This is a genomic window from Marinobacter sp. SS8-8, from assembly GCF_030540945.1.
Lineage (GTDB): Bacteria > Pseudomonadota > Gammaproteobacteria > Pseudomonadales > Oleiphilaceae > Marinobacter.
In genome coordinates this window covers 114,592-156,556 of sequence record NZ_JASSVN010000011.1, presented here as the reverse complement: position 1 = coordinate 156,556, position 41,965 = coordinate 114,592, and the positions used below count along the sequence as shown (strand labels likewise).

Below are 41,965 nucleotides of genomic sequence, written 5' to 3'. Positions count from 1 at the left end.
GCATCCCAGAGCAGGCTGCTGTCCGTCGGCGCGTGAACCGGTGCCTCCGTGACCGTGCTATCAACCCGAACCTGGCGTCCGCGCTCGATCTTTTGCGTTTGCGCATCTTGCAACATCAACCCAGGCTCGTTTCTGCTAGAACTGGGCAAAGGTCATGTAGTTTGGGGCCTATCTATCTGTTCAAAAATGCTGGGCACTATAAGGGCACCGTTTGGGCACAGACACAAAAATAAGTGAAAAACAGTGCATTTTTCTTAGACGTGTAAGGGTCAAAAACCTGAGGTCAGTTTTCGCAATGCTGGAATGGCGACAGAAATCGAGAGAGGAGTTTCTAGAGTGGTAACTTGTTGATTTAAGTGCTTAAGTGGCCCGCCCGAGAGGATTCGAACCTCTGACCTCCGCCTCCGGAGGGCGGCGCTCTATCCAGCTGAGCTACGGGCGGGTGTCGTAATTAACGCCTTCGCGTCAATTTCGAGTGCGCAATCTTACGTGTGATGGAGTGTCCTGTCTAGTCCTGTTGCCGCCGGTTTGGCCAGTTATAACGTTCAGGCGGAAACGGCCTACGCTCTGGGGTTTCTTGGGTAGTAGCGTTCGGGCAGATGTTCGATGTGGGGGAAGAATCGGGTGTCCTTGTAGGGCATTTTCATGAAGCCGGAGACACCTAGCCCAGTGATCTGGTCCACGGCGGAGAGGATCTCGTCGAGCAGGCGGGAAAACTCGCGCTCCCGGTCCGGGGCCAGCAGCCGATAGTGGCTGTGGATCTTGAGGTGGCGGGGCAGGGCTTCGAAGATAATCATTCCGGTGTGGTGGATATCGTTCAGGGACTCCAGCGCGGTGATGATGGCTTGGGGCAGCACCAGGAATTCCTCCGGGTCCGGGCCGTCCTCGAAATAGGAATGCACCCGTGATTCATCTTCAACTTCCGGCGCTGCACTGACCTCGTAGCGCAGTTGCATGCCGGGTTCGGTCAGGAACGGCTGATCCGGTTCGGCGCGGTCGATGTGCAGGGTGTTGCGGGCGTTGAACAGGCAGCTTTTGAAGACACCCTGCCGATAGATGGCCTGGGCCAGGTAGACCATATTGTTGACGGCCCTGATGAAGGCGGTCTTGAGGTTGGGGGCGTGCAGATTCAGCGAGGTATCGATGTAGACACCATCGGTCTCCCAGCGCACGGCCAGCCCCCCCTCGACAGGGTATCGTCCCAGACGGCTGACGGCGGCGAGGAATGCCTTTTCCGTTTCACCCATGCCTTGCATGAAGTTCTTGTAGTAGCGGTCCAGCTGCACGTCGTTAACATCGTTGAGGGTTTCCGGGGCGCCTTCCTGCCGAAGGAAGGATTTTCGGGAGCTGTACACCACGGTGTCAATCTCGTGGTCCGAGGGCCGTGTCCAGACCGGTACCAGTGGGATTGCCGGGGGCTCCGGCAAGTCAACCATCACCGTGCGCGCCATTCTTGACATTTCGTTCAGATAGTAGTCACCGGCCCGCAGGCGAGTCTCCGGGTCCGGGGCCAGCATGCCGTCGAGCATGCGGGCGAACTCCATGGGCAGCCCCAGGGAGCTGGCGGGAATCGCCTGGTGCCCGAACCGGCACGATTGGCCGGAGGCCAGCGCGTAGAGGGTTCCTGCAACACCCTGTTCATCGAAACGGGGAGACGACAGGCCGCCGTTAAGCTGCTCCTCGCCTATGAAGTAGACATCCCCCAGTCGCGCGTTGGTCTGCTGCAGGTTGTCGGACATCAGTTCCATGACATTGGTAGCGAGGAACTGCTGGTTGGCGTCGAGCTGGGCGAACACCGAGGAGCCCCAGTCGATCAGGGCGATGTTTTCGGTGCTGGCGTCGAATACCAGGTTTGACGGCTTGATGTCACCATGCACGATGGGCCGTCCGGCGGGGCCGTTCTCCCGGCGCAGGTTGCGCAGGATGTCCGCAAGCTGGTCGGCAATTCGCATCACCACTCGTGGTTTGAGGCAGCCCTCGCGCAGGGAGACCTCCTCCAGGTTAAGGCCGGCGGCCCGTTCCATCACCAGGATTGGCTGGTTGTGCGCCCTTTGATAGGCGATCAGCCGGGGCACCCTCGGGTGGTGTACCTGCTCGAGTATGTAGGCTTCATCCTCCAGACGGTCCTGCAGGTGTTGGGGCAGATTGATGCGGGTAAACTTGAAAACGTGCTCAGGGCCGCTATCGCCCTGGCGAGGCAGGCGACCTGCGAACACGAAGCCGTAGGCGCCCTTGCCGATCAGTTCAATGTCCTGGTAACCCAGTTGGCGGAGCTGGGCGGCGCACAGCGCCACCCAGTCCTTGAGCTTCTTGGCATCGTCATGGCTGAGCAGGTAGATCGACTGCTCTTCCGGTATGTAGAACTGTTGCAGTTGCGTTTTCTGCGCCATGATACCCCGTCAGCGCAGATGCAAGAGCATCGATTGCGGCGATTCCAGGTAGCCTTTCCAGCGATTGCAGAAGCGCGCAATGGTGCCGCCATCGATGATGCGGTGGTCGCCCGCCCAGCTTACGGTCATGATGGCCCGTTCCACCACCTGACCATTGCTGTCAAAACGCGGTAGTTTCTGGGTGCGGCCCAGCGCCACAATGGCCACTTCGGGTGGATTGATGATGGGCGAGGCATAGGTGCCGCCCAGCGCGCCAATGTTGGAGATGGTGATGGTGCCGCCTTTGAGGTCGTCCTGGCTGACCCGGCCCGAACGGGCAGCCTCAGTCAGGCGGGCCACTTCATCGGCAATGCCCAGCAGGGTGAGGCTTTCAACGTCTTTGACATTAGGGACGATCAACCCGGCTTTACTATCCACAGCCATGCCGATATTGCACTGGGGCAGGTAGTGAATCTCCGTGACGCTTTCGTTGAGTCGGCTGTTGAGTACCGGAAATTCCTGGACCGCGAGGGCCATGGCCTTCATGAAGAAGGGCATCAGGGTCAGCCGCGCGCTCCGGGCTTCGGCTTCCGGTTTGAGCTGTTCCCGCAGTTTCAGCAGGTCAGTAACGTCCATGTCTTCGCTGTAGATAAAGTGAGGGATGGTGGTTGCCGACGCCACCATGCTGCGGGCCATCGCCGCTTTCATGCCCCTGATCGGCTCGATCCGTACTTCCTGCTCACGATCCGGCGTCCGAGGTTCACGGACTGAACTCTCAGGCTGCGAGTCGCCTGTGCCTTCCTGGCCCTGGCCCGGCGCGGCGGGCTTGTCGAGGTGCGCCAGTACATCGGCCTTCAGTACCCGGCCGTCCTTGCCGGAACCGGCGATGTCCGTCAGGTTCAGGTCGTGTTCCCGCACCAGGCGGCGCACGGCAGGGCTGGCGGGAATGCGCTGCCGTGCGCCGGTTGCAACGGGCTTGGTGGTGGCCGGCGCCGATTCTGGAGCCGGTGCGGTCCCTGAATCGGGTTTTGCCCTGGCGGGCTCTTCGCGCTCACGGGGAATAAACGCGAACAGCGGGGAATGCACCCGGGCCATGGCCTGCCGCTGATGGTATAGTTTGGTGACGCGGCCGGCCTTGGGCGCGGTAATCTCCACCAGGGCCTTGTCGGTCATGACATCGACCACTGGCTGGTCTTCCTCAATTTCGTCACCTTCGGCCACGCGCCATTCCACCACTTCACATTCAACGATGCCTTCGCCGATATCTGGCAGGATAAAGTCCTCGGTAATGTCGTCAGCAGTTGCGCTGTTGGTGTCGGGCGGTTCCTGTGCTGCGGGGGATTCGCTGAACGTGGTCTCGGCTTCGTCGGGCTTTGTCTGAGGCTCCGCAGTCTGTCCACCGTCGCCACCTTCTTCCACCAGTTCGAACAGCGGAGCGTGAACCTTTGCGATGTCGCCTTCCTTGTAGTACAGGCGGGTCACCCGGCCCTTGTACGGCGCCGGAATTTCCACCAGAGCCTTGTCGGTCATCACCTCGGCGACCGGCTGGTCCTCTTCGATGATGTCCCCTTCGCTGACCAGCCATTTGACCAGTTCGCACTCCACGATACCTTCGCCGATATCGGGCAGTATAAAATCACTCATGATTGCTCTCCTGTCCTGATATCAACCTAGAATTCCACGCTCGACCTGATGGCCTCACAGACCTTCAGGTGATTGGGCAGGTGCTCTTTTTCCAGCACCAGCGGGAAGGGAGTGTCCATCCCGGTCACCCGAGTGATCGGGGACTCCAGGTACAGGAAGCAACGCTCCTGTATCGTCGCCGCGATTTCGCCGGCGAAACCGCCGGTCAGGGGGGCTTCGTGGGTAACCACCAGACGCCCGGTTTTGAACACTGAGTTGGCGACGGTTTCCACATCCCACGGCAGGATGGTTCTCAGATCGATGACTTCACAGGAAATACCTTCTTTCTCCGCCTTCTCGACGGCCTGTTCAATCACTTCCATCTGTGCGCCCCAGCCCAGCACGGTAACATCCGTGCCTTCCTTGAGAACCTCGGCTTCGCCCAGCGGCAGCCGGTAGTCTTCTTCCGGCACGTCGCCCACGGAGGCTCGGTAGAGCCGTTTGGGCTCGAAGAACAGGGTTGGGTTGGGGTCGTGGATCGCCCCCAGCAGCAGGCCCTTGGCTTGATGGGGGTTGCGCGGCACTACAATTTTCAGGCCTGGTGTGTGGGCGAAATACGCTTCCGGTGACTGCGAGTGATAGAGCCCACCGGCAATCCCGCCGCCGTAGGGCGCGCGAATGGTCAGCCCGCCCACGTTGAACAGGTTGCCGGAGCGGTACCGGAACTTGGCCGACTCGTTAACGATCTGGTCAAAGGCCGGGAAGATGTAGTCGGCAAACTGTATCTCGGCTATTGGCACGGAACCTTGCGCCGCCAGACCATTGGCGAAGCCGATAATGCCTTGTTCCACCAGCGGCGTGTTGAAGCAGCGGGCCTTGCCATATTTCTGTTGCAGGTTGCTGGTGGCCCGGAAAACCCCACCGAAGACACCTACATCCTCGCCGAAACACAGTACCCGCTCGTCGGCGGCCATGGCGGTGTCGAGGGCGTTGTTGATGGCCTGGAGCATATTCATCTTGGTCATCTCAGGCCCCTCCCTTAGCGTGCTCTGCGCTCTTTGGATACTCGCCTGGATGCCGGCGGATGTGCGCTTTGAGCTTGTCGAACTGTTCAGCCAGGGCCGGCGGCACCTCGTCGTAGACATCGCTCACCAGGGTGTCAAGCGCTGGTGGTGGCCGTTTCTGCGCGCGCTTCATGGTTTCGAGGACCTCGCGGCGCATGGTCTCCTGCAGCTGTTTCTCGTCGTCTTCGCTCCACCATTTCCTGCCCTCAAGCCAGAGACGCATCCGCAGGATCGGGTCTTTGTCACGCCATACGGCTTCCTCGTCCTTGCTGCGGTAGCCGGACGGGTCATCGGAAGATGAGTGTGCGGCCAGGCGATAGGTCATGGCTTCGATCAATACCGGACGGTTGTGCTCCACCGCCAGGCGGCGTGCGGCTTTGGTGGCCTCGTGGACGGCCAGGATGTCATTGCCGTCGACACGGATTACATCCATCTTGTAGCCATAGGCCCGGGGTGCCACACCGTCGGCGGCGAACTGCTCGGTGGATGGGGTGGAAATGGCGTAGCCGTTGTTACGGCACAGGAAAATCACCGGGACGCGAAGAACGGTGGCCATGTTCAGGGCAGCGTGGAAGTCGCCTTCCGACGCGGCACCTTCGCCGAAATACGTGATGGTGCAGTGGCCTTCGCCGGCCAGTTTCTGGGCGTAGGCATAACCGGTGGCCTGGGGAATCTGAGTGGCCAGAGGCGATGAGATGGTCATGTAGTTCAGCTTGCTGGAACCATAGTGAACGGGCATCTGGCGACCTTTGCCATAGTCCAGTTCGTTGCCGAACAGCTGGTTCATGAATTCGTCGATGGTGAAGCCGCGATAGACCAGGGAACCCTGTTCCCGATACTGCGCCATGATCATGTCGCCATCATCCAGCGCTGCGGTACTGCCGATCACGGCGGCTTCCTCGCCGGTGCACTGCATGTAGAAACTCAGTCGCCCCTGGCGTTGGGCGGCGAGCATGCGCTCATCGAGAATTCGGGTGGTGACCATCGCACGATAAATGCGCAGGGCCTTTTCTTTATCCAGATCAGGTGCTTTGGCGCCCTTATAAAGGGAGCCGTCCTGCTTCAGTAACTTGAAGGTGGGAATACGGAATTCCGCACCGTCGGTAAAGACCGGGGAGTAAACAACTTTGGCTTTTGTTGTTGTCATAATCCTCTTCCTGGGGTGGTGGCCTGAGGAGCAAAACACCCCTTGTGAGGGTGTCGTTGGTTTTAGTATAGCCAAGCTGAGCGGGCCTGGTGTGGCCCACGTCACTGTCGGCTAGAGTTTACCTTAACGTAAACTGCGATTCTCTGGTAGGTCCGGAGCGCAGATTTTTTAATCGGGGTGCAGTGGTTCAGGTGTCAGGCTGACAAGGGTTTCCTCGTTGCCGATATTCACGGTTCCGTCCTGGATGGTGCACTGCAGATTCATGCTGCGTGCCGCCAGGTCGGCAAGTGGCTCGGTGCCTTCCGGCGGCAGGTTGATGATGGTGAGGTTGTTGAAGCGGGTCAGTTTGCCCTGATGTTTCTCCCACCACAGGGGCACTGCGCGGCCGCCGTAGGTGTACAGAATTACCCGGTCCGCCCGGTTGCAGGCTTTGCGCAGGCGGCTTTCGTCCGGCAGGCCCAGTTCGACCCAGAGTTCGATTTCACCGCTCAGGCTCCTTTGCCAGAGCTCCGGCTCGTCGTCGGTGCTGAGGCCTCGGGTAAATTCGAGGCGTTCGCTGGCATTCAGGACAAACGCGAGCAGCCGGATCATCATCCGCTCGTCGGTTTCCGACGGGTGCCGGGCGATGGTCAGGTGGTGGTCGGCATAATAGTGCCGGTCCATATCGGCGATGTTGAGGGTTGCCTTGAAGATGGTTGCTTTGAGCGCCATGAGCTTCCTGCATTGATATCGGTTTAGGCTAGTGTAATGCAATTTTCCGTCGGTGAGTGTGAGCACATATCGTAGTTTCGATTGCCGTAGGTGTTTTCCGAAGCAACAAGCCATTGCATAAAATTAAGCCAATGGGGTTGCAATCTGGGATGCTAATGACAATAATTATCACTAGCCTTCATTGTCATTGGTGAGTCACGATTATGTACGTATGCCTTTGCCACGGTGTAACCGACCGGGAAATTCGCGAAGCCGCCGATAATGGTGTTTCTTCCATGCGTCAGCTTGGCAAGGAACTGGGTGTCGGTACCCAGTGCGGGCGCTGCGCCTGCACCGCGCGTGAAATACTGCGGCAGAGCCGCTCTCCTGATTACCTGGCAATGGCCAGCATGCTCGCCCAGCCGGCCTGAGTTCCCTGATTGTCTGACTTTATTTTTCTCTTGTCCGATAAGGGGCTATCCTAAAAGGCGGATACATCCAGCCATCAGGGAGCCACATCATGAAAGGTGACAAGAAAGTCATTCAGCATCTCAACAAGGTCCTCGCCAACGAGCTGACCGCTATCAACCAGTATTTTCTCCATTCCCGCATGTACAAGGACTGGGGCATCACCAAGCTGGCCGCCAAGGAATACGAAGAATCCATCGACGAAATGAAGCATGCGGACCAGCTCATCGAGCGAATCCTGTTTCTCGAAGGATTGCCCAACCTCCAGGACCTAAACAAACTGCTGGTCGGCGAGAATGTCGAGGAAATGATCTCCTGCGACCTCAAACTGGAGCAGATCGCCCACACCGACCTGAAAGAAGCCATTCTCTATTGTGAGCAGGTTCAGGACTTCACCAGCCGTGAGCTCTTCCGCAGCATTCTGGACAGCGAAGAAGACCACATCGACTGGCTGGAAACCCAGCTGGAACTGATTTCCCAGATGGGTATACAGAACTATATCCAGCTTCAGTCATCCGCCTCGGAGTAAAATCAGACAATGGACCTGTCCTGTTTTAAAGCTTACGACCTGCGCGGCCGGGTGCCGGATCAACTGAATCCGGCACTGGCCGAAAAAATCGGGCGCGCCTATGTGGAAATTGCCGGCGCAAAAAGAGTGATCGTCGGCTACGACATCCGCCTGTCCAGCCCGGACATCGCCGAGGCCCTGAGCTCCGGCCTGATGGCGGCCGGCGCGGATGTGTTTGATATTGGCCTGTGCGGCACCGAACAGGTGTATTTTGCCACCAGCCACTACAAGATGGACGGCGGTATCATGGTGACCGCCAGCCATAACCCCAAGGACCACAACGGCATGAAAATGGTCGGCCCCGAATCCCGGCCCATCAGCTCCGATAATGGCTTGAACAACATCCGTGACCGGGTACTGGAACCCTTTGCGGATGCACCGCAGCAGGGTCGCTACGAACCGCTGGAAATGATGAGCGCCTACATCGATCACCTACTGGGTTACGTCGATGCCGCCTCCCTCAGCCCCATGACCATCGTGGTCAACGCCGGCAACGGCGGCGCCGGCCTGGTGATCGACGAACTCGAACAGCATCTTCCGTTCGAATTCGTAAAAGTGCATCACGAACCGGATGGCCATTTCCCGAACGGCGTGCCCAACCCGATCCTCCCGGAAAACCGCGCAGTCACCGCCGATGCCGTTATCGAACAGGGCGCCGCCATGGGCATTGCCTGGGACGGCGACTACGACCGCTGCTTCTTCTTCGACGAAAACGGCCGCTTTATCGAGGGCTACTACATCGTCGGATTACTGGCCGACCAGTTCCTGCGCAAAACCGGCGGCGGCAAAGTCATCCACGACCCCCGCCTCACCTGGAATACCCTGGATCTGGTCAAAGCCGCCGGCGGTGAAGCCGTCGAAAGCAAAACCGGCCACGCCTTCATCAAACAGAGAATGCGCGACGAAGACGCCGTCTACGGCGGCGAAATGAGCGCTCACCACTATTTCCGGGACTTCGCCTACTGCGACAGCGGCATGATCCCCTGGCTGTTGATCGCCGAACGCCTCTGCCAGTCCGGCCAGCTTTTCTCTTCCCTGATCGACGCCCGAATCGAAGCCTACCCGGCCAGCGGTGAAATCAACCGCACCATCGACGATCCCCCCGAAGTCATCGCCGCGATTGAAGCCAAATACAGCGTCGGCGCCAAAAACGTCAGCCACGTGGATGGCGTAAGCATCGAATTCGACGAATGGCGTTTTAACCTTCGGATGTCCAATACCGAGCCGGTTGTTCGCCTCAATGTGGAATCAAGGGCGAATATTCCGTTGATGGAAGAGAAAACCGAAGAACTACTGGCGGAAATGCAAAGGCTGAACGAGGAAGGTTAACAACCGGCCGACTACGAAAGTCTGGGGCGAGCGGGCCGGAAGGGGGTTCAGAAACTGTGCGGAGCCAAGGATGGCGGAGCTCAAGCGTCACATGGACGTGCCGTAAGGAGCGTGTTTCTGAACCCCCTTTCGGCCTGCTCAACCTTCACCCAACTAGCGCCTACAGCCAGTCATTCAGCATAATCCCGATACCAAACCGCTGAATTCGGTGGTTATAGTCGATCAGACTCTCCCCGTACCCGTTGTAGTACTGGAAAAAACCCTTAATCGTATCCCCCATCGGGAAACTGTACCCAAACTCCACCGACGTCTTGTTGTCATCCGAGCGCAGGTTGTTCATCAGCCGCAGTGAAAACGTACGATCCGCCGTCAGCTTGTAAACCGCCTGATAATTGGCGTAGCCCAGATACCGCTCAATGTCCGCATTATCATCGTTGCTGTTCTCCGGAATCCGGTACCAGGGCTGCACCATGAAAAGCCAGCGATCATAGCTGTAAGCCGCGTTGGCCATAATCCGGTTCCAGCTCCGTGATCGCGGCTCAGACTGCCCGTTTGACTGGTGATTGAAGCCGAGTGTCACTCCATTCAACCTGCCAGGGCCAATATCCCAATCGGCCTGATAACGCACAAAGATCTCCGGTTCGTAGTTGGTTTCCCGGAAAGGCGCAGAATCGTCCTGGTTATAGACCTGCCAGTAGGACTGCTGGGTGTAGCCGAACCACATTGTGGTGCGACCATCCAGAAGGCCCGTCAGCAAAGGAACTTTGAAACTGATCTGATACTTTGCTTCTTCCCGCGCCAGCTGGTAATCGTATCCGGCGGCACCCAGTCGTGGGCTGGACGGCGTCGAGTTCGGTTTCGCCACCCAGGTTATTGGCAGGATATAAGTAGGCCGGTGCCCGACAAAACTGCCGGAAAATGAAAAAACCGCTTTCTCGGCCGCGACATAGCGGTCTACGAGAGCGGACATTACGCCGGTGTCTGAATCGTTTTCCAGGGCATTTCCTGCGACGCCCTCCAGATCTTCCTTGTCCGGCGCCAGTTTCTCCACGCTGGCCTCCACTTGCTGTTTTTCTTCTTCCGAGGCCTGCGCGTGCAGTTCCTCCGGTTTGTAGAGGCTGTCGAAGCAGGCGAGCCTCTGGATACCGTCCTCAACCAGTGCACATTGCTCGGGTGAGTTGATCGAATTCATCAGTGGCGCAGTATCGGTCTGGGCTTCGGCAGGGCCTGCCGCCAGTGTACAAAGCACAATGAACCGGGATGAGGCAGGCAACACGCGCAAGGATGTCATGGTCGGGATATCTCCTAGCTGGCGTTCAGGCTAAACCAGGTATTCCCTATGCCATAGATCCAGGCGCCGATCAGGGTAACCGCCAGAAGCGAGAAAATGACCTTGTGACGAAGCCGGTTGGCGCTTTCGGCGGATGCCACCCAGCGCAGGTACATCAGCCCGATAAAACTCAGGAACACGCCCAGGCTGGCCAGAGCCGGGATCAGCAGCCAGGCCGCGCTGATGGCCTGGCCGTCGCCGGTCTGGCGGGAGAGCCACCCCATGGAAGCCAGCAAAACGGCCAGCGTTGTAAATTCAGTAATCAACAGGGGCTTGCGCAGCGGGTGGGGTGAAGTGGGTTCCGTAATGGTCATGGAAACAGGTCCTGAATGGTTAAACATCGACGAACACCATGGTAACCGGATTGTCCGTGAAACACCCTCCGACTTACGAAATCGCAATTAAAATGGTTGAAATCAATTAATGATTTTGCCGTCTGGTTTTTTTGCCAGGTTTCAACGGCTATAATGCGGCGACCGAAGATTATAACGCTCAAATGCGAGGTGCATTGTGAAGATGAAGAGAGTCCTGGTTGCTGTACTGGTCGTTCTTGGCCTGACAGCCGGCGCCGTAATGGCAAGTGTCGAAGATGAAATCCGTGCACGTATTCAGCCGGTAGGCGAAGTATGTCTGCAGGGTGAAGAGTGTGGTAGCGCAGCTGCTCCGGCCGAGACAGCCAGTTCCGGTCCTCGCTCGGGCAGCGAAGTGTATGATGCCGTGTGCATGGCTTGTCACACCACCGGTGCGGCTGGCGCCCCGGTTAAGGGTAATACCGATGCCTGGGCCCCCCGAATCGGCAAGGGCCTGGAAACCCTGGTCAGTCACGCGATCAACGGCTTTAATGCCATGCCTGCAAAAGGTGGCTGCGCAAGCTGCCCCGACGAGGAAATTCAGGCGGCAGTTGAGCATATTGTTGAGCAAAGCCAGTAGCCGGGAAATCTTACCTGTTACCTTTAAAGCCCCTTTTAAAGCCTCCTTGCGGGGCTTTTTGCCTTCCTGGCGCAGCTAAAGGCCAAGGTCTCCCAGCAGGGCACTGAGGGTTGCCTTGCCTTTTTTCTGGTTGGCCTCCACATCAAGGTCGCCCAGTCCTTCCCACTTCAGGTCTTCTTCAGGCAGTTCATCCAGGAACCGGCTGGGGATGGTTTCCAGCTTTTCGCCATACTGTCTGCGGGCCGCCGCGTAGGTCAGGGTCAGCGTTTCACGGGCCCGGGTGATGCCCACGTACATCAGTCGCCGCTCCTCCTCGATGTTGCCTTCTTCAATGCTGCTCCGGTGGGGAAGAATCTCCTCCTCCAGGCCCATGATGAACACATGGGGAAACTCAAGGCCCTTGGAGGCGTGGAGAGTCAGCAACTGAACCTTGTCGCTGTCGTCCTCTTCCTCCCGCTGCTCCATCATGTCCCGGAGGATCAGCCTGGTGATGGCATCCTCAATACCCAGTTCGTCAGCGGTGCCCCTGCCATCATCCAGCATGCGCTGAATGGACTCCACCAGATACCAGATGTTCTCCATCCGGCGCTCGGCCTGTTTCGGGGTGCCGGAGTGCTGGTGCAGCCATTCTTCATAGTCGATGTCGGTAAAAAGCTGCTTGATCACGGGGACCGGATTTTCGCTGTGCAAGCGCTCGCAAGTGGCATCTACCCAATGGGCAAAACGTCGCAGGCGATCCAGGCCCTTCTCGGTCACATGGGTTTTCGCTCCCATGTCGCCCAGGGCCCTGAACAGGCTGATGTTCCGGGAGCGGGAGTAGTGGCTCAGTTGTTCAAGGGTACGGGGCCCGATCTCCCGGCGGGGTACGTTCACGACCCGCAGGAAAGCGGCGTCGTCATCGGGGTTGATCAGCAGTCGCAGATACGACATTGCATCCTTGATCTCATTCTTGGAAAAGAACGACTGGCCACCGGAGATGCGGTAGGGAATCTGGTAGCCCTGGAGCTTCATCTCCAGCAGGCGAGCCTGGTGATTACCCCGGTACAGCACGGCAAAATCCCGGAAACCCAGGCCTTTTTTCAGCTTCTGGTCGAGAATCTCGGTGGCAACCCGCTCGGTTTCCGCGTCCTCGTTGCGGCACCGGACAATCCGGATCTCCTCGCCGATGGTGTGGTCACTCCAGAGCGCCTTTTCAAACACATGGGGGTTGTTGGCAATCACCCTGTTTGCGCTGCGCAGGATACGGGCCGTGGAGCGGTAATTCTGCTCCAGCTTGACAATTTTCAGGCTGGGAAAGTCTTCCTTGAGCTGCTCCAGATTCTCCGGTCGGGCGCCGCGCCAGGCGTAGATTGACTGGTCATCATCCCCGACCACGGTGAATGCAGCCCGTTCGGCCACCAGTAGCCTGACCAGTTGGTACTGGCACACGTTGGTATCCTGGTACTCATCCACCAGCAGGTAGCGGATCTTCCGGCGCCATTTCGCGAGCACGTCCGGGTGCGAGCGAAACAGCATCACCGGCAGCAGGATCAGGTCGTCGAAATCCACCGCGTTGTAGGCTTTGAGGTATTCGTTGTACTTCTTGTAGATGATGGCGATGCGCTGTTCGCGCTCATCCGCCGCCTTGCTCAGGGCCTCGGCCGGCCCGCGCATGGCGTTTTTCCAGGACGAGATGGTCATCTGGACGTCGCTGAGCTCGTCCCCGGCCTCGGCGCTGGCCTCCCGGAGCATCAGGTCCTGTAACAGGGCCTTGGCATCCTCGGCGTCGAAAATCGAAAAGCCCGGATGGTAGCCGAGATGGGCGTGCTCTTCCCGGATCATATTGAGGCCAAGGTTATGAAAAGTGGATACAATCAGCCCCCGGGTCAGCTTACGGTCAACGATCCGGCCAACCCGCTCCTTCATTTCCCGGGCGGCCTTGTTGGTGAAGGTCACTGCGGCAATATGGCGCCCCGGAATACCGAGTTGCTCGATCAGGTAGGCAATCTTGCGGGTAATCACGCTGGTTTTGCCGCTGCCGGCACCCGCAAGTACCAGCAGGGGGCCGTCTGAATAGCGGACTGCCTCGCTTTGTCTCGGGTTGAGCTTGTTCACAAATAAGTGGCCAGAATGGAACGAAATGGGGAAAACAGGCGTGAGATCATTCTACACCAGCCAGCGTTCCTGTACCTTGACGATCTATCGGCTATGATTGATAAAACGGACTCGGTTGTTCACGCATAAATGGATTCTGCTTAATGACTCTGCCACTGGAAACCATGAGGCCCGGACAGTTACGCCTCTTGGTTCTGACACCGGATTATGCGGATTTTCTCTGGCTGAACGCTCTTCTGGCGGGTGACGTCGAAATCAGTGCGGACGCAACCTGGTGCCCGGATCTGGTGGATTGTGACGATCTTATTCGCAACGCCAGTTTTGATGTCATCGTCTGGGACTGTGTTTTCCATGGCGGTTCTGAGACATCCTTTCTGCAATATCTTACGGTTGGCAGCAGTGATAAGCCCGTCCTGGCCCTCAGTGCGGAGTTGCCGGAACGGCGGGCTCCCGAACTGCTCGCCGCCGGCGCCGCCGATTATCTCTGCCGCCAGAATCTGGACCACTGGAACTTCCGGCGGGCGGTGAAGTGCCTCTGGTACCGGCAGCAATTGTCCGAGTCGGCCCATGGCCAGTTGGGGCGGGAGGTCGCCACTGGCTTTATAAACCGGGATCTGTTCTTTGATCGCCTCCAGCAGGCACTGCTGCGGGCTGAGCGGGCCAGCCACCGGCTGGCACTTCTCCACCTGAATATCGACGATTTCCGCAGTATCAATGAATCCTTCGGTTACCAGAAAAGCGACCAGTTGATGATGAAACTGGCGGAGCGTCTCCGGCACTCCCTGAGGCGGGTGGATTCCCTGATGCGCATTGGCGGCGACGAGCTGGCCATCATTGTCGAGAAGGTCGAAGACTCCCTCGACATCACCCAGATCATCCGCAAGGTGGTCAATGCGCTGGATGAGCCGGTCATGATCGATGGCCAGAGTGTGGTGGTCAGCGTCAGCCTCGGCGTTGCCACTTACCCGGAAGCCGGTGACAGTGCCGAAAATCTTCTGCGCCGGGCCAATCGGGCCATGTTCGAGGCCAAACGGGATCCTGGCACCAGTTATCGCTTCTACGACCGGCAGTTGCATATCTCTGCCGGCTATCAGCTTCGGCTCGAGGCCGACCTGCGCAATGCCCTGAGGGGCAAGGAACTGGAGCTTTACTATCAGCCCCGGATTGATCTGGCCACTGAAGAAGTCCGTGGTGTTGAGTGCCTGTTGCGCTGGAACCACCCGGAGCGGGGGCTGGTGGGACCGGACGAATTCATTCCGGTCGCCGAGCGCAGCGGCCTGATCGTGCCGATCGGCTACTGGGTTATCGAGCAGGCCTGTAAACGCCTGCAGGAGTCTGCCGAGCTCGGGTTCCCGGGCCTGGTGTTTGCTGTAAACCTTTCGTTCCGGCAGTTCCATGACCGCAAGATGACCGAGACCATTTTCCGGATTATTTTCAACGCCAATGTGGATACCAGTCTGCTGGAACTGGAGCTTACGGAAAGTGCCATGATGCACGACCCCGAGTATGCACAGCGTTGCCTGCGGGAACTGAACCAACTGGGTATCAGCTTTGCCCTTGATGACTTCGGCACCGGTTTCTCCTCCCTGAGCAATCTGCAGCATCTGCCCATTTCCCTGGTCAAGATCGACAAGTCCTTCGTGCAGGAGCTCGGCCACTCGGCCGACGCCGAACACATTATCCGGGCCATTATCAGCCTGGCCCACAGTCTGCAGATCAGCGTGGTCGCCGAAGGCGTGGAAACCGAAGGGCAACTGGAGTTCCTGCGCCAGCAGCATTGCGATGAAATCCAGGGTTACTATTACGCCCGCCCCATGCCCTGGGCCGATCTTGTGCAATTCCTGAACAAGCGTGGCCAGTCCGCTTGCCTGCAACAGTAAGCCGCTGTACCTTTGCTGCTTTATTGGCAAAGCATGAGACAGGGGTTGCATGAACAGTATCTCCAGGCGCATCGCCGACGAACTCGGTGTCCGCGAGCAGCAGGTTAATGCCACCGTCGCCCTGCTCGACGAGGGTTCCACCGTTCCGTTTATCGCACGCTACCGGAAAGAGGTGACCGGTTCGCTGGACGACAGCCAGCTGAGAAACCTGGAGGAACGTCTGCGCTATCTGCGGGAACTGGAAGACCGTCGCGCCACCATCCTCAAGAGTATTGAGGAGCAGGGCAAACTGACGGATGAGCTTAAGGCCAGCATTAACGAGGCGGATGCCAAGAACCGCCTGGAAGATCTCTACCTGCCGTATAAGCCCAAGCGCCGGACCAAGGCCCAGATTGCCCGGGAAGCCGGCCTGGAGGCCCTGGCGGATGCCTTGTATGACGACCCGACCCTGGACCCGGAAGCCACGGCTCAGGGCTATCTCAACAAGGAAGCCGGGGTTGAAGACACCAGGGCGGCTCTGGATGGTGCCCGCTACATCCTGATGGAGCGTTTTGCCGAGGACGCCGAGTTGCTGGGCAGCCTGCGGGATTTCATCTGGCAGGAAGGTCAGTTGAAAGTGACGGTGGTAGAAGGCAAGGAAAACGAAGGGGCCAAGTTCCGGGACTATTTTGACCATGTCGAGCCGTTGAAAAAGGTGCCGTCCCACCGTGCTCTGGCCATCCTGCGTGGCCGCAACGAAGGCATCCTGGCCTACAGTATCGTGGTTGGCGATGCTGATGCTGATCGCCGCACGCCCCATCCGGCGGAGCAGCGGATTGCTGCCCGCTGGAACATCCGGGATAACGACCGTGCCGCTGACAAGTGGCTGTCGGAAGTGGTGCGCTGGACCTGGCGGGTCAAGCTCTCAACCCAGATTGAAACCGATCTCATGGCCCAGGTGCGTGAAGCCGCCGAGACCGAAGCCATTAATGTTTTCGCCGCCAACCTCAAAGATCTTCTGCTGCTGGCCCCGGCCGGCCCGCGCCCGACACTGGGGCTGGACCCGGGGCTGCGTACCGGTGTGAAGGTGGCCGTTATCGATGGTACCGGGCAGGTGGTGGGCCACGGAGCCATATACCCCCACGCACCCAGGAACCAGTGGGACCGCTCCATCGAGCAGCTGGCGGTCTGGTGTCGGGAGTATAAGATCGAGCTGGTGGCTATCGGCAATGGTACTGCGTCCCGGGAAACCGAGAAGCTGGTGGGCGACCTGGGCAAACGTTATCCGGAACTCAAACTGGCCCGAATCGTGGTTAGCGAATCCGGTGCTTCCATCTATTCGGCCTCCGAATTTGCCTCCAGGGAACTGCCGGATCTGGATGTGACCATCCGTGGTGCCGTGTCCATTGCCCGCCGCCTGCAGGACCCGCTGGCGGAACTGGTGAAGATTGAGCCGAAATCCATCGGGGTGGGGCAGTACCAGCACGATGTGTCCCAGATGCAGTTATCCCGCAGCCTGGATGCGGTAGTGGAAGACTGTGTAAACGGCGTGGGCGTGGATCTTAACACCGCCTCGGCGCCTCTGCTGGCAAGGGTGTCTGGTCTGAATCAGACCATCGCCCAGAACATCATTGAATTCCGCAACCAGAACGGCATGTTCCGTAACCGCAGGCAACTGCTGAAGGTCACCCGGCTCGGGGACCGCACGTTTGAGCAGGCGGCGGGCTTTCTGCGGATCGCCGGTGGCGAGAATCCGCTGGACCGGTCGTCGGTTCACCCGGAAGCCTATGGGGTGGTGGAGGCCATTGCCAAGCGGAATAATCGCAAGGTCGACGATATTATCGGGGATTGTGCATTTTTACGGGGTCTGAACCCCCAGGATTACGTAACTGAGCGATTCGGATTGCCCACCATCAAGGACATCATCTCCGAGCTGGAGAAGCCGGGCCGGGATCCGCGCCCGGAATTCCGTTTTGCCAGCTTCGAGGAGGGCGTTGAAGCCCTCAATGACCTGAAGCCGGGCATGGTACTGGAAGGTTCCGTCACCAATGTGACCAACTTCGGCGCCTTTGTGGACATCGGGGTCCATCAGGATGGGCTGGTGCATATTTCGGCGTTGTCCCACATGTTTGTCAAGGACCCGCGGGACGTGGTCAAAGCCGGGGATATCGTTAAGGTGAAGGTGCTGGATGTGGACATTCCGCGCAAACGGATTGCCCTGACCATGCGCATGGACGATCAGCCTGGCGAGAAGAATGACGGCAAACCGACGGCTGGAAACCGCGCCGGTGCCAGCCAGAAAGCCGGTCATCGAAACAGCCGTAGCTCTGGCTCCGGCGAGAAATCCCGGCAGGGTGCCATGGCGGGTGCACTGGCCCAGGCACTGGCTTCGGCCCGCAAGGACAGCCGTTAACAGGCTTTCAATCTTTTCACCGGTCGGCCCCGCTCACGAGGAGGGGCCGGTCGCAGCAGGAGTCGACCATGGCTGAATCCCGCCATTCCGTATTTCGCCAGTTCGCAGCCAGCGACTGGGATGGGTTTCTCAAGGGCGTGGAAAAAGAAGGGCTGCGGGTGGACCGCAACGGGTTCATCGCCCAGACACCGCATCCGGAAGCCCTGGGTTCCGCGCTGACCCATCCGCGGATCACCACCGATTATTCCGAAGCCCTGCTGGAGCTGATCACGCCTGTGTTTGACAGCACTGGTGGGATGCTCAAATCCCTGAGGGATATTCACGGGTTTGTCCAGGAGAACCTCGGGGACGAAGTGTTCTGGGCAGCCAGCATGCCCTGTGAGCTGGATGGAGATCTGAGTATTCCCATTGCAGAATACGGCAGCTCCAACATTGGCCGTCTCAAGCACGTTTACCGCCAGGGGCTGGCGGTTCGCTATGGCCGGATGATGCAGAGCATCGCCGGCGCGCACTACAACCTGTCACTGCCGGACAGTTTCTGGCGGAAATGGCAGGAGGCTCTGGGGGACCAGCAAAGCCTGAAGGACTTCAAATCGGACCAGTATTTCTGGCTGATCCGGAATTTCCGGCGCCGGAGCTGGCTGCTGATGCTGTTGTTTGGTGCTTCTCCGGCATTGGATGCGAGCTTTGTTGCCGGTGTCCGCCACGATCTGAGCCGGTTTGATGAGCGCACCTGGTACGGCGAATACGCCACGTCCCTGCGCATGGGTGATCTGGGTTACCACAACAACGCCCAAGCGTCCCTGAACATCTGTTTCAATGAGCTCAGCACCTACACCGGCACCCTGGACCGGGCCATCCATACTACCTGGCCGGCTTACGAGGCGATCGGCACCCGCCGGGGCGACCAGTTCATTCAGATCAACACCAGTGTCCTGCAGATTGAAAACGAGTATTACAGTGCCGTGCGGCCCAAGCGAACCACGGAACGGGAAGAAAAACCCATTCAGGCCCTTGAAGCCCGGGGTGTGGAATACATTGAGGTGCGGTGTCTGGATCTGGATCCGTTCTCTCCGGTCGGCGTGAGCGAAGCCCAGATCGATTTCCTGGACCTGTTCCTGCTGGATTGCCTGCTGTCCGATTCTCCCCGTATTGGCGACGCCGAGTGCGAACGGCTGGACGATAACTACAAGGATGTGGTGGCCCGTGGACGCTATCGCGAACTGACCCTTTGCCGGGGAGGGCAGCGCACGCCGGTACCAGAGGCCGCGGCTGGTCTGCTTGAGCAACTGGGGCCCCTGGCGGAGCTGCTGGATGGCTGGCAGGGGAACGATACCTACCGCAAGGCCCTGGCTGCCCAGCGTGAGGCGATGTCTGGCGAGGGGGCCGTGCCCTCGGCCCGGGTGCTTGACGCCATGCGTTCGTCTGGTCTGGGGCACCGGGAGTGGGGTATGGAAGTGGCGCGCCAGCATCAGCAAACCCTGAGGCAGGAAGGCCTGGGTGCCGATGTCCGCAAAGCGTTTGACGACATGACCGCAGAGTCCCTGGCAGAGCAGGCGCAAATGGAGCGCGCCGATACCCTGCCATTTGGCGAGTTTCTGGCGCAGTACCTGCGCTCGTGAGCGGTCAGTTGTGTTGCCGTCGCAGCAGTCTGCGGACCTGACGCACAGAAACTGAACAAAGATTTGTCACCCTCCGGTCTGCCTGTTAATTTTTGTAACATCAGGATCGGGAGTAACGGGCATGGCAAGGGACATCAAACTCGGCTGGGATGTGGAGGCTCTGAACAAGGCTTACCGCCAGGGTTACATGGCGGCCACGATGAATATCGATAAGACCCGCTGCCCTTACCGGGGCGATGTCGTTATCGCGGCCTGGGAGGCCGGATGGGATGATGGCGATCTGGTTGCCTGTGAAAGCCGGGACAAAGGCGACGACCTGTTTTCACAAATCGCCTGAGTCCCCGGCTCTGGCTGTGTCTCGCACTATTTCTGCACGACGAATTCCGTAAACAGTACGCCGGCGATGCTTTCGCCGGTCTGCTGCTCTTCCAGTACGGCATTTATCCGTTGTTTTGCTTCCTCACGGAGCGCCTGCTGACCTTCCATGGAAGTCAGGCGTTCGATATCCGTCTGCTCGCCAAAGAGCATCACCAGCTCATGTCGCAATCGCGGCATGTGAGTCTCCAGAGCGGGCCGGGTGCTCGCGCTCCGGGCCCGGAGACTGACCGCTGCCTTCAGATAGGTTGGCTTGTTGTCCGCAGTGCCCACGTGGGTGACAAACGCCGGATCCATGCTGATGTAGTCGGTGAAGCCGCTGTCTTCCTGCACGACTTCTTCTGAGGTTTCCTCATCCTGGGAAACCGCCGGCAGGGAGACCAGCGAAAGCAGCAGGAAGATCATTGTGAGAACAGGTTTTGGCTGGTGTGTCATAGGCTTGAAGTTGATCGTGGTTTAGGGTTTAGTGACGAGTCGGAGGCGATATCGCCGGTAGCACCGAGAATAGCAGGCCCGGTGCAAGGTTGCAGTTTCAATTCACGAATCGAGGTGTTCTTTTGACCAGCAGATGGGTTTTCGGGCTTATTTTCCTTGTGTGTGCCGCACTTCTGGGTGTCGCGTTTTATATGGAGCATGTGATGGGGCTCGAGCCCTGCCCGCTATGCTGGCTGCAGCGTTTCGGGTTCATGGGGGCCGGTCTGGTCAGCTTTCTGGCCCTGCTGCAGGGGCCCACCGGGATCGGGATTCGCATTTATGGCTTCCTGCTGGTACTGACCGCCGGTGCCGGGCTCGGCGTGGCCAGCCGGCAGTTGTGGCTTCAGAGCCTGCCGGCGGATCAGGTGCCCGCCTGTGGCCCTTCGGTCGACTATATGCTGGAGGTGTTGCCCTGGTTTGAGGTGCTCTCCACCGCCCTGAGAGGCACCGGGGATTGCGCCCAGGTCGTGTGGCGGTTCCTGGGGCTGAGTATTCCCGGCTGGACAGCGGTGTTCTTTTCGCTGCTGGTGATTACCGGGCTGATTCTGATGTTTCGCCGGCGAAAGTCCGGGGAGTGGATTCGGAGCTGAAACGGTTGCGGGGGACCGCAGGCATGGGGTAACTTGACCCAAACCCGAAACAGAAGTGCCGGAATACCAAGCGGAGAACAGGCGTCATGTTGGAAAATTGCCGAAATGCCAGGGAGCGTTGGGGTGGCGTCAGCGAACTGATTGATCGCTGGCTCAAGGAACGTCAGGAACTGCTGGTTCATTACTGTGATCTGTCCGGGGAGACTGACTTTTCACAGACAGAAGCGCTGAGAGAGAAATTCGTGCGCCTGTGCGAAGTGCTTGTGGATTATGTCTCCACTGGCCATTTCGAAATCTATGAGCAGTTGGTCAGCGAGGCCCGTGAATTCAACGACGGCGGCCTGGAACTGGCTGCGAAGGTTTATCCCAGGATTGAGCAGACCACCGAGGTGGCTCTCAACTTCAATGATCGCCTGGACGGCAGGGAGCTGTCAGAGGAGGATGTGAAAGCGCTGTTTGGCGAATTGTCGAAGCTCGGCGAAGCCCTCGAGACCCGGTTCGAGATGGAGGATTTCCTGATTGAGCACCTTCACAACGCCCATGCGGGTAAAGTGGCGCCCGCCTGAGAAATGTCCGATATAAAAAGCCCCGGTTCGGTGTTGCCGACCGGGGCTTTTTTCTGGCCGCAATTTTACAAGCTGCGGCCTGACCTGATCGGTGCTTTACTCTCCGGATTCCGGATTGACGTCCAGAAGCTCGACCTCGAATACCAGGGTCTCGTTCGGGCCGATGGCACGGTTGCCGCCCGGACCGTAGGCCAGGTCAGATGGAATATAGAGCTTGTAGCGGGCGCCCTCGTTCATCAGCTGCAGGCCTTCGGTCCAGCCCGGGATAACCTGGTTCAGGGCAAAGGTTACCGGCTCGCCACGCTCGCGGGAGCTGTCAAAGACTTCACCGGACAGGAGTTCACCAGTGTAGTGTACCTGGACGGTATCGGTTTCCGCGGGCTTTTCGCCGTCGCCTTTCTCCAGCACTTCGTATTGCAGGCCGGATTCAGTGGTCTTTACACCTTCGCGTTCGGCATTCTCCGCCAGGAAAGCTTTGCCTGCCTCAAGATTTTTGCTGGCCAGCTCTTCCGTCTGCCTGGTCTGCTCTTCCTGAAGCTGCTGCTGATAGGCCATCAGCGCCTGCTGGATTTCCTCACGGCTCATGCGCCTGGCTGCTTCATCGCCGGCCTGGCCATGCTGAATACCCTGAAGGAACTGGTCCATCTGCAGGTTCGGCAGATCGTTGCTCATGCGCTCACCAAGAACCAGACCCATGCCATAGCTGATCTTCTGGTCGGTTGACTCCAGTTCGGGTTGTTCCGGAGCCTCGGGCGGTGTTGAACAGCCAGCGACGAGGCCGGCCACTGCCAGTGCGAGGAGCGTCTTTTTCATTGCTTCATCCTTTATAACGTCTGTGTATAGGGCATTGCCCCGCGTTGTGTTTGTCAGAACGGAGAAGGTAACGGGTTCCGGCGCGAGATGCCACTGAACATGTGTTAAGAATCCGGACGGGTCAGATCAACTGTCGTTGTTGCCGGCCGCTGAAGGGTCCAGAGCAAAGGGCGCGGTATAGGGGGCCTGCCAGTCGGGCTCCGGTTCTGGAGTGCGGTTGAGTGGCGAGGCCTTGTCCCGGCGCTCGATGGCCAGCGTGTACCAAGGGCCCTGTTTCGGGGGCTGGTCTGCATAATGCCAGCTGCCGTCTGTGTCCCGCCATTTGAACACAATTTCCGGACCTTCGGTGGGAATCGGGGACGGTACCAGGCCTTCAAAGGCCGGGATTTCCGGTTGCTCCTCGTCTGCAACCGGTTCGGATAACTGCTCCGGATCGTTGAGTCCAAAGAACATCAGCAACAGCAGTAACCCGAGGGCGGGAAACGACAGCCTTATGAGCCATTTCATCATCATGGCTGGTGGTCTCCCTTTGGAAAATTGGCCAGGGCAGTGCCCAGTGCATTTAGCAGGGGCCCGGCACGGTCATCGATTCGCGATGCCGGTGCAGCCGCGGCAAGGTTGGTTCTGATCAGCGTATCGAGCCCTTGCATGTCAGGCTGTTCCGGGTTGTTGGTCATTAACGTCCGCCAGGCCAGGGCCAGCTCCATCTGTTCGGCTTCGAGCTCCAGGCCGGCGATGCCGGTGCGAAGCTGGTGACACCCACCGACAGCCGGCAGTGATTTTCTCGCAGCGCGCAGTGCACCGGTTACACGCTCTCGCCACTCTGTTACCGTAGCGTCCTCGACCCCGGTGAAGGCCCTGCCAGACAGTGCGAGCCAGCCTGCGCAGAGAACCGGCGTCAAGCTCCAGCCCTGGTTCTGAAGCGCCAGGCAGTTGTCCTGAACGCCCGGAAATTTCCAGAGCGCCAGCGCAAAACGCCAGAGTGGATTCTCCGGTTCCAGACCTGCCGGCAATTCCAGCGGAGGTGTCGATAAATCCGGGGTGTTTGCCGGGCGCAGCGACATAGGCGCGGTAGCTTCCCTGAACACTTTACGTTGATAAAATGAAAACATGTTAACGATAACCGATCTCAGTTTACAACGGGGCGGCCTCTGGTTGCTAGAATCCGTCAGCCTCACGGTCCAGCCCGGCCAGCGGGTGGCCATCGTCGGCGCCAACGGTGCCGGCAAATCCAGCCTTTTCCAGCTGCTGCTGGGCCAATTGACGCCGGAGCAGGGAACGGTCTCGCTGCCCGGAGGCTGCCGGATTGCCCACATGGCCCAGGAGGTCGAAGCCTCAGGGCGCAGCGCCCGGGATTTCGTTCTTGATGGCGACCTTGATCTGCGTCGTCTGGAGCGGGAGCTCGCCCAGGCAGAAGCCGCCGGTGATGACCATGCCATTGCCCGCGTACACGGTGAGCTGGATGTGCACGACGCCTGGTCTGCGGCTCGCCGCGCAGAGGCACTGCTGCGAGGCCTGGGGTTCTCTGACCAGGACGCGGATCGGCCGGTGTCGGCATTTTCCGGTGGCTGGCGTATCCGCCTGAACCTGGCTCAGGCCCTGATGCGGCCTTCCGATCTGCTGCTGCTGGATGAGCCAACCAACCATCTGGACCTGGATGCCTGCCTGTGGCTGGAAAACTGGCTGCGCCGGTATCCAGGTACCTTGCTATTCATTTCCCATGATCGTGATTTCATGGATCGGGTCGCCACCCATGTGGTGCATTTCGACCGCCGTAATCTCGAGCTCTATACGGGTAATTACTCAGCCTTTGAAGGTCAGCGCAGCGAACGGCTCGCTCAGCAACAGGCCGGTTTCGAACGCCAGCAGGCCAGGATCGCCGAAATTCAGCGCTTCATCGACCGCTTTAAGGCCAAGGCTACCAAGGCCCGTCAGGCCCAGAGCCGGGTCAAGGCGTTGGAGCGTATGGAGCGCATTGCGCCGGCCCATATCGATTCGCCCTTCAGCTTTGAATTTCCGGTGGCTGAAAAGGTCTCCAACCCCCTGTTGTCGATGCGCAATGGCAGGGCGGGTCATGGAGATGCTGCAATCCTGAATGGCATCAACCTGACCCTGCTACCCGGAAGCCGGATTGGTCTTCTGGGCCCCAACGGAGCGGGTAAATCCACCCTGATGGAGGCACTGAGGGGGGAAGGCGCCCTGTTGTCCGGCGAACGCACCTGTGGCGAACATCTGGCCATTGGTTATTTTGCCCAGCATCAGCTGGAATCCCTGGACCTGGATGCCAGCCCGTTCCTGCATTTACAGCGGCTGGCACCCAAGGCTTCGGAACAGAGTATCCGCAACTTTCTTGGTGGCTTCGATTTTCACGGCGACGAGGCCCTGAGCGCGATCCATTCGTTCTCCGGTGGTGAAAAGGCCAGGGTGGCACTGGCGGTGATCGCCTGGCAGAAACCGAATCTGCTCCTTCTGGACGAGCCGACCAACCACCTGGATCTGGAAATGCGCCAGGCTCTGACTATGGCCCTGCAAAACTTTGATGGTGCCATTGTGGTAGTTTCCCATGACCGGCATTTGCTGAGAAACACCGTGGACGAATTCTGGCTGGTGAACGATGGCCGGGTTGTTGAGTATCAGGGGGATCTTGAAGACTATGGGCGCTGGCTGGCGGACCGTCGCAAGGACGAAACCGAAGCACCGAAGCGATTGCAGGCTGGCCAGCAAGACCCGGTGGAACCCGCGGTTGGAACCGGCGAAAGCGCTGATGACCGGAAGGCCCGCAAGCGCGCGGAGGCAGCCCTCCGGAAAAAGCTCAGCCCCTATCGCAAGCAGCAGACGTCCCTGGAAAAGGAGATGGAGCAGTTGCACCGGAGACTGTCGGTGCTGGAGGAAGAGCTCGCGGACCCGGGGCTGTATGAAGAGAGCCGTAAGGTCCGCATGAAAGAGTTGCTCGGTGAGCAGGCCACATCAAAAAGCCGCCTCGAAGAGGTTGAGGTGCAGTGGCTGGAAGTCAGTGAAGCTGTGGAATCGCTGGAGGCGGAGCTGGCGGGTTGACTGCCCTCAGCCTCCGTTCAACTCCAGGGTGAAATCCTGTCTGGCGAGGTAATCACGTTCGTTTTCGAGATCGGCCAGAGTCAGCGGCCGATCATCCAGCCAGCCGGATGGAAACGTCAGTACCAGCTTGTCCTTGTGGGCATTCAGGGTGAACTCCGGCGGCGGTTCCATGTTGCGGGGGTGCTGAAGCAGGACGGCCAGACGCACCAGGACGCAGAGATAGCGAAGCCGAATGGTATCGTCCGGGTCCAGCCCCTCGAAGATGGCCAGGGAGAACTTGCGCCGGTGCCCGCGAACCAGCGTGGCGAGGTCCCGCTGGAATTGCTGGCTGAAGCCGGGAAGGTCCGAGTACCGCAGCAGGTAGGCTCCGTGTTTATGATACTGGCTGTGGGAAATGGTCAGGCCGATTTCATGCAGGCGGCAGGCCCAGCGCAGCACTTCTTCGTCGGCCGCGGTCTGCAGCCCCCAGGCATCCGCCACCTGTTCCCAGGCTGCAATGGCGGTCGCTTCGACTGCGGCACCGTGCTCCTGATCAACGTGATAACGCCCCTGGAGGGCGGAAATTGTCCGTTCGCGCACATCCTCGTGCCGGATCCGCCCGACTATGTCGTAGAGCAGCCCTTCCCGAAGGGCGCCGTCGGCAAACGACATTTCAGTGATGCCCAGGGACCGGAACGCTCCCATCAGGATGGCAAAGCCGGCGGGGAAAATACTCTGACGGTCGGAGCGCACGCCCAGATCCGCCAGCTTTTCTGTTTTGCCCATATCCACCAGACGCTTGCGCAGTTCCTGCATGGCGGGGAGGGTGATGGTGCCATCGGTAATCTTCAGGGATGACAGGGCGCTGGCAATCGCTTTGATCGAGCCGGATGAACCGACGGCACTCTGCCAGCCCACGGAGCGGTAATGCTGGCGGATATTCAGCAGTTCCTGTTCGGCGTGGGTCACTGCCCTGTCCATCTGTCGCCGGGTAATCTTTCCGTCCCGGAAGTATCTGTTCCGGAAGGAAACACAGCCCATGTGCAGGCTTTCCAGCTCCTGGGGCTCGAAACGCTGGCCGATAATGAACTCGGTACTGCCGCCGCCAATATCGATCACCAGCCGGCGCCCGATATCGTCAGAAAGGGTATGGGATACACCCAGATAAATCAGGCGCGCTTCCTCGCGCCCGGCAATGATCTCCACGGGATAGCCGAGAACCTCCTCCGCGCGGGTCATGAACTGATGGGCGTTACGAGCCACCCTGAGGGCGTTGGTGCCGACAATCTGTACAGCCTCCGGTGGCATCCCCTGAAGGCGCTGGGCAAACCGGCCCAGACAGCACAGCGCGCGCTCCTGGGCCTCTTCAGTCAGCCGGTTGTACTGATCCAGACCTGCGCCCAGCTGGACCTTTTCCCCCATCTTCTCGAGCGTACGGATTTCTCCATGTACGAGTCTGGCAACCACCATGTGGAAGCTGTTCGAGCCCATGTCGATGGCTGCAAGCACCTCTGGCGAGGGCGCAGCGTTTTCGGCGGTGGAGGCGGCCGTCACGTGGTCGAAATCCTTTTGGGATGAACTTGCAGGGTACTATAAGCGAAATCCCTCAGGCCTGTCAGTAACCGGCAGGCGCGGTATTTGACCGGGGTCAGCCCCGGATCGATGGATAGAGGTGGATCTACTGCTTCACATCCGGCTGATCAATCGCGTAAAGTATGACGTACCGTGATGAGGGTGAAGGGTTGCCCTGCAAGCCACGGCGCCCTTCAGCGACAGTCAACAGCACCTGTGACGGTACCGGATCCTTTATCGAAACCCCGTACCGGCGATGAGCAGTCGTGCATGAATCAGGAAAATGTAATGAGCGGAAATATCGTAAATGTAACCGACGCGTCTTTTGAGCAGGATGTACTGCAGTCCGATGTCCCCGTGCTGGTGGATTACTGGGCAGAATGGTGCGGCCCGTGCAAGATGATCGCACCGGTGCTTGAAGAGATTGCCGACGAATACGATGGCAAACTGAAAGTCTGCAAGCTTAACATTGACGAAAACGAGCAGACCCCACCGAAGTTCAACATCCGTGGTATCCCCACCCTGATGCTGTTCAAAAACGGCAACGTGGATGCCACCAAAGTCGGCGCACTCTCCAAATCCCAACTGGCGGCCTTCCTGGACAGCAATCTCTGATTGCAGCCCGGTCGCCAAAAACCGCCCCTGAGCACAGGTTCACGGGCGGTTTTTTGTTTGCCATTCACTCCCAGCCCTGAGACCGTTCCAGATCCGAATCCTTCTGCTCCACCCAGTGCTCACCACCTGAGGTGATCTCCTTCTTCCAGAACGGTGCCGAGGTCTTCAAGGCGTCCATAATGAACTCGCAGGCCGCAAACGCATCCCCCCGGTGGGCACTGCACACCCCCACGAACACAATCTGATCCTGCAGCGCCAGCCGCCCAACCCGATGAATCACCCGGGCCTCACGCAGATCCCAGCGTTTTGAGGCCTCATCAACCAGCTCCTGAATCACCTGTTCTGTCATCCCCGGATAGTGCTCCAGGTAAAGCCCCGTGACCCCCTGCAGATCGCCGCTGTCCCGGACCAGGCCGGTAAACGTCGCAATGGCGCCGGTCCCGGCGCCGCTGGCCCGTAACGCGGCATATTCGGCGGCAGCATCGAAATCTCCGGACTGAACAGAAATCATCTCAACCTCCGGTCACCGGCGGGAAGAAGGCCAGTTCATCGCCGGCCTCCACTGCAGAGCCGGGTTTCGCCATGGCCTGATTGATTGCAACCATCACTGGCTGGTCGCCCTGTAGCTGGCCCCAGGGGCCGCCCTGGCTGGCCAGGTCCGCCAGTACATCGCCGGCCGTAAGCCCGGGCCTGGCCTCGATGACCAGTTGTTCCGTTTCCAGTTCTTCGCGCAGACGGGCAAAGAAACGCACCGTAATCGTGTTATCACTCATGGTTAGCTCACCAATTCTGCAAACGAATAATAGGTTAGCAGGTCGCCGGGGCTGACCGTGGTGTTCTCCGGAATCACCGCCAAACCATTTGCCCAGCAGGCAGAGCTCAGGATACCGGAACTCTGGTTGGGAAAGGCGGTAACCACAAGCTCCGATCCCCGGGGTTCTTTCCGTGCCCTGACAAACTCCCTCCGCATCGACGTCGAAGCTACGGAAAAGTCTGCCGGTATCCGCTCTCCGGCGGGATCTTCATGGTTCCGCCCCTGGCATTTTCGGATATAGGGCATGCCCACCACCAGGAAAGTGACCAGCACAGACCCCGGGTTACCGGGCAATCCCAGCACCGGTGTGCCGCCGATGGCGCCAAAGGCCACAGGCTTTCCGGGTTTGATGGCCATGCGCCAGAGCGACAGACTGCCGGATTCCTCCAACACCGCACGCACGTGGTCCTCTTCACCCACGGAAACACCGCCGCTGGTGATGATCAGATCCGACGACTCCGCCGCGCGGAGCAGTGTTTCCCGGGTCGCCTCACGTTTGTCCCGCAGCGTCTCGCACAGCGCCACCTCGCAGCCGGCCTGAGTGAGCAGGCCGATCAGGGTGAAGCGATTGCTGTTATAGATCTGCCCCGGGGCCAGGGGCGTTCCGGGATCCACCAGCTCGTCGCCGGTGGAGAGGATGGCGACCTTCAGCCGTGCCAGAACGGCGACCCGGGCCACACCCATGGACGCCAGCAGACCCATTTCGTGCGGGCGCACCTGCGTGCCCTTCACAAGGGCAAGGTCGCCCCTGGTCAGATCCTGGCCCCGGCGACGAATGTTCTGCCCCTCGGTCACTTCTGCCCGGACAATAATGCCGGCGTCGGTCACCTCCACTCGCTCCTGCATCACCACCGAGTCTGCGCCTTCGGGGATCTCCGAGCCGGTGAAAATGCGCGCGGCGGTGCCTGGCGCCAGAGCGTTCGGCGCTTCACCGGCGGGAATCCGGGCCGAGACCGGTATCGCCTGATCCTGGTGAAGATCCTGTTTGCGCAGGGCGTATCCGTCCACCGCACTGTTGTCCGCCGGCGGCACGTCGGCCGGGACATAGTGGTTCTCGGCCAGCACCCGGCCCAGGGAGTCGGCGAGCCCCACGGTTTCGACCCGGGTGACCACGGGCGCTTCCGATAGCAGGTGAGACAGGGCGTCTTCCAGTGACATGAGGTTTGGGTTAGCCATCAGTTCTGAACTCCGATCCGGATTACTGTTGCCCTCAGCGCTCGGCGCGCTGCCCAATGACTTCATCGAGTCGCTGGATCGGCTTTTCGGGTTTGCGCAAGACCAGGGCCGAGAAGTTGCATGGGGTATGGCGGCTGTCCAACTGGCTGCTTAAAATACCGTTCCAACCGGTGCGACAGGCACCGGTAGAGCCGGGCAGGCAGAAAATCACCGTGTGGTTTGCCATTCCTCCGAACGCACGGGACTGAATGGTTGAAGAGCCGATTTCAGAGGCTGACAGGCGCCGGAACTCCTCGCCAAAACCCTCAATGGTTTTATCCAGCAGGGGCCCGACTGCTTCCGGGGTGCTGTCACGCTCATTGAAGCCGGTGCCGCCGGTAATGATCACCACATGTACTTCGGGATCGGCGATCCAGCCAGACATCACGGCCCGCACCAGGTAGACGTCATCGGGTAGCATGCGGCGGGCGACCAGGCGGTGCCCTGCCTCAACGACGCTGTCCTCCAGAAACTGGCCGGAGGTGTCTTCATCCGGCCCGCGGGTATCGGAAACAGTCAGTATGGCAATGTTCAGGGGTTTCAGTTCGGTACTGGGTTCACTGCTCATGGGCGGGGCTCCACAAATCGCTGAAAAATTCATACATGCCAGTATCGTCATCACAGGCTCTTAATGGAAGGGAGTAGCCCATCAGGGGGAGGCGCCCAGCCGCGATTAAGGCCAGTTCGGTGTGAAATTGCCGTTAAATTATGTGGTGCACTTGACATTCGCCAGTCAGGTAGCCGATGATCCTTCTTGCCCGGCGAACGGTTGTTCCCACTCTCTGGCTTCAGTACCTTAATCCCGGACTCCATCTGCACCGGTTGCTCCATCTGGCCAGCATCAGTTTCAACGTTTATTTGATCAATACGTTCAGCGGCACCCCTGTCATTCCAATAGTCGTTTACTTCCATTCCTGACAATCCAATAAACTATGAATCTTACTGAACTCAAGCAGAATTCCATGCCCGAATTGCTCGATATTGCGCAAGAGATGGGCCTCGATAACCTGGCCCGTTCGCGCAAACAGGATGTGATTTTCACAATCCTGAAGAAGCATGCCAAGAGCGGCGAAGACATCTACGGTGACGGCGTACTGGAAATTCTGCAGGACGGTTTCGGTTTCCTCCGTTCTGCTGATGCCTCCTATCTGGCAGGACCTGACGACATCTACGTCTCTCCCAGCCAGATTCGCCGGTTCAACCTGCGGACCGGCGACACGGTTGCCGGCAAGATCCGCCCGCCGAAAGACGGCGAACGCTATTTCGCCCTGTTGAAAGTCAGCGAGATCAATTTCGACAAGCCGGATAACGCCCGCAATAAGATCCTGTTCGAGAACCTCACGCCGCTGTTTCCTGACGAACGCCTCAGGCTCGAAGCAGGCAACGGCAGCACGGAGGACCTCTCCTCCCGCGTTCTGGACCTGGTGGCGCCCATCGGCAAGGGCCAGCGTGGCCTGATTGTTTCCCCGCCCAAGGCGGGTAAAACACTGTTGATGCAGAGCATTGCCCAGTCCATCACCCGAAACAATCCCGAGTGCCATGTGATGGTACTGCTGATTGACGAGCGGCCTGAGGAAGTGACCGAGATGCAGCGCACCGTGCGCGGCGAAGTCATCGCCTCCACCTTCGACGAGCCCCCGGCCCGTCATGTTCAGGTGGCCGAGATGGTGATCGAAAAGGCCAAGCGCTTGGTCGAGCACAAGAAAGACGTGGTTATCCTGCTGGATTCCATCACCCGTCTGGCTCGCGCCTACAACACGGTGATTCCGTCCTCCGGCAAGGTTCTGACCGGTGGTGTTGACGCCCATGCCCTGGAAAAACCGAAGCGTTTCTTCGGTGCGGCCCGTAACGTGGAAGAGGGCGGAAGCCTGACCATCCTGGCGACGGCACTGGTGGATACCGGGTCCAAGATGGACGAGGTGATTTACGAGGAGTTCAAGGGCACCGGTAACATGGAAATTCACCTGGATCGCAAGATCGCCGAGAAGCGTGTCTACCCGGCCATCAACATCCGCCGGTCTGGTACCCGTCGCGAAGATCTGCTGATGACCGAGGCGGATATCCAGCGTGTGTGGATCCTGCGCAAGCTCCTGCACTCCATGGACGACGACACAGCGGCACTGGAGTTCCTGCTGGACAAGCTGAAGGACACCAAGACCAATGACGAGTTCTTCCAGTCCATGAAGCGTCGTTGATCTCTCCCCAGGTAGAGCGCTTCGCGAATAACTGGTGATCTGAAGAACGAGGTGGGGACCTGCTTTCACAGACTGTGTCTTGCCATGGATGGCAAGACCAAGCCCCCAGGGATGGGTTCACGGCGTGTCTGGGAAAGCAGGTCCTCACCTTGTTCTAACTCCGAAAAAAGCAGTCCAGCGAACACCGACCTCCGTAGTACGGACATATATGAACGGAGCAACCGATGAAATACAACGACCTGCGAGACTTCATTGACCAGCTGGAGAAGCTCGGCGAGCTGAAACGTATCAGCGTTGAAGTCGATCCCCATCTGGAAATGACCGAAATCTGCGACCGCACCCTGCGGGCAGGTGGTCCTGCGTTGTTGTTCGAAAACCCCAAGGGCTATGACATGCCGGTGCTGGCCAATCTGTTCGGGACACCGAAACGGGTGGCATTGGGCATGGGGCAGGATAACGTCACCGCGCTGCGGGATATCGGTAAGCTCCTCGCGTTTCTGAAAGAACCGGATCCCCCCCGGGGATTCCGGGACGCCATCGAAAAGCTGCCGCTGTTCCGGCAGGTGATGCGCATGAGCCCGAAGGTGCTTCGTTCCGCGCCCTGTCAGGACGTGGTGATCGAGAAAGACCGGGTGGATTTGTACCAGATACCGGTACAGCACTGCTGGCCCGGGGATGCCGGGCCGCTGATAACCTGGCCGCTGGTGATTACCCGTGGTCCCCTTAAGGAGCGTCAGAATCTGGGCATCTACCGGCAGCAGGTGATTGGCCGCAACCGGCTGATCATGCGCTGGCTCAGCCATCGCGGTGGTGCGCTGGACTTCCAGGATTTCCAGAAGACTTATCCGGGCAAACCTTATCCGGTTGCGGTCGCTCTGGGCGCCGATCCGGCGACGATCCTGGGGGCGGTGACGCCGGTACCGGATACGTTGTCGGAATACGCCTTTGCGGGCCTTCTTCGGGGCAGCCGGACGGAACTGGTTTCGGCTGGCCTGAGTGACCTTCAGGTTCCGGCCAGCGCCGAGATTGTACTCGAAGGGTTTATTTATCCGGACGATATGGCTCCGGAAGGACCGTTCGGGGATCATACTGGTTACTACAACGAAGTGGACCAGTTCCCGGTGTTTACCGTAGAACGGATCACCCATCGCAGGGACCCGATCTATCACAGCACCTACACCGGTCGACCGCCCGATGAGCCGGCAATTCTGGGTGTGGCGCTGAACGAGGTGTTTATTCCGATTCTGCAGAAGCAGTTCCCGGAGATCGTCGATTTCTACCTGCCACCGGAGGGCTGTTCCTACCGGCTTGCTATCGTGACCATGAAGAAACAGTACCCCGGCCATGCCAAACGGGTGATGATGGGGGTATGGTCTTTCCTACGGCAATTCATGTACACCAAGTTTGTGATTGTCACCGACGATGACGTGAACGCCCGCAACTGGGAAGACGTGATCTGGGCAATGACCACCCGGATGGATCCGATGCGTGACACCACCCTGGTGGAGAACACGCCTATCGATTATCTGGACTTTGCCTCGCCGGTGTCGGGGCTCGGTTCCAAGATGGGGATGGACGCCACCAACAAATGGCCGGGCGAAACCAGCCGGGAGTGGGGCGAACCCATCACCATGACCGACGAGGTCAAACAGCGTGTGGACGATCTCTGGGGCAGTCTGGGCATTGAAAGTTCGCTGTCCCGACCCGACTGATATGGCCAGTGACCATCGGCGCGTGGTGCTTTACCCTTCCGGTATTGCCTTTAACGCTGCCCGGGAGGGCGATTTACTCAGTGCCGCTGCCAGCGCAGGCATTGAGGTGCCTGCGGCCTGTCGAAACGGGGTGTGTGAACTCTGCGAGGCGCGGCTAGTGGCCGGCCTCGCGCTTAACACCCGAAACCAACAGACTGTTGAGGCCGGCGGGCAGTTGATGCTGTGCAGAACCACAGCGCTCACGGACCTGGACCTGGAGATATCCGCCGTTATGGCAACCGGAAACAACCAGCCTGGTAATTACCTGGCGAAAGTCGTGGACGTCCGCTCCATCAGTCACGATGTCTATCGCGTTGAGCTACAGCTTCCGCGGCGCCGGCAACTTTCGTTTCACGCCGGGCAGTATCTCTCGATCAAGCTGCCGGATGCAGAGCCCTGCTACTTTTCCATCGCCAGCAGCCCTTCGGCCCGGAACATCGAGCTGCATATCCAGGCGACTCCGGAGTGGGTGTCGGCACAGAAAGTCATTGATGCCCTGACCTCCGGCGGCGAGGTGACCGTGGAATTACCCCACGGCAAGGCCTGCCTGGCGTCAACGCCAGAAAAACCCCTGCTGCTGGTGGCGGCCGGTACCGGTTTTGCGCAGATGAAAAGTCTGGTGGATTATCTCCGGGAAACCTCGTACAAGCATCCGGTGAAGCTCTACTGGGGGGTGCGCCGACATGAAGACATGTACCTTCGTTCCCTGGCCCGGCAATGGCAGGAGGAGTGGCCACCATTCACCTTCCTGCCGGTGGTGGGTGATGATGAAGACAGCGACTGGCGCGGTCACCACGACCAGCTGGTGCACGCGGTTCTGGCTTCCGGAATGGACTGGAACAACGTGGAAGTGCACGCCAGTGGCTCGCCCACCATGGTGTACACCCTGATGGATGCGCTTGTGGAGGCCGGCCTGCCTGAGGGCGCCTTCTTCTCGGATGTGCTCGAATACGCACCCAGAGCGTGAAATCGGGGTCAGATGAAAATGGGGTCAGATGAAGTTTTCATCTGACCCCATTTTCATCTGACCCCATGTTCATGCCCTTGGCATCGGCAGGTCCGGTAGTCCGTTATCTTTCTCCAGTCCCTGCATCAGCAGTTTGACGCTGGCCCCTTCATCGCCCATGTGGGCGTTCAGGCGGCTCAGTTCCGCCAGTGCCTCCCGGCCCCGTTTCAGCCGCAGGCTGGTTTCGAAGTATTCCCGGGCCTTGCCCCACAGTTCGTTGCGCAGGCTAAGGCGGCCCAGGGCCAGCAGAAGCTCGGCGTTGTTCGGCCGGTCTTTGAGCCACTGTTCTGCCAGCAACAATTGCTCGTCGGGCTTCTGGCCCTTCACCCGGCCGTAGAGGTTGATCAGTTCGTCACTCCAGTGATTGCGCAGCACCTTGCGTAACAGGGTTTCTGTCTGTACTTCGTCGCCAAGGCCTGCCAGCAGGCGGGCGTAATCCCGGATGGTGTATTCGTCGCGACGGAGAAAGCCAGGTAATTCATCCCAAAGCCGGGTTAGCGGTTCCAGAGATGCCTCCGGGTTCTGTTTCTGCTGGCGACGGCAATCGTCTGCGGCGCGCTCCAGGAGGTTGTGCCAGACCTGACGTTCGAGATTATTCAGTTCCGTTTCCGGCAACACGCTGCGCTTGCGCAGCTCCGGTACCAGCTTTGACAGCTCCCGCCAGTCTTCCAGGCGCAGGTAGGTGTTTTTCAGCAGTTTCAGCACAAAGGGATGATGAGGTGACTGTTTGCGAAGGCGAACCAGTGTGGCCAGGGCCTGCTCAAGGCGGTTGCCGGCCAGTTGCAACTGGGCCTGGGTGATGCCGACGGCCATATCCGACCCCGGGGTGCTGTCGAACGCCTGGCGCAGCAGGTTATCCACCGCTTCATGATCACCGGATTCGAACGCCGCCTGGGCGGCCGCCAGATAATTGATCAGCGGGGTATCCGCATGGCCGGCCGAGGCGGTCAGTAATTTGCGGGCCCTGGGCCAGTTACCCTCCGCCAGGGCCAGCAGGCCCTGGGTTGTCCGGCGGCGTGCCCTGCGCTCATTACTCCGGGCAACCCAGCCTGCGACCAGCCCGGTACTTTTCCCGAGCCGGCGGGCGACGTTGATGATCAATACGGTCAGGATAACGACGACTACCAGAAGGCCCAGCCCCACCCAGAAGTTGGTTTCGACTAGGTAGTGACCAAGGCTGATCCGGATATAGCCCAGATCATACTGCAGTCCCAGGGAAAGCCCGGTGCCAATCAATAGCGCAAGCAGGATAATCAGTAGCAGGCGAATCATGAATCACCGCCCCCATTAGCCTGGCTGGCGTTGCCCCCGCCATCACCATTACTGGCATTGAGACGGCCGGCCAGCCGGTCCTTGAGCAGGTCCAGGGACTGGCTGATATCCGGCAGTTCGGGGTCCACATTTTTCTGGGCCAGCTCGGCCAGGGTGCCGGTGAGTGCGGTGATCCGGGGGTTGCTGGCATCGTACCAGTCGTCGATGGTTGTGCGGGCCTTGGTCAGCGCCCGCTCGTACAGAGACTGGTTGCCCCGCAGGACCGCCATTTCCGCTTCTTCCAGCATCAGCTGGAGATTGAGCCGGGCGTAGGCGCTCTGGTCGGGCGAGAGAAGGGGTTTCACCGGTTCGTCCAGGCGGCGGACAACGACGACCTGCATCAGGGTGGCTTTTGCCTTGTTCCAGGCCTGTCGCAGAGGGCCGGTTTCGCCGCCGGTTTCGACCTCCGCTGGTGAGCCAGAGCCAGCGAGGAAGCCAGGTGCGTTTTCGCTGATCAGGGCCTGGTCGGTCAACTGGCTAATGCTGTCGATGGCGGCTTCGAGTTTCAGGTAGAGCCCGGTCCGGTCGACACCGGCCAGCCCGTTGAGGGCCAGGATCTCACGGGCAAGCTGCTGGCGCACCGGATAGACGCCGATATCGTCAGACGCGTTCAGCACTTCGTCGGCCGCTTCCAGTGCCGACAGGGCGCCACGGATGTCTTTTTCGATCATCAGCCGCTGGTTGGCGATCCGCAGCAGGTATTCCGCCTCGGCGAGCAACCAGTCAGTGCGGGTCCGGTTACCGGCTTCCAGAAGCTCCCTGGCGTTGTGATCGATCTGGCGCTGCTGGGTGGCAATCAGCTCGCGCTGGCTCGCCAGTTTTTCTTCCAGGGATTGCAGGCGCCGACTCTGCTGGCTGCCCCGGTCGCCATAAAGTTCTTCGAGCTGGGCGGTGTCCTGCTGCAAGGCCTGCAGTGACTGCATGACAGCCTGATGGTTGTTCCACTGCTGCCAGCTCCAGAGTGCCAGGACAGCCGTAAGAATCAGGGCAACGAGGGCGACCAGCCAGACCGGCCACAGTTTCTGGCGCTCGGTTGGTTCCTTGGAAACGGGTGCGGGCAGTTGATTCGTTGTCTCTGTCACGGGCGTCCTTACTTGGCTTTTCCGGAGCCACCGTCCCGGCCGGCGAGTTGCGTTGCAACCGTAGCCACGATGTCGTTATCGGCAAGGCTTCCTGGTATACACGGATTTTGGAACCCCGCCTCACGGGCCTGTTCGGCAACCCGATCTGCGGGAACAATCAATAACCTATCGTATAGATTATGGCTGCTATTCGCACTGAGTGCGATGAGATTGTTCAAGGTTTCTCCGGAGAGCACGATGATGGCCTCCGGAGCGAAGGTCTCAAGCGTCGCCTGAACCTGTTCCGGCGGATAGTCCGGGCAGAAACGCCGATACAGGGGCAGGGGGGTGACCCTGGCGCCCCGGGATTCCAGGGTTTCCCGGATAAGCTCGCGGCCGGTTTCACCCCGGGCCAGCAACACCCGTTCGCCCTGAAGATTGTTCAGCGATGGCAGGGCAAGAAGCGCTTCGCTGGTCCAGCCTTCCGGAGGCATTTGGGGATTAAGTCCGTGTTCTGCAAGCACCGCAGCCGTGCCAGCGCCGACACCATACCAGCGGATACCCATGGGCATCTGGGGCCACCAGGTGTCTGTCTCATCCAGCAGAAGACGGGCGGCGAAAGGGCTGACCGCAATGATGTGGGCGTACTCGTCCAGGCTGAGGATGAGGGTGCGACGCTCCGGGGTTTCCGGCAGAGGTTGCCGGTCAATCAGTGGCAGGATGCGCACATCGGCACCCGCCGCCCGGAAACGGCTGGCCAGCCGGGACGCTTCCGGTTCGGGCCGGCAGATCAGGACCCGCCGGCCGTTCAGATCAGGCTCAGGTTGGTGTATGGCCATAGATTTCAGCCAGCACCTTGTCGGCACCCAGGGCCAGCAGGTCTTCCGCCAGCTCACGGCCAAGACGCTCTCCCTCGGCCCGGGGGGCACGGCCCTCGGCGCGGAAGATCCGGGTTCCGTCAACGGCACCCACCAGCCCCCGCAGCCAGAGAGTGTCCTGGCCTTCAAGCAGTGCGTAGGCGGCAATCGGCACCTGGCAGCCGCCCTGAAGGCGGCGGTTCAGGGCCCGTTCCGCCCTGACGCGATCAGAAGTGTCTTGGTGATTCAGTGGCTCAAGCATGGCCAGCAGCTCGTTATCATCAACCCGGCATTCAATGCCGAGGGCGCCCTGGCCGACTGCCGGCAGGGAGACGGTGTCCGGCAGGCTGTAGCGGATGCGCTCATGGAAACCCAGGCGCTTCAGGCCTGAGCTGGCCAGTACGATGGCGTCGTATTCACCGGCATCCAGCTTGGCCAGCCGGGTATTGACATTGCCGCGCAGAACGTGAATCTTCAAGTCCGGGCGGTAGGCCCGCAGCTGGGATTCCCGGCGCAGGCTAGCGGTGCCAACCACGGCACCATCGGGCAGGGCGTCAACGTTCCCGTACTGGTTGCTGACAAAGGCGTCGGTGGGGTCTTCCCGCTCACAGATGGCCACCAGCCCCAGTCCTTCCGGGAATTCCATGGGTACGTCTTTCATGGAGTGCACCGCCAGATCCGCGCGGCCGTCCAGCATGGCCTCTTCCAGTTCTTTGACAAACAGGCCCTTGCCGCCGATCTTGGCCAGGGGTACATCCAGAATCTTGTCGCCCTGGGTCTTGATCTTGACCAGCTCCACGGCGATGTGGTCGTGCAGCCTTTCCAGTTCTGCCTTGATGAATTCTGCCTGCCACAGCGCCAGTGCGCTGCTGCGGGTTGCAATGCGAAGGGTACGTTTGGACATGACACTCACTGTCGGTTTGGAAAATGTCCGCCAAGGTTACCTTGTGACGGCAGAAAAGTCCCGTAGATACCACCTTTGAAATAGCGCGCCCTCAGCCCGGCTGGTGCTCCTGTAGCCACTGGCGCACGTTGCTGGCATGCCTGCGGCTGACCGGGAGTTCGCCTTGGCCGTCCCTGAGTACAACCCGGTTCTGACCGTCGGATGTCCGTTTCAGCCCCTGGATAAAACGCACGCCCACAAGAGTGTGCCGGTGGGTCCGGAGCAACACGCCGGAGTAACTGTTTTCTAGCTCCCTGAGGGTGTAGTCGCAGACGGTTTCACCCCGGGTGTGATGGATGGTGACGTATTTCTGGTCGGCTTCACAGTAGAGGATTTCGGACAGGTCAATCAGCTCGGTACCGCGATGAGTGCGCACCGCCAGCTGTTCAGGTCTCTGGCGGGCCTGGCCATTCAGGGTTTGCAGTTGCACCCGGTTGACCCTGCCGGCCCTTGCCAGTGCGTCCGCCAGTGCCTCCTTGCGCACGGGCTTGAGCAGGTAGGCAATGGCCTGCACGCCGAACGCCCGTATGGCGTAATGGTCGTAGGCGGTGCAGAAAATCAGAGCCGGCGGGTTGGACAGCTGGCTCAGGCGGTCGGCCGCTTCCATGCCGTCCATGCCGGGCATGCGGATGTCCAGCAGCAGAATGTCGGGATCCAGTTGTGCAACCTGTTTCAGGGTTTCGTCGCCGTCTGCGGCTTCACCACAGACCCGGTAACCCGAAAGCGCCTCCACCAGGCGGCGGATACGCTCCCGGGCCAGGGGCTCGTCATCGGCAATCAGGACGCTGCGGGTATCACTCATGGCGGATCTCGGTTCCCTTTCCGGGGATTTTCTGTTCGCTGGCGTTCTGGCGAGGCAGTCGCAGTGTCACGGTATACACCTCGTTATGATGGCTGTGTTTGAGCACGGCCGGTTCCCCGAACAGCGCCTGGAGCCGGGACTTGATGTTGGCCAGCGCCATGCGGTTGCCGTCATGCTGGTGGGGGCTCTGTTCTGGTTTCGGATTCTGCACCAGCAGGTAGACGAAGTCGCCTTTGTCCTCGGCCTCGATTCGCACGGTGCCACCCTCGGGCCTGGGCTGGATACCGTGGTAGATGGCGTTTTCCACCAGGGGCTGCAGGGTAAGGGGGGGGATCGCCTGTTGCTCCAGGCCCGCCTGAATCCGCCATTCGAGCTTCAGCCGGTCACCCAGGCGGAGTGCCTCGATGGTCAGGTAGCGCTGGCACAGTTCCAGTTCCCTGGACAGGGGAATCAACTGGTCGCCGGTGCGAAGGCTGGCGCGGAACAGTTCGGACAGATCCAGCACTGCTTCTTCGGCTTTGTCTGGATTGATGGCGATCAGGCTTGCGATGGTGTTCATGCTGTTAAACAGGAAGTGGGGCTGGATGCGGGCCTGAAGGGACGCCAGGTGGGCCTGCATTTCCGCTTCCCGCTGCTGCTGCCACTGGTGTTGCAAATAAAAGTAGCGCAGCACCATCAGTACAATCAGCAGGGCCAGCAACATCTTTTTGGCGACGCCCTGCCAGACGGCCACACCGGCCTGGGGGTGCACGACGCTGTCGGCAAACAGGCTGAACGCCAGTACATCCAGCAGCACGATGGCGACAATAATGGCGGTGGCACCGGGAACGGACATCCGGGCGAGCCTGGTTCGCAACAGGCAGATCAGTGCGGCGCTGGTGAGGGTGGTCCACTGGATAAACAGCGACAGCAGCCCGAAGTAGTTCCAGTCGATCCAGCCCCGGTCCGCCTGCACGATGGCGAGGACCAGAACCAGCAGTTCGCTGGTCACCAACAACAGGAACACGGCTCTTACCCGGCACAGGTCGGGGACGTAGAACTCGTTCGCTGTCACGGCTTTCGCCCTGCTTTTGTCCCCGTAACGGGGTGTCTCCTTTACCCGGGTCACAATGGTATACTCCCGCCACGTTCAATGTACCCAGTTCCCGCCAGATGATGCCGGGCTGTCAGCAGGAAAGATAGACCATGACGGATCAGAAAAAGTCTGACCAGACCACAAGCTCAGAAAAACCCTGGGGCGGACGCTTCAGTGAACCCACCGATGCCTTTGTGGAAAAATTTACCGCATCGGTGGGATTTGACCAGCGCCTGTATCATCACGACATCACCGGTTCCATTGCCCATGCCACCATGCTGGCCGGGGTTGGCGTGCTTACCAGCGAGGAGCGGGACCAGATCATCGAGGGGCTGAACGGGGTCAAGGCGGAGATTGAGGCCGGCAACTTCCAGTGGTCAGTGAGCCTCGAAGACGTTCACATGAACATTGAGGCGCGGCTGACCGACCGCATCGGCATCACCGGCAAGAAACTCCATACCGGCCGAAGCCGAAACGACCAGGTGGCCACCGATATCCGTCTGTACCTGCGGGACGAGATCGATGTGATTGCCGGGGAATTGCGGCGTCTGCAATCGGGATTGCTCGATCTGGCCGAGCGCGAGGCGGATACCATCATGCCCGGCTTTACCCACTTGCAGACCGCCCAGCCGGTGACCTTCGGGCACCATCTGCTGGCCTGGTACGAAATGCTGGTGCGGGATGCCGAGCGCCTTCAGGATTGTCGCAAGCGAGTGAACGTGATGCCCCTGGGTGCAGCGGCGCTGGCCGGCACCACCTACCCCATAGATCGTGAGATGACGGCCAGGCTGCTGGGCTTTGACCGGCCCACCGAGAATTCCCTGGACTCGGTCAGCGACCGGGATTTTGCCATCGAATTCTGCAGTTTTGCCGCGCTGCTGATGACTCATCTTTCACGGTTCAGCGAGGAGTTGGTGCTCTGGACCTCCGCCCAGTTTGACTTTATTGATCTGCCGGACCGGTTCTGCACCGGCTCCTCCATTATGCCCCAGAAGAAAAACCCGGACGTTCCTGAGCTGGTCCGGGGCAAGACCGGCCGCGTCAATGGCCACCTGATCAGCCTGCTGACCCTGATGAAAAGCCAGCCGTTGGCCTACAACAAGGACAACCAGGAGGACAAGGAGCCTCTGTTCGACACCGTGGATACCATCAAGGGTTGCCTGAAGGCCTACGCCGACATGATTCCGGCCATTCGTTCCAGGGCCGCTAACATGCGGGCGGCGGCCAAGCGTGGTTTCTCCACCGCCACCGACCTGGCGGATTACCTGGTGAAAAAAGGTGTGCCTTTCCGGGACGCTCACGAAATCGTGGGTAAGTCGGTGGCGTTCGGCGTGGCTGAAGGCCGTGACCTGTCTGACATGACCCTGGAAGAACTGCAGCAGTTCTCCGAC

39 protein-coding genes and 1 tRNA gene (1 of these 40 cut by a window edge) are annotated in these 41,965 nt (G+C 59.6%); 16 read left to right on the top strand and 24 right to left on the bottom strand.

All coding sequences use genetic code 11. The features are described 5' to 3' along the window. Positions 1–365: 365 nt before the first annotated feature. From QPL96_RS12680 to QPL96_RS12655, 6 genes are all read right to left on the bottom strand, one after another. Positions 366–442 (bottom strand) — tRNA-Arg (locus QPL96_RS12680). A 118-nt stretch (positions 443–560) separates the two neighbouring features. Then, positions 561–2,390, bottom strand: coding sequence for a protein kinase (locus QPL96_RS12675; RefSeq protein ID WP_303287732.1), 1,830 nt, complete (start codon positions 2,388–2,390; stop codon positions 561–563). A 9-nt stretch (positions 2,391–2,399) separates the two neighbouring features. Beyond that, complete coding sequence (locus tag QPL96_RS12670) at positions 2,400–4,013, bottom strand: dihydrolipoyllysine-residue acetyltransferase (RefSeq protein ID WP_303287731.1); 1,614 nt, start codon at positions 4,011–4,013, stop codon at positions 2,400–2,402. 26 nt (positions 4,014–4,039) lie between these two features. Continuing rightward, positions 4,040–5,017, bottom strand: coding sequence for an alpha-ketoacid dehydrogenase subunit beta (locus tag QPL96_RS12665; protein WP_303287730.1), 978 nt, complete (start codon positions 5,015–5,017; stop codon positions 4,040–4,042). 1 nt (position 5,018) lies between these two features. Then, a complete protein-coding gene (locus tag QPL96_RS12660) occupies positions 5,019–6,203 on the bottom strand; it encodes a thiamine pyrophosphate-dependent dehydrogenase E1 component subunit alpha (RefSeq protein ID WP_303287729.1) in 1,185 nt (394 codons plus the stop codon). Between the two features lie 168 nt (positions 6,204–6,371). After that, positions 6,372–6,914, bottom strand: a complete 543-nt coding sequence (locus QPL96_RS12655; RefSeq protein WP_303287728.1) for a YaeQ family protein — start codon at positions 6,912–6,914, stop codon at positions 6,372–6,374. Positions 6,915–7,117: 203 nt separating this feature from the next. Between QPL96_RS12655 and QPL96_RS12650 the strand changes: the two genes are divergently transcribed. The 3 genes from QPL96_RS12650 to QPL96_RS12640 all read left to right on the top strand — a co-directional run bounded on the left by QPL96_RS12650 (position 7,118) and on the right by QPL96_RS12640 (position 9,258). After that, positions 7,118–7,324: a bacterioferritin-associated ferredoxin gene (locus tag QPL96_RS12650; protein ID WP_303287727.1), complete on the top strand. Its 207-nt coding sequence runs from the start codon at positions 7,118–7,120 to the stop codon at positions 7,322–7,324. 89 nt (positions 7,325–7,413) lie between these two features. Next, a complete protein-coding gene (gene bfr, locus QPL96_RS12645; RefSeq protein ID WP_303287726.1) occupies positions 7,414–7,890 on the top strand; it encodes a bacterioferritin in 477 nt (158 codons plus the stop codon). Positions 7,891–7,899: 9 nt separating this feature from the next. Further along, the gene (locus QPL96_RS12640) at positions 7,900–9,258 is read left to right on the top strand and encodes a phosphomannomutase (RefSeq protein ID WP_303287725.1); all 1,359 of its coding nucleotides are present in this window, start codon (positions 7,900–7,902) and stop codon (positions 9,256–9,258) included. 160 nt (positions 9,259–9,418) lie between these two features. Here QPL96_RS12640 and QPL96_RS12635 read toward each other — a convergent pair whose 3' ends face one another. Continuing rightward, positions 9,419–10,450: a phospholipase A gene (locus tag QPL96_RS12635; protein ID WP_303287740.1), complete on the bottom strand. Its 1,032-nt coding sequence runs from the start codon at positions 10,448–10,450 to the stop codon at positions 9,419–9,421. A gap of 113 nt (positions 10,451–10,563) precedes the next feature. Further along, on the bottom strand, positions 10,564–10,902 hold the full coding sequence (locus QPL96_RS12630; RefSeq protein ID WP_303287724.1) for a hypothetical protein: 339 nt from the start codon (positions 10,900–10,902) through the stop codon (positions 10,564–10,566). Between the two features lie 202 nt (positions 10,903–11,104). Here QPL96_RS12630 and QPL96_RS12625 point away from each other — a divergent pair, with 202 nt between their 5' ends. Beyond that, entirely contained in the window at positions 11,105–11,518 is a 414-nt protein-coding gene (locus tag QPL96_RS12625; RefSeq protein WP_303287723.1) for a cytochrome c5 family protein, read from the top strand. A gap of 75 nt (positions 11,519–11,593) precedes the next feature. On the opposite strand, the gene rep is transcribed toward QPL96_RS12625, so the two are convergent. Then, positions 11,594–13,612 carry a DNA helicase Rep gene (gene rep, locus QPL96_RS12620; protein WP_303287722.1) on the bottom strand — a complete coding sequence of 673 codons (2,019 nt, stop codon included), beginning with the start codon at positions 13,610–13,612 and terminating at the stop codon, positions 11,594–11,596. 143 nt (positions 13,613–13,755) lie between these two features. Here rep and QPL96_RS12615 point away from each other — a divergent pair, with 143 nt between their 5' ends. From QPL96_RS12615 to QPL96_RS12600, 4 genes are all read left to right on the top strand, one after another. After that, a complete protein-coding gene (locus QPL96_RS12615) occupies positions 13,756–15,492 on the top strand; it encodes a bifunctional diguanylate cyclase/phosphodiesterase (protein ID WP_303287721.1) in 1,737 nt (578 codons plus the stop codon). Positions 15,493–15,541: 49 nt separating this feature from the next. Then, the gene (locus tag QPL96_RS12610) at positions 15,542–17,884 is read left to right on the top strand and encodes a Tex family protein (protein WP_303287720.1); all 2,343 of its coding nucleotides are present in this window, start codon (positions 15,542–15,544) and stop codon (positions 17,882–17,884) included. Between the two features lie 68 nt (positions 17,885–17,952). Then, positions 17,953–19,506 carry a glutamate--cysteine ligase gene (gene gshA, locus QPL96_RS12605; protein ID WP_303287719.1) on the top strand — a complete coding sequence of 518 codons (1,554 nt, stop codon included), beginning with the start codon at positions 17,953–17,955 and terminating at the stop codon, positions 19,504–19,506. A 121-nt stretch (positions 19,507–19,627) separates the two neighbouring features. Continuing rightward, positions 19,628–19,843, top strand: coding sequence for a hypothetical protein (locus QPL96_RS12600; protein WP_303287718.1), 216 nt, complete (start codon positions 19,628–19,630; stop codon positions 19,841–19,843). Positions 19,844–19,869: 26 nt separating this feature from the next. Here QPL96_RS12600 and QPL96_RS12595 read toward each other — a convergent pair whose 3' ends face one another. Continuing rightward, complete coding sequence (locus QPL96_RS12595; RefSeq protein ID WP_303287717.1) at positions 19,870–20,316, bottom strand: flagellar basal body-associated protein FliL; 447 nt, start codon at positions 20,314–20,316, stop codon at positions 19,870–19,872. A gap of 122 nt (positions 20,317–20,438) precedes the next feature. On the opposite strand from QPL96_RS12595, the gene QPL96_RS12590 reads away from it, so the two are divergent. Both QPL96_RS12590 and rsd read left to right on the top strand, forming a co-directional pair. Beyond that, positions 20,439–20,945 (top strand): disulfide bond formation protein B, encoded by a 507-nt coding sequence (locus QPL96_RS12590; protein ID WP_303287716.1) that lies wholly within the window; start codon positions 20,439–20,441, stop codon positions 20,943–20,945. Between the two features lie 86 nt (positions 20,946–21,031). After that, positions 21,032–21,511 carry a sigma D regulator gene (gene rsd / locus QPL96_RS12585; protein WP_303287715.1) on the top strand — a complete coding sequence of 160 codons (480 nt, stop codon included), beginning with the start codon at positions 21,032–21,034 and terminating at the stop codon, positions 21,509–21,511. A gap of 96 nt (positions 21,512–21,607) precedes the next feature. On the opposite strand, the gene QPL96_RS12580 is transcribed toward rsd, so the two are convergent. From QPL96_RS12580 to QPL96_RS12570, 3 genes are all read right to left on the bottom strand, one after another. Beyond that, on the bottom strand, positions 21,608–22,324 hold the full coding sequence (locus QPL96_RS12580; RefSeq protein ID WP_303287714.1) for an FKBP-type peptidyl-prolyl cis-trans isomerase: 717 nt from the start codon (positions 22,322–22,324) through the stop codon (positions 21,608–21,610). 126 nt (positions 22,325–22,450) lie between these two features. Next, positions 22,451–22,837 (bottom strand): DUF4124 domain-containing protein, encoded by a 387-nt coding sequence (locus tag QPL96_RS12575; RefSeq protein ID WP_303287713.1) that lies wholly within the window; start codon positions 22,835–22,837, stop codon positions 22,451–22,453. After that, on the bottom strand, positions 22,834–23,388 hold the full coding sequence (locus QPL96_RS12570; RefSeq protein ID WP_303287712.1) for a DUF2390 domain-containing protein: 555 nt from the start codon (positions 23,386–23,388) through the stop codon (positions 22,834–22,836). The genes QPL96_RS12575 and QPL96_RS12570 overlap by 4 nt, the downstream gene beginning before the upstream one ends. Before the next feature lie 46 nt (positions 23,389–23,434). On the opposite strand from QPL96_RS12570, the gene QPL96_RS12565 reads away from it, so the two are divergent. Then, positions 23,435–25,378, top strand: a complete 1,944-nt coding sequence (locus tag QPL96_RS12565; protein WP_303287711.1) for an ATP-binding cassette domain-containing protein — start codon at positions 23,435–23,437, stop codon at positions 25,376–25,378. 6 nt (positions 25,379–25,384) lie between these two features. On the opposite strand, the gene ppx is transcribed toward QPL96_RS12565, so the two are convergent. After that, positions 25,385–26,911, bottom strand: coding sequence for an exopolyphosphatase (gene ppx, locus QPL96_RS12560; RefSeq protein WP_303287710.1), 1,527 nt, complete (start codon positions 26,909–26,911; stop codon positions 25,385–25,387). A 306-nt stretch (positions 26,912–27,217) separates the two neighbouring features. Between ppx and trxA the strand changes: the two genes are divergently transcribed. Next, entirely contained in the window at positions 27,218–27,544 is a 327-nt protein-coding gene (trxA, locus tag QPL96_RS12555; protein ID WP_008169901.1) for a thioredoxin TrxA, read from the top strand. 64 nt (positions 27,545–27,608) lie between these two features. On the opposite strand, the gene QPL96_RS12550 is transcribed toward trxA, so the two are convergent. Genes QPL96_RS12550 through moaB form a run of 4 tightly spaced genes read right to left on the bottom strand, consistent with a single transcriptional unit; the run spans position 27,609 to position 30,141 of the window. Next, the gene (locus QPL96_RS12550) at positions 27,609–28,055 is read right to left on the bottom strand and encodes a molybdenum cofactor biosynthesis protein MoaE (RefSeq protein ID WP_303287709.1); all 447 of its coding nucleotides are present in this window, start codon (positions 28,053–28,055) and stop codon (positions 27,609–27,611) included. A gap of 1 nt (position 28,056) precedes the next feature. Beyond that, on the bottom strand, positions 28,057–28,317 hold the full coding sequence (locus QPL96_RS12545) for a MoaD/ThiS family protein (RefSeq protein ID WP_303287708.1): 261 nt from the start codon (positions 28,315–28,317) through the stop codon (positions 28,057–28,059). Positions 28,318–28,319: 2 nt separating this feature from the next. Then, entirely contained in the window at positions 28,320–29,534 is a 1,215-nt protein-coding gene (gene glp / locus QPL96_RS12540) for a gephyrin-like molybdotransferase Glp (protein WP_303287707.1), read from the bottom strand. 34 nt (positions 29,535–29,568) lie between these two features. Then, positions 29,569–30,141, bottom strand: a complete 573-nt coding sequence (moaB, locus tag QPL96_RS12535) for a molybdenum cofactor biosynthesis protein B (protein WP_303287706.1) — start codon at positions 30,139–30,141, stop codon at positions 29,569–29,571. A gap of 364 nt (positions 30,142–30,505) precedes the next feature. Here moaB and rho point away from each other — a divergent pair, with 364 nt between their 5' ends. The 3 genes from rho (at position 30,506) to QPL96_RS12520 (ending at position 34,486) form a co-directional block, all read left to right on the top strand. Then, positions 30,506–31,768 carry a transcription termination factor Rho gene (gene rho / locus QPL96_RS12530; RefSeq protein ID WP_303287705.1) on the top strand — a complete coding sequence of 421 codons (1,263 nt, stop codon included), beginning with the start codon at positions 30,506–30,508 and terminating at the stop codon, positions 31,766–31,768. 224 nt (positions 31,769–31,992) lie between these two features. Further along, the gene (gene ubiD, locus QPL96_RS12525; protein ID WP_303287704.1) at positions 31,993–33,480 is read left to right on the top strand and encodes a 4-hydroxy-3-polyprenylbenzoate decarboxylase; all 1,488 of its coding nucleotides are present in this window, start codon (positions 31,993–31,995) and stop codon (positions 33,478–33,480) included. A 1-nt stretch (position 33,481) separates the two neighbouring features. Beyond that, on the top strand, positions 33,482–34,486 hold the full coding sequence (locus QPL96_RS12520) for a 2Fe-2S iron-sulfur cluster-binding protein (RefSeq protein WP_303287703.1): 1,005 nt from the start codon (positions 33,482–33,484) through the stop codon (positions 34,484–34,486). A 69-nt stretch (positions 34,487–34,555) separates the two neighbouring features. Here QPL96_RS12520 and QPL96_RS12515 read toward each other — a convergent pair whose 3' ends face one another. The 6 genes from QPL96_RS12515 to QPL96_RS12490 all read right to left on the bottom strand — a co-directional run bounded on the left by QPL96_RS12515 (position 34,556) and on the right by QPL96_RS12490 (position 40,553). Next, positions 34,556–35,797: a heme biosynthesis HemY N-terminal domain-containing protein gene (locus QPL96_RS12515; RefSeq protein WP_303287702.1), complete on the bottom strand. Its 1,242-nt coding sequence runs from the start codon at positions 35,795–35,797 to the stop codon at positions 34,556–34,558. Then, on the bottom strand, positions 35,794–36,918 hold the full coding sequence (locus tag QPL96_RS12510) for a uroporphyrinogen-III C-methyltransferase (RefSeq protein ID WP_303287701.1): 1,125 nt from the start codon (positions 36,916–36,918) through the stop codon (positions 35,794–35,796). Before QPL96_RS12510 ends, QPL96_RS12515 begins: the two co-directional genes overlap by 4 nt. A gap of 8 nt (positions 36,919–36,926) precedes the next feature. Then, complete coding sequence (locus QPL96_RS12505; protein WP_303287700.1) at positions 36,927–37,736, bottom strand: uroporphyrinogen-III synthase; 810 nt, start codon at positions 37,734–37,736, stop codon at positions 36,927–36,929. Beyond that, entirely contained in the window at positions 37,717–38,658 is a 942-nt protein-coding gene (hemC, locus tag QPL96_RS12500; protein WP_303287699.1) for a hydroxymethylbilane synthase, read from the bottom strand. Before hemC ends, QPL96_RS12505 begins: the two co-directional genes overlap by 20 nt. Before the next feature lie 91 nt (positions 38,659–38,749). Then, on the bottom strand, positions 38,750–39,499 hold the full coding sequence (locus QPL96_RS12495; protein WP_303287698.1) for a LytTR family DNA-binding domain-containing protein: 750 nt from the start codon (positions 39,497–39,499) through the stop codon (positions 38,750–38,752). Next, positions 39,492–40,553 carry a sensor histidine kinase gene (locus QPL96_RS12490; protein WP_303287739.1) on the bottom strand — a complete coding sequence of 354 codons (1,062 nt, stop codon included), beginning with the start codon at positions 40,551–40,553 and terminating at the stop codon, positions 39,492–39,494. The genes QPL96_RS12495 and QPL96_RS12490 overlap by 8 nt, the downstream gene beginning before the upstream one ends. Before the next feature lie 131 nt (positions 40,554–40,684). On the opposite strand from QPL96_RS12490, the gene argH reads away from it, so the two are divergent. Next, positions 40,685–41,965, top strand: the 5' portion of a protein-coding gene (gene argH, locus QPL96_RS12485) for an argininosuccinate lyase (RefSeq protein WP_303287697.1). 129 nt of this gene lie beyond the right edge of the window; the window shows 1,281 of its 1,410 coding nt (coding positions 1–1,281); it begins with the start codon at positions 40,685–40,687; the stop codon falls past the right edge of the window.

Coding starts and splice junctions, on each gene's coding strand:
- QPL96_RS12675 (WP_303287732.1), bottom strand. CDS start 2,390: ATGGCGCAGAAAACGCAACTGCAACAGTTCTACATACCGGAAGAGCAG.
- QPL96_RS12670 (WP_303287731.1), bottom strand. CDS start 4,013: ATGAGTGATTTTATACTGCCCGATATCGGCGAAGGTATCGTGGAGTGC.
- QPL96_RS12665 (WP_303287730.1), bottom strand. CDS start 5,017: ATGACCAAGATGAATATGCTCCAGGCCATCAACAACGCCCTCGACACC.
- QPL96_RS12660 (WP_303287729.1), bottom strand. CDS start 6,203: ATGACAACAACAAAAGCCAAAGTTGTTTACTCCCCGGTCTTTACCGAC.
- QPL96_RS12655 (WP_303287728.1), bottom strand. CDS start 6,914: ATGGCGCTCAAAGCAACCATCTTCAAGGCAACCCTCAACATCGCCGAT.
- QPL96_RS12650 (WP_303287727.1), top strand. CDS start 7,118: ATGTACGTATGCCTTTGCCACGGTGTAACCGACCGGGAAATTCGCGAA.
- bfr (WP_303287726.1), top strand. CDS start 7,414: ATGAAAGGTGACAAGAAAGTCATTCAGCATCTCAACAAGGTCCTCGCC.
- QPL96_RS12640 (WP_303287725.1), top strand. CDS start 7,900: ATGGACCTGTCCTGTTTTAAAGCTTACGACCTGCGCGGCCGGGTGCCG.
- QPL96_RS12635 (WP_303287740.1), bottom strand. CDS start 10,450: ATGAATTCGATCAACTCACCCGAGCAATGTGCACTGGTTGAGGACGGT.
- QPL96_RS12630 (WP_303287724.1), bottom strand. CDS start 10,902: ATGACCATTACGGAACCCACTTCACCCCACCCGCTGCGCAAGCCCCTG.
- QPL96_RS12625 (WP_303287723.1), top strand. CDS start 11,105: ATGAAGAGAGTCCTGGTTGCTGTACTGGTCGTTCTTGGCCTGACAGCC.
- QPL96_RS12615 (WP_303287721.1), top strand. CDS start 13,756: ATGACTCTGCCACTGGAAACCATGAGGCCCGGACAGTTACGCCTCTTG.
- QPL96_RS12610 (WP_303287720.1), top strand. CDS start 15,542: ATGAACAGTATCTCCAGGCGCATCGCCGACGAACTCGGTGTCCGCGAG.
- gshA (WP_303287719.1), top strand. CDS start 17,953: ATGGCTGAATCCCGCCATTCCGTATTTCGCCAGTTCGCAGCCAGCGAC.
- QPL96_RS12600 (WP_303287718.1), top strand. CDS start 19,628: ATGGCAAGGGACATCAAACTCGGCTGGGATGTGGAGGCTCTGAACAAG.
- QPL96_RS12595 (WP_303287717.1), bottom strand. CDS start 20,316: ATGACACACCAGCCAAAACCTGTTCTCACAATGATCTTCCTGCTGCTT.
- rsd (WP_303287715.1), top strand. CDS start 21,032: ATGTTGGAAAATTGCCGAAATGCCAGGGAGCGTTGGGGTGGCGTCAGC.
- QPL96_RS12580 (WP_303287714.1), bottom strand. CDS start 22,324: ATGAAAAAGACGCTCCTCGCACTGGCAGTGGCCGGCCTCGTCGCTGGC.
- QPL96_RS12575 (WP_303287713.1), bottom strand. CDS start 22,837: ATGATGATGAAATGGCTCATAAGGCTGTCGTTTCCCGCCCTCGGGTTA.
- QPL96_RS12570 (WP_303287712.1), bottom strand. CDS start 23,388: ATGTCGCTGCGCCCGGCAAACACCCCGGATTTATCGACACCTCCGCTG.
- QPL96_RS12565 (WP_303287711.1), top strand. CDS start 23,435: ATGTTAACGATAACCGATCTCAGTTTACAACGGGGCGGCCTCTGGTTG.
- trxA (WP_008169901.1), top strand. CDS start 27,218: ATGAGCGGAAATATCGTAAATGTAACCGACGCGTCTTTTGAGCAGGAT.
- QPL96_RS12550 (WP_303287709.1), bottom strand. CDS start 28,055: ATGATTTCTGTTCAGTCCGGAGATTTCGATGCTGCCGCCGAATATGCC.
- QPL96_RS12545 (WP_303287708.1), bottom strand. CDS start 28,317: ATGAGTGATAACACGATTACGGTGCGTTTCTTTGCCCGTCTGCGCGAA.
- glp (WP_303287707.1), bottom strand. CDS start 29,534: ATGGCTAACCCAAACCTCATGTCACTGGAAGACGCCCTGTCTCACCTG.
- moaB (WP_303287706.1), bottom strand. CDS start 30,141: ATGAGCAGTGAACCCAGTACCGAACTGAAACCCCTGAACATTGCCATA.
- rho (WP_303287705.1), top strand. CDS start 30,506: ATGAATCTTACTGAACTCAAGCAGAATTCCATGCCCGAATTGCTCGAT.
- ubiD (WP_303287704.1), top strand. CDS start 31,993: ATGAAATACAACGACCTGCGAGACTTCATTGACCAGCTGGAGAAGCTC.
- QPL96_RS12520 (WP_303287703.1), top strand. CDS start 33,482: ATGGCCAGTGACCATCGGCGCGTGGTGCTTTACCCTTCCGGTATTGCC.
- QPL96_RS12515 (WP_303287702.1), bottom strand. CDS start 35,797: ATGATTCGCCTGCTACTGATTATCCTGCTTGCGCTATTGATTGGCACC.
- QPL96_RS12505 (WP_303287700.1), bottom strand. CDS start 37,736: ATGGCCATACACCAACCTGAGCCTGATCTGAACGGCCGGCGGGTCCTG.
- hemC (WP_303287699.1), bottom strand. CDS start 38,658: ATGTCCAAACGTACCCTTCGCATTGCAACCCGCAGCAGCGCACTGGCG.
- QPL96_RS12495 (WP_303287698.1), bottom strand. CDS start 39,499: ATGAGTGATACCCGCAGCGTCCTGATTGCCGATGACGAGCCCCTGGCC.